The 57671-nt window shown below is 68.4% G+C and carries 50 protein-coding genes and 1 pseudogene (1 of these 51 running past the window's edge); 28 read left to right on the top strand and 23 right to left on the bottom strand.

The window, feature by feature from the left end; genetic code table 11:
- The 6 genes in view from ACWD5D_RS39420 to ACWD5D_RS39395 are tightly spaced (at most 39 nt apart) and all read right to left on the bottom strand, a layout consistent with a single transcriptional unit that may run on beyond the window.
- A protein-coding gene (locus ACWD5D_RS39420) for an ABC transporter substrate-binding protein (protein WP_451377629.1) crosses the window boundary here: on the bottom strand, positions 1-693 show its start. Its footprint begins 954 nt before the window's first position; the window shows 693 of its 1647 coding nt (coding positions 1-693); its start codon is at positions 691-693; the stop codon falls past the left edge of the window.
- A gap of 39 nt (positions 694-732) precedes the next feature.
- A complete protein-coding gene (locus ACWD5D_RS39415; protein WP_451377636.1) occupies positions 733-1536 on the bottom strand; it encodes an ABC transporter ATP-binding protein in 804 nt (267 codons plus the stop codon).
- A 17-nt stretch (positions 1537-1553) separates the two neighbouring features.
- On the bottom strand, positions 1554-2588 hold the full coding sequence (locus tag ACWD5D_RS39410; protein ID WP_451377628.1) for an ABC transporter ATP-binding protein: 1035 nt from the start codon (positions 2586-2588) through the stop codon (positions 1554-1556).
- Positions 2585-3451 (bottom strand): ABC transporter permease, encoded by an 867-nt coding sequence (locus tag ACWD5D_RS39405; RefSeq protein WP_451377627.1) that lies wholly within the window; start codon positions 3449-3451, stop codon positions 2585-2587. Before ACWD5D_RS39405 ends, ACWD5D_RS39410 begins: the two co-directional genes overlap by 4 nt.
- 8 nt (positions 3452-3459) lie before the next feature.
- Entirely contained in the window at positions 3460-4413 is a 954-nt protein-coding gene (locus ACWD5D_RS39400) for an ABC transporter permease (RefSeq protein WP_451377626.1), read from the bottom strand.
- Positions 4410-6065, bottom strand: a complete 1656-nt coding sequence (locus ACWD5D_RS39395) for an ABC transporter substrate-binding protein (protein ID WP_451377625.1) — start codon at positions 6063-6065, stop codon at positions 4410-4412. The genes ACWD5D_RS39400 and ACWD5D_RS39395 overlap by 4 nt, the downstream gene beginning before the upstream one ends.
- Before the next feature lie 285 nt (positions 6066-6350).
- On the opposite strand from ACWD5D_RS39395, the gene ACWD5D_RS39390 reads away from it, so the two are divergent.
- The 7 genes from ACWD5D_RS39390 (at position 6351) to ACWD5D_RS39360 (ending at position 13944) form a co-directional block, all read left to right on the top strand.
- On the top strand, positions 6351-7031 hold the full coding sequence (locus ACWD5D_RS39390) for a pyroglutamyl-peptidase I family protein (RefSeq protein WP_451377624.1): 681 nt from the start codon (positions 6351-6353) through the stop codon (positions 7029-7031).
- Between the two features lie 5 nt (positions 7032-7036).
- Entirely contained in the window at positions 7037-8266 is a 1230-nt protein-coding gene (locus ACWD5D_RS39385; protein WP_451377623.1) for an amidohydrolase family protein, read from the top strand.
- Positions 8263-9645, top strand: coding sequence for an allantoinase AllB (allB, locus tag ACWD5D_RS39380; RefSeq protein ID WP_451377622.1), 1383 nt, complete (start codon positions 8263-8265; stop codon positions 9643-9645). The genes ACWD5D_RS39385 and allB overlap by 4 nt, the downstream gene beginning before the upstream one ends.
- Entirely contained in the window at positions 9633-10670 is a 1038-nt protein-coding gene (locus tag ACWD5D_RS39375; protein ID WP_451377621.1) for an aminopeptidase, read from the top strand. Before allB ends, ACWD5D_RS39375 begins: the two co-directional genes overlap by 13 nt.
- 46 nt (positions 10671-10716) lie before the next feature.
- Entirely contained in the window at positions 10717-11478 is a 762-nt protein-coding gene (gene allE / locus ACWD5D_RS39370) for a (S)-ureidoglycine aminohydrolase (protein WP_451377620.1), read from the top strand.
- Positions 11465-12748 carry an amidohydrolase family protein gene (locus ACWD5D_RS39365; RefSeq protein WP_451377619.1) on the top strand — a complete coding sequence of 428 codons (1284 nt, stop codon included), beginning with the start codon at positions 11465-11467 and terminating at the stop codon, positions 12746-12748. Before allE ends, ACWD5D_RS39365 begins: the two co-directional genes overlap by 14 nt.
- A gap of 158 nt (positions 12749-12906) precedes the next feature.
- Positions 12907-13944, top strand: a complete 1038-nt coding sequence (locus ACWD5D_RS39360; protein ID WP_451377618.1) for a LacI family DNA-binding transcriptional regulator — start codon at positions 12907-12909, stop codon at positions 13942-13944.
- 3 nt (positions 13945-13947) lie between these two features.
- On the opposite strand, the gene ACWD5D_RS39355 is transcribed toward ACWD5D_RS39360, so the two are convergent.
- The 4 genes from ACWD5D_RS39355 to ACWD5D_RS39340 all read right to left on the bottom strand — a co-directional run bounded on the left by ACWD5D_RS39355 (position 13948) and on the right by ACWD5D_RS39340 (position 17495).
- A complete protein-coding gene (locus ACWD5D_RS39355) occupies positions 13948-14082 on the bottom strand; it encodes a hypothetical protein (RefSeq protein WP_451377617.1) in 135 nt (44 codons plus the stop codon).
- On the bottom strand, positions 14079-14336 hold the full coding sequence (locus ACWD5D_RS39350; RefSeq protein WP_451377616.1) for a hypothetical protein: 258 nt from the start codon (positions 14334-14336) through the stop codon (positions 14079-14081). Before ACWD5D_RS39350 ends, ACWD5D_RS39355 begins: the two co-directional genes overlap by 4 nt.
- A gap of 215 nt (positions 14337-14551) precedes the next feature.
- Positions 14552-14902, bottom strand: a complete 351-nt coding sequence (locus tag ACWD5D_RS39345; RefSeq protein WP_451377615.1) for a hypothetical protein — start codon at positions 14900-14902, stop codon at positions 14552-14554.
- A 400-nt stretch (positions 14903-15302) separates the two neighbouring features.
- Positions 15303-17495, bottom strand: coding sequence for a phosphocholine-specific phospholipase C (locus ACWD5D_RS39340; protein ID WP_451377614.1), 2193 nt, complete (start codon positions 17493-17495; stop codon positions 15303-15305).
- Between the two features lie 547 nt (positions 17496-18042).
- On the opposite strand from ACWD5D_RS39340, the gene ACWD5D_RS39335 reads away from it, so the two are divergent.
- The 6 genes from ACWD5D_RS39335 (at position 18043) to ACWD5D_RS39310 (ending at position 24768) form a co-directional block, all read left to right on the top strand.
- Complete coding sequence (locus tag ACWD5D_RS39335; protein WP_451377613.1) at positions 18043-19023, top strand: hypothetical protein; 981 nt, start codon at positions 18043-18045, stop codon at positions 19021-19023.
- 609 nt (positions 19024-19632) lie between these two features.
- Positions 19633-20823 (top strand): ABC transporter substrate-binding protein, encoded by a 1191-nt coding sequence (locus ACWD5D_RS39330; RefSeq protein WP_451377612.1) that lies wholly within the window; start codon positions 19633-19635, stop codon positions 20821-20823.
- A 171-nt stretch (positions 20824-20994) separates the two neighbouring features.
- Positions 20995-21948: a carbohydrate ABC transporter permease gene (locus ACWD5D_RS39325; protein ID WP_451377611.1), complete on the top strand. Its 954-nt coding sequence runs from the start codon at positions 20995-20997 to the stop codon at positions 21946-21948.
- The gene (locus tag ACWD5D_RS39320) at positions 21945-22817 is read left to right on the top strand and encodes a carbohydrate ABC transporter permease (protein ID WP_451377610.1); all 873 of its coding nucleotides are present in this window, start codon (positions 21945-21947) and stop codon (positions 22815-22817) included. The genes ACWD5D_RS39325 and ACWD5D_RS39320 overlap by 4 nt, the downstream gene beginning before the upstream one ends.
- On the top strand, positions 22814-24577 hold the full coding sequence (locus ACWD5D_RS39315; protein WP_451377609.1) for a glycoside hydrolase family 35 protein: 1764 nt from the start codon (positions 22814-22816) through the stop codon (positions 24575-24577). Before ACWD5D_RS39320 ends, ACWD5D_RS39315 begins: the two co-directional genes overlap by 4 nt.
- Positions 24574-24768, top strand: a complete 195-nt coding sequence (locus tag ACWD5D_RS39310; RefSeq protein WP_451377608.1) for a hypothetical protein — start codon at positions 24574-24576, stop codon at positions 24766-24768. The genes ACWD5D_RS39315 and ACWD5D_RS39310 overlap by 4 nt, the downstream gene beginning before the upstream one ends.
- A gap of 198 nt (positions 24769-24966) precedes the next feature.
- On the opposite strand, the gene ACWD5D_RS39305 is transcribed toward ACWD5D_RS39310, so the two are convergent.
- The gene (locus ACWD5D_RS39305; RefSeq protein ID WP_451377607.1) at positions 24967-25281 is read right to left on the bottom strand and encodes a hypothetical protein; all 315 of its coding nucleotides are present in this window, start codon (positions 25279-25281) and stop codon (positions 24967-24969) included.
- Between the two features lie 476 nt (positions 25282-25757).
- Between ACWD5D_RS39305 and ACWD5D_RS39300 the strand changes: the two genes are divergently transcribed.
- Positions 25758-30596 carry a DUF7402 domain-containing protein gene (locus tag ACWD5D_RS39300; RefSeq protein ID WP_451377606.1) on the top strand — a complete coding sequence of 1613 codons (4839 nt, stop codon included), beginning with the start codon at positions 25758-25760 and terminating at the stop codon, positions 30594-30596.
- A 558-nt stretch (positions 30597-31154) separates the two neighbouring features.
- Here the strand turns inward: ACWD5D_RS39300 and ACWD5D_RS39295 are convergent.
- Positions 31155-31928, bottom strand: a complete 774-nt coding sequence (locus ACWD5D_RS39295; protein ID WP_451377605.1) for a FadR/GntR family transcriptional regulator — start codon at positions 31926-31928, stop codon at positions 31155-31157.
- A gap of 855 nt (positions 31929-32783) precedes the next feature.
- Positions 32784-33137 (bottom strand): hypothetical protein, encoded by a 354-nt coding sequence (locus ACWD5D_RS39290; protein WP_451377604.1) that lies wholly within the window; start codon positions 33135-33137, stop codon positions 32784-32786.
- 25 nt (positions 33138-33162) lie between these two features.
- Here ACWD5D_RS39290 and ACWD5D_RS39285 point away from each other — a divergent pair, with 25 nt between their 5' ends.
- A complete protein-coding gene (locus ACWD5D_RS39285) occupies positions 33163-33282 on the top strand; it encodes a hypothetical protein (protein WP_451377603.1) in 120 nt (39 codons plus the stop codon).
- A gap of 117 nt (positions 33283-33399) precedes the next feature.
- On the opposite strand, the gene ACWD5D_RS39280 is transcribed toward ACWD5D_RS39285, so the two are convergent.
- From ACWD5D_RS39280 to ACWD5D_RS39265, 4 genes are read right to left on the bottom strand one after another with little or no spacing between them, the layout of a single operon-like run.
- Positions 33400-34569: a Gfo/Idh/MocA family protein gene (locus ACWD5D_RS39280; RefSeq protein ID WP_451377602.1), complete on the bottom strand. Its 1170-nt coding sequence runs from the start codon at positions 34567-34569 to the stop codon at positions 33400-33402.
- A gap of 30 nt (positions 34570-34599) precedes the next feature.
- Positions 34600-35451, bottom strand: a complete 852-nt coding sequence (locus tag ACWD5D_RS39275; RefSeq protein WP_451377601.1) for a carbohydrate ABC transporter permease — start codon at positions 35449-35451, stop codon at positions 34600-34602.
- Entirely contained in the window at positions 35444-36412 is a 969-nt protein-coding gene (locus tag ACWD5D_RS39270; RefSeq protein ID WP_451377600.1) for a carbohydrate ABC transporter permease, read from the bottom strand. Before ACWD5D_RS39270 ends, ACWD5D_RS39275 begins: the two co-directional genes overlap by 8 nt.
- A gap of 4 nt (positions 36413-36416) precedes the next feature.
- Complete coding sequence (locus tag ACWD5D_RS39265) at positions 36417-37715, bottom strand: ABC transporter substrate-binding protein (RefSeq protein WP_451377599.1); 1299 nt, start codon at positions 37713-37715, stop codon at positions 36417-36419.
- Positions 37716-38036: 321 nt separating this feature from the next.
- Between ACWD5D_RS39265 and ACWD5D_RS39260 the strand changes: the two genes are divergently transcribed.
- The 3 genes from ACWD5D_RS39260 to ACWD5D_RS39250 all read left to right on the top strand — a co-directional run bounded on the left by ACWD5D_RS39260 (position 38037) and on the right by ACWD5D_RS39250 (position 40283).
- Positions 38037-38804 carry a FadR/GntR family transcriptional regulator gene (locus ACWD5D_RS39260; protein WP_451377598.1) on the top strand — a complete coding sequence of 256 codons (768 nt, stop codon included), beginning with the start codon at positions 38037-38039 and terminating at the stop codon, positions 38802-38804.
- Between the two features lie 31 nt (positions 38805-38835).
- Positions 38836-39879: an enolase C-terminal domain-like protein gene (locus ACWD5D_RS39255; protein WP_451377597.1), complete on the top strand. Its 1044-nt coding sequence runs from the start codon at positions 38836-38838 to the stop codon at positions 39877-39879.
- 74 nt (positions 39880-39953) lie between these two features.
- Complete coding sequence (locus ACWD5D_RS39250) at positions 39954-40283, top strand: L-rhamnose mutarotase (protein ID WP_451377596.1); 330 nt, start codon at positions 39954-39956, stop codon at positions 40281-40283.
- 65 nt (positions 40284-40348) lie between these two features.
- Here ACWD5D_RS39250 and ACWD5D_RS39245 read toward each other — a convergent pair whose 3' ends face one another.
- The 4 genes from ACWD5D_RS39245 to ACWD5D_RS39230 all read right to left on the bottom strand — a co-directional run bounded on the left by ACWD5D_RS39245 (position 40349) and on the right by ACWD5D_RS39230 (position 43962).
- The gene (locus tag ACWD5D_RS39245) at positions 40349-41191 is read right to left on the bottom strand and encodes an amidohydrolase family protein (RefSeq protein ID WP_451377595.1); all 843 of its coding nucleotides are present in this window, start codon (positions 41189-41191) and stop codon (positions 40349-40351) included.
- A 61-nt stretch (positions 41192-41252) separates the two neighbouring features.
- Positions 41253-42260 carry an aldo/keto reductase gene (locus ACWD5D_RS39240; protein WP_451377594.1) on the bottom strand — a complete coding sequence of 336 codons (1008 nt, stop codon included), beginning with the start codon at positions 42258-42260 and terminating at the stop codon, positions 41253-41255.
- A gap of 84 nt (positions 42261-42344) precedes the next feature.
- Complete coding sequence (locus ACWD5D_RS39235; protein ID WP_451377593.1) at positions 42345-43100, bottom strand: SDR family NAD(P)-dependent oxidoreductase; 756 nt, start codon at positions 43098-43100, stop codon at positions 42345-42347.
- A 10-nt stretch (positions 43101-43110) separates the two neighbouring features.
- On the bottom strand, positions 43111-43962 hold the full coding sequence (locus tag ACWD5D_RS39230) for a fumarylacetoacetate hydrolase family protein (protein WP_451377592.1): 852 nt from the start codon (positions 43960-43962) through the stop codon (positions 43111-43113).
- 484 nt (positions 43963-44446) lie between these two features.
- Here ACWD5D_RS39230 and ACWD5D_RS39225 point away from each other — a divergent pair, with 484 nt between their 5' ends.
- From ACWD5D_RS39225 to ACWD5D_RS39185, 9 genes are all read left to right on the top strand, one after another.
- The gene (locus tag ACWD5D_RS39225) at positions 44447-45211 is read left to right on the top strand and encodes a (Fe-S)-binding protein (RefSeq protein ID WP_451377591.1); all 765 of its coding nucleotides are present in this window, start codon (positions 44447-44449) and stop codon (positions 45209-45211) included.
- Positions 45208-46650 (top strand): lactate utilization protein B, encoded by a 1443-nt coding sequence (locus ACWD5D_RS39220; RefSeq protein WP_451377590.1) that lies wholly within the window; start codon positions 45208-45210, stop codon positions 46648-46650. Before ACWD5D_RS39225 ends, ACWD5D_RS39220 begins: the two co-directional genes overlap by 4 nt.
- On the top strand, positions 46647-47297 hold the full coding sequence (locus tag ACWD5D_RS39215) for a LutC/YkgG family protein (RefSeq protein WP_451377589.1): 651 nt from the start codon (positions 46647-46649) through the stop codon (positions 47295-47297). Before ACWD5D_RS39220 ends, ACWD5D_RS39215 begins: the two co-directional genes overlap by 4 nt.
- 211 nt (positions 47298-47508) lie before the next feature.
- Entirely contained in the window at positions 47509-48384 is an 876-nt protein-coding gene (locus ACWD5D_RS39210) for an SIS domain-containing protein (protein WP_451377588.1), read from the top strand.
- Entirely contained in the window at positions 48381-49352 is a 972-nt protein-coding gene (locus ACWD5D_RS39205) for an ROK family protein (RefSeq protein WP_451377587.1), read from the top strand. Before ACWD5D_RS39210 ends, ACWD5D_RS39205 begins: the two co-directional genes overlap by 4 nt.
- On the top strand, positions 49349-50269 hold the full coding sequence (locus ACWD5D_RS39200; RefSeq protein WP_451377586.1) for a 1-phosphofructokinase family hexose kinase: 921 nt from the start codon (positions 49349-49351) through the stop codon (positions 50267-50269). The genes ACWD5D_RS39205 and ACWD5D_RS39200 overlap by 4 nt, the downstream gene beginning before the upstream one ends.
- 10 nt (positions 50270-50279) lie before the next feature.
- Positions 50280-51125, top strand: a complete 846-nt coding sequence (locus tag ACWD5D_RS39195) for a class II fructose-bisphosphate aldolase (protein ID WP_451377585.1) — start codon at positions 50280-50282, stop codon at positions 51123-51125.
- Positions 51126-51403: 278 nt separating this feature from the next.
- The gene (locus tag ACWD5D_RS39190; RefSeq protein ID WP_451377584.1) at positions 51404-53107 is read left to right on the top strand and encodes a class I mannose-6-phosphate isomerase; all 1704 of its coding nucleotides are present in this window, start codon (positions 51404-51406) and stop codon (positions 53105-53107) included.
- Positions 53104-54024, top strand: coding sequence for an ROK family protein (locus ACWD5D_RS39185; RefSeq protein WP_451377583.1), 921 nt, complete (start codon positions 53104-53106; stop codon positions 54022-54024). The genes ACWD5D_RS39190 and ACWD5D_RS39185 overlap by 4 nt, the downstream gene beginning before the upstream one ends.
- Before the next feature lie 96 nt (positions 54025-54120).
- Here ACWD5D_RS39185 and ACWD5D_RS39180 read toward each other — a convergent pair.
- Both ACWD5D_RS39180 and ACWD5D_RS39175 read right to left on the bottom strand, forming a co-directional pair.
- Positions 54121-54368 (bottom strand): annotated as a pseudogene (locus ACWD5D_RS39180) (amidohydrolase family protein); the annotation flags it as partial.
- A 114-nt stretch (positions 54369-54482) separates the two neighbouring features.
- Positions 54483-54698, bottom strand: a complete 216-nt coding sequence (locus tag ACWD5D_RS39175; RefSeq protein ID WP_451377635.1) for a GntR family transcriptional regulator — start codon at positions 54696-54698, stop codon at positions 54483-54485.
- Positions 54699-55255: 557 nt separating this feature from the next.
- Here ACWD5D_RS39175 and ACWD5D_RS39170 point away from each other — a divergent pair.
- Positions 55256-57637 (top strand): Ig domain-containing protein, encoded by a 2382-nt coding sequence (locus tag ACWD5D_RS39170; protein WP_451377582.1) that lies wholly within the window; start codon positions 55256-55258, stop codon positions 57635-57637.
- Positions 57638-57671 lie beyond the last annotated feature (34 nt).

The raw sequence follows: 57671 nt of genomic DNA, 5'->3' as shown, positions 1-57671 counted from the left end.
GCGCTCGATGGTGATGGACTCTCCGGTCGACCAGTGGGCGAACTTGAAGGGACCGGTACAGTCGACCCCCCTGTCCGGCCGGCCCAGCTTCTTGCCGGCCTTCTCGGACGCGGCCTTGCCCAGGATGCGCCCCGCCGACGTCGCCATCGACTGGTTGAACAGGGCGTCCGGCTTCTTCAGCCGGACGGTGACCTCCAGCTCACCCGTGGCTTTGATCGACTCGACGTTCCGGTAGACGGCGTCGTTGTATGAGCCGAGTGACTTGTCGAGGTTGCGTCCCAAGCTGTAGGCGACGTCCTCGGCGGTCAGTTCGGCGCCGCTGTGCAGCCTCACCCCGTCGCGGATTCGGTACACCCAGGTCCGAGGGTCGGGGTTCTTCCAGGAGGTGGCCAGAGAAGGTTGGAACGAGAAGTCGGGGTTGATCTTCAGCAGGCTCTCGCAGACGTTGGCCAGCACTTCCATCGGCGGGAAGTCGTTGCTGTAGATGGGGTCCAGCGACGACGGTTCCGCGTAGAGCGCCCACGTGAGGGTGTCGATGTCGCCGGTCGCACGTGGCAGGGACTTGGTGAGCTCGGGGGCGCTCGTCGGCGCGTTACCGGTGTTCGGTCCTTTGCCGCAGCCGGAGAGCGCCAAGGCCGTGCAGGCGATCAGGGCGACGAGGGGTTTGTGGTGGGGAGTCGGTCGAACGGACATGGTTTTCCTCCAGCAGCGCCTCGGACACGAGGCGGTGAGTCACGGGGTGGCGAGGAAGTCGCGTCGCGTCCGCGACACGTGCGCGGGGTCCCAGCCAAGACGCGGGACGCTGGACAGCAGGAGCTTCGTGTAGGGGTGTTCCGGGTGCCTCAACACCTCTGCGGTGCGGCCGCGTTCGACCACCGTGCCGCGAAACATGACGACGACCTCGTCGGCGACCCATCTCACGACGTCCAGGTCATGGCTGACGAAGACCAGCGCGACCCCGGTGGTACGACGGATCTCCGCCAGCAGGTTGAGGATCTGGGCCTGGATGGAGACGTCCAGGGCGGCGACCGCCTCGTCGAGCACGAGCAGCCGAGGCGCGGTGGCGAGCGCCCGGGCGATTGCGACGCGTTGGCGTTGTCCGCCCGAGAGCTCACGTGGCAGGGCAGTCGCCTCGCGCGCCCCGAGGCCGACCTGGTCCAGCAGTTCGGCCCGACGCCGATCGCGGGTGGCCGAGGCCAGGCCGGAGTGGAGCCGCAGGACCTCGTCGATCGCGTCGGCCGCGGTCTGGCGCGGGTCGAGGCTCTGGTACGGGTCCTGGAAGACGAGCTGCACGATACGTGCACGTCGCCGGCGCGGCCGGAGGCCGACGCCTGGCCCGAACTCCTCGCCGTCGAAGAACACCCGGCCCGCGTCCGGCTGTTCCATACCGACGATCAGTCTCGCCGTGGTGGTCTTGCCGGAGCCCGATTCCCCCACGATGCCGAGGGATCCGCCGACGGGAACCTGGAAAGAGACGTCATCGACGGCCACCACTTTGCCGTGGCCGTACGTCTTGCGCAGCGCCTCGACTCTCATCACAGGTGGTGTGCCGGTCACGGCAGCTCTCCTCTCCCCGGAGTCTCCGGCCGCGGCCCCGCCGCGGGGGCGTCAAGGCTGGGGTTCGTTGCGGCCGGGCCGGCCGCTCGGTGGCATGCCACCTGGTGCTCCGCGACCAGCCGGATCCCGGGTGCCGTGTCGTGGCAGGCGTCCAGCACCTGGGGGCACCGAGGTGCGAAGGCGCAGCCGCCCCGCACCTCGAACAGCCCCAGCGGTCGGCCCGCCACCGCGCGCAGCGGGGTGCGGTCCGCTGCGGGCCGGGCGGCGAAGAGCGCGGCGGTGTAGGGGTGGTGTGGTTGTCGGGCGAGTTCCGCGGCCGCGGCCACCTCGACGATCGAGCCGGCGTACATCACATGGATGCGGTCGCAGGTGGACACCGCGAGGTCGAGATCGTGCGTCACCAGGACGATCGACAGCCCGCGTTCGTGGCGGAGGCGCAGGAGAATCGACATGATCTCTGCCTGGGTGGTCACGTCGAGCGCCGTCGTCGGCTCGTCGGCCAGCAACAGGTCCGGTTCGCCCGCCAACGCGGCGGCGATCATCACACGCTGGAGCATTCCGCCGGACAGTTCGTGGGGGAACCGGCGCATCTGCCGTGCCGGATCGGGCAGACCCACCTCGTCCAGCAGTCCGACAGCCGTGCGCAAGGCCTGCTCACGTGTCGTGCCCCGATGGATCCGCAGCCCCTCGGTCATGAAGGCGCCGATGCGCTGGAAGGGGTTGATGTGGGCCCGGGGGTCCTGGAAGATCATGGCGACGGTCCGCCCCCGGAGGTCGGCCAGTTCCTTGGCCGGTACGCCCAGTACATCTTTCCCGGACACCTGGACCCGCCCGCTGACCCGGGCCTTCGCCGGCGTGAGGCCGACCGCTGTGCGCAGCGTCATGGACTTGCCGGAACCCGACTCGCCCACGAGGCCGACGATCTCGCCGGCGGCGCAGCTCAGGGACACCGACGCGAGGATGGGTCTGCTGTCCGCGCCGTGGGGCACCGCGATCGACAGCTCTGCCACGTCGAGCATCGCGGAACTCATCGGTCCGCCCTCCTGATGCGGTCGGCGACCGACTCGCCGATGAGGCTGAATCCGACGACGGCGATGACGATGAGCGCGCCGGGTGCGAGCGCGGACAGGGGAGCACCCTGCAGCAGGGCCACTTCGCCCTCGGAGATCATGGCGCCCCAGTCGGCCTGCGGCGGCTGGACCCCGAAGCCCAGGAAGGACAGGCCGGCGAGGTCGATCATCGCGTAGCCGAAACACAGGGATGCCTGGGCCAGCACCAGCGGTGCGATGTTGGGCAGCAGATGCCGCAGGACGATGCTCACTGCGGAGAACCCCTGGAGTTCCAGGGCCCGGACGTACGGGCGGTGCCGTTCGCTGAGGGCGGCGCCGCGGGTCAGCCGGGCCAGGTACGGGGTGTAGGCGATGGCGAGGGCCAACACGGTCGAGTCGAGGCCGGCGCTGAGCACCGCGACCATCAGGATGGCCAGCAGCACGCCGGGAAAGGCGAAGATCAGCTCCATGACGCGGGACAGCAGCGCGTCGGCCCAGCCGCCGCGCCACGCGGATGCCACACCGATCGCCACTCCGAGAACGGTGGCGCCCACGACGACGCCGAGCGGCCCCAGCAGTGAGGTGCGGGCGCCCCAGATGAGGCGGGACAGGGTGTCGCGTCCTGACTGGTCGGTTCCCAGCAGGTGATCCGTGGACGGCCCGCGCAGGCTCTCCGAGAGCGACACGGCGTTGGGGTCGTGTCCGGCCAGCCAGGGCGCGAAGACCGCGACCAGGACGAACAGGGCCAGCGTTCCGATCGAAAGGGTCATCGCCGTGCTGCCGCCGAGTCGGCGGGGCAGTCCCCGTCGGCGGACCAGCGAGGTGTCGGCCGGGGTTTGGGCCATGGCCGCCATCAGGCACCCGCTTTCCCGCGCACCCGCGGATCGATCAGTGGGTACACCAGATCCACCAGCAGGTTGCACACCGCGAACACGCCGACGATGATCAACACGATGGCCTGGGTGACCGGGAAATCCTTGGAGTTGACCGACTGCACCAGCAGCGACCCCATCCCGTTGAGTCCGAAGGCGGTCTCGACCAGCGTCGTCGTCACCAGCAGGCCCGAGATCACGAGTCCGGCCAGGGTGACGACCGGCGCCATGGCGTTGCGAAAGGCATGTCGCCACACGATCCGGCGTCCGGGTACGCCGCGCACTCTGGCGGTCTCGATGTACTCCTTGCCCAGCTCGGAGAGCATCGCCGATCGCGTCGCCCGGGCCACCAGCGCCGCGGACGAGAGCGCCAGTGTGACGGCGGGCAGGGTGAGGTGCCAGATCCGGTCGAAGAAGCCGTCCCCCGCTCCGAACGCCGGGAACCAGCCCAGGGTGACGGCGAACAGCGAGGTCAGGCCGATCGCTGCCACGAAGGAGGGCGTTCCCATGGCCACTGTGGTTGCGATGATCGCCGCGCTGTCCACCGTGCCGCGTTTCACCGCGGCGATCACGCCGATCAGGATGCCGGAGACGAGGATGAGCACCGAGGCGTAGGCGACCAGGGCGACGGTCGTGGTGATCCGTGAGGCGATCAGGCCGCCGACCGGCTGGCGGAACTGCAGCGACTGGCCGAAGTCCCCGTGCAGGAAGGAGCCCAGCCAGGTGACGTACCGCTGCAGGAAGGGGTCGCCGAGGTGGTACTGGTCCCGGATGGCCTGGAGGGTGTCCGCGGTGACCGAGTTGCCCCGGGCGAGGAACGACTCAGGGGAGCCCGGCGCCAGGTACATCGCGGAGAAGACGATGAACGAGGTCGCGAGCATCAGCAGCACCAGGGCGGACAGCCGTCTGGTCAGGAGGGACAGCATGCCGGTCATGACGCCGCCCCGAGGTCGGCGGCCCACGGGTAGTGCAGCTGTACGTACGAGGCGGGGGAGCCGGTCAGCCGTTTGTTGAGGAAGAGCGAGTTGTAGGGCGCGTAGAGCGGGATCCACACCAGCTTGTCGACCACGATCTTCTGTGCGGCGGTGACGAGTTCGGCGCGGCGCTGGGGGTCCCCGGTCTTCTCCGCCTCGGCGATGAGGTGGTCGAACTCGTGGTCGGAGAAGCCGGAGAAGTTGTAGAAGTCGCCGGTCTTGAAGTACTGGTACATCTGCAAGGGGTCGGCGAAGTCCGTTCCCCAGCCGGTCAGGTAGAGGTCGATGCCCTCACGGGCCGTCTTGTCCGTGTAGACGCTGTTGTAGCGCTCGGCGGGAAGGTTCTTGATCTGGACCTTGAGGCCGATCTTCTTCGCCGCGGACTGGATCTCCGACCCGATCACGGGCACTTCCGCCTCGGCGCCGGTCGTCGCGAGAACGATCGGCTCGGTCGGGGCGCCGGCCTGCGCCACGAGCTTCTTCGCGGCAGCGAGGTCGCGTTCGGTGACCGTCAGGGCGTCCCAGCCCTTCTGGTACGTCTTGGTCGCGTAGCCCCAGGACCCTGGCACGGCAGGCGCTTTCTGGGGCTCGCCCGCACCGCTGACGACCGCGTCGATGATGCCCTTGCGGTCGATCGCCATCGACAGCGCCCGGCGGATGCGCACATCGCGGAGCGGTCCGTCGTCGTTCATGACGATCGCGTCGAAACCCTGGGTGCTCCTGCCGTAGTAGACGGTGCCTTTGCCGCTGGACGACAGGCGCCCCAGGGAGGACGGTGGAAGGGACCAGCTGCCGTCGATCGAGCCGGACAGCATGCCGGTGACCGCGGCGGCCGGGTCGTGGACGAACCGGAACACCACTTCCTTGGCTCTGGCCCTGTGTGCGGGGTCGAAGTAGTGGTGGTCGCGCGACAGGGTGATCGATTGTCCCTTCTCCCATGACGTGAGGGAGAAGGGACCCACGCAGTCGACGCCGCCGTCGGGGGTTCCGTACCGCTTCCCCTTGGCCTGCACCGCCGCCTTGCTGTCGACGATGCCGGCGGGGCTGCTCATGTAGGAGTTGAAGAGTGTGTCCGGCCGCTTGAGGGTGACCGTGACCTCCAGCGGTCCGGTGGCCTTCACGGAAGCGACGTTCTTGTAGGCGCCGGACCAGAAGGATCCCAGCCCGGGCTGGAGGTTGCGGTTCAGGCTGAACACCACGTCCTGCGCGGTCAGCCGGGCGCCGTCGTGGAAGGTCACCCCCTTGTGCAGGCGGTAGACCCAGGTCGTGGGCGTCGGGTTGGTGTAGGACTCGGCCAGCGCGGGCTGGAGCGACATGTCGGGGCCCAGCCGCAGCAGCCCCTCGCACACGTTCGCCATGATCTGGCCCGTCTCGAGGCTCGCGTTGTAGATCCAGTCGAACGACGCGGGTTCGGCGGACACGGCCCAGGTGATCCGGTCGACGGGCCCGGCTGCCTTGGGCGTCAACTCGGTGATGGTGGGGCCATGTCGGCCAGTGGCTTTGGTGTCCGGCGGTGAGCCGGCGCAGCCGGTGAGGACCAGCGTTCCGGCGGCCAGCGCGACGGCGAAGCGGTTGGCGTGGCTGGTGCGGGAGCGCGCGGTGACGGCATTCAAGCGAAGTACCTCCGCGGGGGAGAGGGGTGACCCGAAGGAGAGAAGACGGGCAGCGGAGGAGGCAGCCCGTCGGGGGTGTCGCCACCCTCTCGGCTGCGCCACGGAGCCGTCGTTGGGCGGCAGTTAACACCGGCCGATTTTGGGGGTCAATAGGTCGAGCGAAACGTTTCTTTCTCGGAAAGAAACGTTTCTTTTTCCGCCGGCGCGCGCCATGATGCTGGATCACAGCGAGGGCCACACCCCCCATCTGACGATCTGTCATTTACATTCTGCGGAAGTTGAGTGATGACCCAGCCCTGGATTTTGGTGACCGGAAACGGCGGCTTCGGCACCTCGGCGAGCAGAACCGAACTGCGCTACGCCGACAACCCGAGCTCAGCCGTGGCGTTCGCGCTCGACGGCGAGGTGATCGCCGGTCACCGCGTCCTCGGACGCGGCCTGGACTGGCGGGAACGCCCCGAAGAGGCCCTGATCCCGCTGCTCTGCGACGGTGAACCGCCCGCCGCGGTCGTCTCCTGCGGTGTCTTCTCGGGGCGCAGTACCGTCACGGTCGAGCGGACCGCGGTCAACGTCCAGGACTTCCAGTTCGCCGAGGACGGGCGCCGCCCGTGCGGCGACCCCCTCTACCCGGAGGGACCCGCCGCCTATCTCTCGACCCTGCCGATCAAAGCCATGACCACGGCGATGCGCGCGGCAGGCGTTCCGGCGCTGATCTCCAACTCGGCCTCCACCCACGGCTGCAACGCCGTCATGTACACCGCGCTGCACCTGGCCGCCCTGCGCGACCTGCCGAGCCGGTGCGGATTCGTCCACCTGCCCGACACCCCGGAGCACGTGGCCCGCACCGGGCACAACGGGCCGAGCATGGGCCTCTCGCTGCAGATAACCGCCCTACGGGCCGGCTTGTCGGCGGTGGTCTCCCATCCGACCGACATCCGCGTCCCGGCGAACGAATGGGAGTGGTGATCCCCATGCCACACGCCCCCGACCTGCTGATCCGCGCAGGCCGTGTCCACGGCCGCGACGGCCTGGTCGACATCCATGTCCACGACGGGAAGGTGACCGCCATCGAGCCGACCAGCGCCCGACCCGCCGAAACGCTCGACACCCTGGACGCGGGAGGCGGCCTCGTCTCCCGTGCCTTCGTCGAGCCGCACTACCACCCGGACAAGGCGTACAGCCGCGCCCTGGCGCCGCGCACTGTCCACGACCCCTTCGCACGGGCCAGGACCATCAAGGCCGGCTTCACCGTCGCCGACGTCACCGAACGCGCGACACGTGCCCTGCGACTGGCCTCCGCCAACGGCGTCACCGTCCTGCGTGCCAACGTCGACATCGACTCCGTCTCCGGACTCAGGGGACTGCACGGCGTCCTCGCCGCCCGCGAGCGGGTGGCGGACCTGATGGAGATACAGGTGGTGGCCTTCCCCCAGGAAGGCCTCGCCTGCGACCCGCAGGCCCGGCCGCTGCTGGCCGAAGCCCTGAAGTCCGGCGCCGACCTGATCGGCGGATGGCCCAACGTCGAGGACGGGACCCAGGCCCGGCAGGCCCACGTCCGCGAGGTGTTCGACCTCGCGGAACGGTTCGACGTCGACGTCGACATCCACCTCGACTGCATGATCGACGCGAGCGAGACGATGCTGGAGTTCGTCGCGGCCGAGACCGTGCGGCGCGGCTACCAGGGCCGCGTCCTGGCCAGCCACTGCTGCGGCCTGGAGATGTACGACGACGTCGACGCCGCGCGGGTGGTCGCCGCGGTGGCCGAGGCCGGCATCAGCGTCGTGGTCGTTCCCCTCAACCTGCTCGACGGCGGACCCCGCGGACTCTCCCGCCCCCAGGAGCTGATGGCAGCCGGCGTCGTCGTCGCCGCGGGCAGCGACAACATGAACGACGGCTGGTACCCGCTCGGCACCCTCGACCCGCTCGACCGCGCACAGACGGCATTCCTCGGCGCCGGCTTCCACGACGAGGGTTCCCTCGACACCGCCTGGGAGTTCGTCACCGGTCAGGCGTCGGCCGCGCTCGGCGGGCGCCCCGGCGACATCGCCGTCGGCGAGGACGCCGACCTCGTCCTGTTCGACGCCCCCGACCGGGCCACGGCCCTGGCGAACCTGCCCGGCACCCGCACCACGCTGAGGCGCGGACATGTGGTGAGCCGACGGGACACCAGCAGCCGCTTCACGCAGCCGGTGGCCCCATGACCGGGCACGCCGAACTCGCGGTCAGCGGCGGCAGACTCCTGCTCCCGGACGGACCGCGCGAAGGCACCCTCCTCGTCGCCGACGGCCGGGTGCGCGCGATCATTCCGCCCCACGCGTCATTCAACGCCGACCACGCCATCGACGCGACCGGCCTGCACGTCATCCCAGGAGTGATCGACCTGCATGTGCACTTCGACGTCCCGGGCATCTCGCTCGAGGAGGACTTCCACACCGGCACCCGGTGCGCCGCGGCCGGCGGAGTCACCTTCGTCGTCGAACATCCCTTCTCCGACCCGCCGACCACGACCGCCGCTCGCTACGCCGCCAAACGCCGGCAGGCCGAGAACGGGGCCGTGGTCGACTTCGGCCTGTGGGGCGCCCTGACGAGACCGTCGCTCGGGGAGATGGCACGCCAACACGCCCTGGGCGCATCCGGCTTCAAGGCGTTCCTGCCCGAGAACTCCATGGACTTCCCGCCCGCCACCGAGGCGGACCTCCTCACCGGGATGGCGACCGCGGCGCGGCTCGGCGCCCGGGTGCTCGTGCACGCCGAGGACCGTGACGCGCTCGTCGCCGGCGAGGCCCGGATGCGGGCCCGCGGACGCACCGACCTCGCGGCCCTGCTGGAAGCACGTCCGCCCACCACCGAGATCGACGCCGTACGCGACGTGCTGCGGCTGGCCCACCGGACCGGCTGCGCCGTCCACCTCGTTCATCTCTCGACGCCCGAGGCGGTCGACCTGGTCGCGCAGGCCCGTGGCCGAGGCCTCGACGCCACCTGCGAGGTCACCGCGCACCACCTCCTGCTCGATGCCGACGACCTGCCGCGGGTGGGCGGCTTCGGGGTGTGCGCCCCGCCGCTGCGGGAGGCGCGCCACGTCGAGGGGTTGTGGGAGCGGGTCCAGGCCGGTCAGGTACAGGCGATCGTCTCCGATCACTGCCCGTACGACCGTGCAGACAAGCTCACCGCCGAGGACGACGTCTTCGGCTGCCCGTTCGGCATCCAGAGCATCCAGGAGTACGTCCCGCTGGTCCTCGGCGAGGCGATGCGCCGCGGCATCGGGCCCGAGCAGATCATCCCCCTGATGACGAGCGGACCGGCACGCGTCTGCGGCGCGGCAGGCTCGAAGGGCTCCCTCCAGCCCGGCATGGACGCGGACTTCGCCCTGCTGGACCTGAACTCCCCCTGGGTGGTCAGCGCCGAGGGGCAGCAGCACGCCGCCGAACGGTGGTCGCCGTACGACGGTCGTGCCTGCCAGGTGAGGGTGGTCCGGACCGTGGTGCGCGGCCGGACCGTGGCCATCGACGGCGACATCGTGGCCCCGAAGGGAGCCGGCCGCTTCACGGCCCTGGCCGAGGAGGGGACATGCCGGATCTGAACGCCTCCTGCGGCGAGGACCGCGACGCGCGGCGGCCGGACCTCGTGCGCGGCGCCCGGGAACTGATCCGCACCTGCCTGGCCGTCACCAGCGGTGACCGGGTGCTCATGCTGACCGACCGTCGAACCCGGCGACTGGCCGAGGTCATCGCGGACCAGGCACGGGCCGTCGGCGCCACCGCCGTTGTCGTCGCAGTCGTCCCCGACATCATCGACGGGTACCAGGCGGCCCGGCAGGAGATCCAGCACGTGCTGGACGCGCACGATCCGACCGTCACGCTGTTCGCGGCAGCCGATCCCGAAGACCTGCTCGCCTGGGACCCGACGTTCTGGGCACAGCTCGAACGACTCGGCGCGCGCCATGCGCACATGCCGGCGCTGGACGACGTCTGCCTCGGGATCGGCATGGCCGTCGACTACACGCGCGTCGCGCGGTTCACGCTGGGTGTGCGGGACCTCCTCAGCGGCTGCCGGTCGGTGCACATCACCAGCCGGACCGGCACCGACCTCACCCTGAGCTGTGATCCGGCCCGGCCGTGGACGCCGTTCACGGGCCTGTACCAGTGCGGCGGCCAGGGCGGCAGGCTGCCGCAGGGCGAGGTGTTCTGCACGCCGCTGTCCGCCGACGGGACGCTGGCGGTCTCAGTGATCGGCTACCCGTTCAACGCCGAGTCCGGTCTGCTCGACGAGCCGCTGATGATCGAGGTCGCCGCGGGCCGCGCGGTCGGCCTGCGGCATCCCGACGGCGACCTTGCAGCAAGGCTGCGCGACTGGCTCACCCGGGCCCCGTCAGGGCTGCGCCTGGGGGAACTCGCGCTGGGAACCAACCGGGACCTGCCCGACATCACCGGGAACCTGCTGTTCGACGAGAACGTGCCCGGCGTGCACATCGCATTCGGCCACCCGTTCCCCGAGTACACCGGCGCCGACTGGGAGTCGCCGGTCCACGTCGACATGGTGGTGCAGCGGCCGGGCGTCGAGGTCGACGGAGCCGCCGTGCTGGCCGACGGCCAGTACCGCGGCTGAGGCCTCCGAATCCCCCGAACACCCTGCCTCAGTAATGGAGTTGATTATGGAAGGCCAGCCGGTTCGCGCCGACTACGTGAGTGCCAACCGCGGACGCGTCCGCAGCGCGTACACCCTGATGTGCCCGGACAACCTCGTCGAGAACGCGCTTCCCCATCTGCACGGGGTGATCGCCAAGCCGCTCGCCACCCCGCGGTCGCTCCCGGCCCGCTTCGGCGAGTACCTCCTGGAGTTCGAACCGGGCGGCAGAAGTGTGCGCCCGCTCGGCGCCGGTTTCGAGAACTTCCTCTACGTCCTCGACGGCCAGGTCCGGGTACGGACCGGCGACGGTTCCCACAAGTTGGAGCCCGGCGGCTTCCTCTTTCTCCCCGACGGCGTCGAGTTCGACATGGACGCGGTGGGCGCGGCACGAGTCCTGTGGGTCAAGCGTCGCTACGAACGCGTGCCCGCAGTCCCCGACCCCGATGTCGTCCTCGGCCACGTCGAAGAGGTCACCCACATCCCCGACGAGACCATCGGCGGCACCTACGCGCCCCTGCTTCCCCTCGACGAGCGCTTCGACATGGCGATGAACGTCATGCGATTCGACGTCGGGGCGCGGTTCACCATGGTGGAGGTCCACCACCAGGAGCACGGGCTCTACATGCTCGAGGGCCAGGGCCTCTACTACCTCGGGGACGACCATGTGGAGGTCGCGGCCGACGACTTCGTCTACATGGCGCCGTACTGCCCGCAGTACTTCTACGCGACCGGATCGACCCGAGCCTCCTACCTTCTCTACAAGGACATCAACCGTGACGGCTTCTGACCTCCCCGCCGACCTCATCGTGGACAACGCGACACACCGCGCGGAAGGCGGCCCGCGCACCGTCGACGTTGTGGTGCGCGACGGACGCATCGTCGCGCTCGGCCCAGGGGCGGGTGCCGGCCTCGACGCCCGCGAGCGGGTGGCGGCGAACGGCGGGCTGATCGCCCCGCCGTTCGTCGAACCCCACAGCCACCCCGACAAGGCACTCAGTCGCCGCTTGATCAGCCGGCTCGGGCTGCCGGACCGGCTCACCGACCGCCCGCAGATGATGCAGCGGCAACGCGATCTCAAGGCCGCCTTCACACAGGCTGACGTGACCGACCGCGCGGGGGAGTTCCTGAGACTGGCCGCGGCGCAGGGCGTCGGAACGGTCGCGGGACAGGCCGACATCGACACCGTGACCGGGCTGACCTCGTTCGAGGGCGTCATGCGGGCACGCGAGAAGTACACCGACCTGGTCGATCTGCGGGTGACGGCGTTCCCGCAGGAGGGCCTCGTCCAGGACCCAGGCGCCTACGACCTGGTCGCCGCCGCCCTCGCCGCCGGCGCCCACCGGGTCGGCGGCTGGCCCAACAACGAACGGTCCTGGGAGGACCAACTCACCCACCTCGACCAGGTCTTCGCACTCGCCGAGCGATTCGGCGTCGGCATCGACATCAACATCGACTACTTCACCGACCCCAGCGAACGGCTGCTGGAGCCACTGGCGGAGCGCACCATCGCCCACGGGATGCAGGGCATGGTCAACGCCAACCACGTGGGAGCGCTGGAGACTTACCCCGACGACGACGCGCGACGCGTCGTCGCCAAGGTGGCCGAGGCACAGATCACGGTGACCGTCTGCCCCTCCAACCTCGGCGGCTCCTACCCCTACCGGGGCGTCTCGCGGGCGAACGAGCTGCTCGCCGCCGGGGTGACAGTCGCGGCGGGCACCGGAAACCTCCAGGACAACTGGGAGCCGTTCGGCAACCTCGACCCGCTCGACACGGCGCGCCTGGCCTGGCACGCCCTTCCGCTCAGCGACGAGGACGACAAGGGCGTCGAGACGGCGTGGCGGCTCGTCGCGGACCACGCCGCCAAGGCCGTCGGAGTACCGTACGGCGAGTTGCGCGTCGGAGGGCGGGCCGACTTCGTGGTCCTCGCCGCGACCACGTTCACAGACGCCCTGCGCAACGAGCCCGGACCCCGCCGGCTCGTGCGCGACGGGCGCATCGTGGCGGGGCGGGTCGGCGAGGTGTGGACGCGGCCCGAACCGGCAAGGACTAGCTGATCCCTCGGGACGGTCCGTACCGGCGGCCGGCCGGTCCGTCGTCACGCAACCGCACCGCGGAGCACTGCGGGCATCGGGGAGACCGCGCTGCTTCATGGTTGACTTCATACTGGCTCAGGACAGGTTCAGGCAGGGATACGATTGACTCTGGTGGATTCGTGGCAAAGGTGACCAAGACCATGGGCGGCCGGGTGACGATCCGCGACGTCGCCGCCGCCGCTGGGGTCTCGGTGACAACGGTTTCCGACGCCCTCAACGGCAAGGGCAAGCTCCGCCAGGAGACCCGCGACCGCATTCGCCGGACCGCGGAGTCTCTCGGCTACCGCCCGAGTCGGACGGCCCAGGCGTTCCGGCAGGGCCGAACGGGCACGATCGCCCTGGTCCTGCCCCACCGGGACGTCAGCGGCAACGAGCACGACATGATCGGCCTGGACTACTACATGTCGATCGCCTCCGGTTCCGCGCGGGCCGCTTTCAGCGAGGGATACGGGCTGTTGCTGACGCCGCGGATCAGCACCGAGCACGAGTGGCGGCTCATCGGCCCGGACGGCGTCGTGCTCTGCGACCCGGGCTCCGACGACCCGCGCATCGACATGCTGGAAGGCATGGGGATACCTGTCGTGTCCATCGAGCGCGATCCGGCCCGCCCCGACCGCCCGTTCTACGTCTCGGGTGACAACGAGCGGAACATGCGCGAACTGCTCGACCATCTCCACGAACAGGGAGCGCGGCGTATCGCGTTGCTCTCCGCACGCTCCTCCTGGGCGTGGGCGATGGAGGGGGAGCAGGCGTACGAGTCCTGGTGCGCCGAGCACGGCATGCGCCCGTTCGTCGCCCACGTCGCACTCGATCGGCTGGAGGCCGATTCGTACCGCGCCACCTGCGCCCTGCTGGACACCGGGGAGCGGCCGGACGCACTGATCGCCTCCGCGGAGCAGTACAGCGAAGGCGCCACCCGTGCCTGCTGGGAACGGGGGGTGCGCATCCCGCGGGACCTGATGCTGGCGATCGGCATCGACAGCCGTTTCGCGCAACAGTATGACCCGCCCATCACGGCCATCGACCTGCGACCGGTCGACCAGGCAGAGGCGGCGGTCGACATGCTGCTCAGGCGGCTCGGTGGCGAGACCGTGGAGAAGCCGACGGTGGTCCCCAGCCAACTGCGGGTGCGAGCCAGCACCCGGCGCCCGGCCTGACCCTCACTCGCGGTCGCGGTCGCGGTCGCGGTCGGCGGGCCGCAGCCGCTGCCTGAGGGCGTGGAGGCCGACACCGAGGTGCTGTGCGGCGTTGTCCCGCGAAGACTTGCGGTGTTCCTCTTCATCGGGATCCTTCAAGGGGTCAGGGATTCGACGCGGCATATCACCTCGCGGCAGAAGGCGTCGATACCGTCGGGGTCGTCGGCGAACTGCGAGGGTTTGACGCAGAAGGTGGTGAATTTCGCCGCCATCAGTTGCGGTAAGGCATCCAGGGCCTGGGCGAGGTCGGCGCAATAGGTGTCGTCGGGGAAGAGGGCACGGGTGCCGCCGATCATCTCCAGCTCGGCGAGGTCGCGCCCGGCGGCGGCCGTCGCGTCCTTGAGTATCCGCATCTCCGAGGCCGTGGGCCGGCCGGGCCGAAGCCCCTGCCGCTGCGCGGCTGACGGCGCCCTTGTCGCGCATCCACGCGACCACGACCGAGGTGTCGAGGCCGCCCGAGAAGGCGATTCCGACGCGCTCGCCGACGGGGAGAGAGGTGAGAAGTCAACCAGCCGTCCGACGCCACCGGCGAACGTCCCGTGCCCCGGCCGTAGGGAACGACGTGCAGTTACACTGCGGCGTTCTCCTGGGCCATCCGTACGATCCGGTCATTGACGCGGATGCCCCCGGCCGGGCCGGTGATCCAGCCCAGACGGCGCAGCGCCATCCACGCGTTCGACGGCAGCCCGGCCCGCGCCGTGCCGGAGGCGAGCGTGTTCACGTCGGTGGCGTTCCAGTGCGCGGCCAGCAGATCAGCGGCCATGCCGGACACCAGATCAGCCGCCCAGCCCACCCGCTGGGCCAGCACCGCAGCCGACAGCACCTTGCCCGTCTTCTCCACCATTCCTACACGCAGCAGACCACGGGCACAGGCGGTACGGGCCACCTCGCCCTCGCCCAACCGCAGCCTCCGACTCACCGGCACCCCCTCTCTCTCTGCCCGTGGTGCTGTCATCTGTTCAACGACGCCCCCGCGAAACGGTCACGCATTCGATCTGCGCACCCACACGCGACAGCCGACACCCGGCACGAGGCCGATGGACGCCACGTCACTACGGATTCCAAAGGAAGCACGTGAGCCTCACGGCGCCATGACCTGCAGGGGCCTGGGGTTGAGCATCCGTAGAGGCCGCGAGGGCCGGCATTCGCCGCGCCGATGCCCTGTCGGCAACAGCACGAAGTGTCCTGCGCTGGACCTGACTTGGGCAACGCCCAGACGCGTCGAGGGGTGGCGGATGAGCCGGTCGCTGCGGGGGACGCGTCACCGGCGATGGGGCCCTGGCAGGCTCGCTCGAAGTCGGCGAGCCTGCCAGGGGGCGTCAGCTGATCCGGCCCGCGTAGCGGTAGCGGAAGCCGTCGTTGGCGGTGACGATCACGTCGTAGTAACCGTCGTTGTTCGTCGGCCACTCGATGACCGTGGGTGCGCCCTGGCCGACGTACACCGTCCGGTGACCGCCCTCGTAGTCGTTGGCGGTGAGCGTGAAGCGGACCTGGTCACGGCCGCCGTTGGACAGCGCCAGCCGCAACGTGCGGTGGCCGGGCACGAGTTCGGCCTCGATCCGGGGGACGGCGCCGGTGTTCCGGCCGGCCGGGACGACGCTTCCGGCGAAGGACCGCACGAACCGGTCCGGGCCGTAGACGGAGAAGGAGTACTTACCGTCGGTCGTCGCGGTGTCCCACACGTAGTTCTTGGCGCCGTCCTTGGTGACGGTGAACGGCGTCGCCGCGAATTCGCGGTGGGCGTCCGGGAACACCTGCATGCTCACGCCCCGCGAGCCCTCGTTGGTGAGGGCCGCGGCGACCTTGCCGCCGGCGCGGTCGACGGTCACGGTGGCGTGCTGCTGATAGGGGACGGGCCGCACCTTGAGGCGCCCGGACGGAGGCTCCGGCATCGACTGCTTCCCGGCGGCCGGGATCGCGTTGGCGATCGACGGCAGGGTCCGGTCGTGCTCCGCGGCCGCGACGAGTATGTCGGGCGACGGCAGTTCGGGAGCGGAGGTGTCGGCCGTGGAGAAGTCGATCGCCGAGGTCAGGTCGCCGCAGACCGTCCTGCGCCACTCGCTGATGTTCGGGCAGATCGCAGGCTTGCCGAGGGTCGTGGTCCAGTGTTCCAGGAACCGGATGATGGACGTGTGGTCGAAGACCTCGGAGGACACCCAGCCACCGCGCGTCCACGGCGAGATCAAGATCATCGGAACTCGGGCGCCCGGACCGACAGGCTGGCCACCCACGAACTCGCCCTCGGTGCCGGGCTCCGCGAGCGGCGCCTGCACGTGGTCGAAGTAGCCGTCGTTCTCGTCGAAGGTGAGGATCAGGAGGGTGGACTTCCAGAGCTCCTCGTTCTCACGCAGCGCCCGGATGACCCGGTCCGTGTAGACCGCGCCGTAGTCGGGCGCGCCGGCCGGGTGCTCCGACCACAGGTACGGAGCGACGATCCAGGAGACCTCGGGCAGCGGACGCTCGGCGCCGGGCTTGCAGGCGGCGATGAAGTCCTTGAGGACGTAGTCGAGGTTCTGGTTGGAGTTGGGCCCGGTGGGCTGGGTGTGGGTCTGGAGCACGTTACCGCGCGCGAGCAGTCCGTCGGGCGACTTGTCGGCGCCGGGCTGGTTGGGGTTGAACGCCGCGAAGGAACGGACAGTGTTGTCGGTGTAGTCACCGAGCCAGTTGCTGTCGGTGTCGTTGTTGACGTAGGTCTGCCAGGACACCCCGGCCTCCTGGAGGACCTCGGGGTAGGTCTTCCAGGTGTAGCGGTAGCCGTAGTCACCGCCGTTGTTGATGGCCGGTCCGCGGTTCGCACCGGTCGGGTCGACGCTGCCGGACCACATGTAGATCCGGTTGGGGCTGGTGCTGGTGGCGGTCGAGCAGTGGTTGTGGTCGCAGACGGTGTACTGCGAGGCCAGGGCGTACTGCCAGGGGATGTCCTCGCCCGTGAAGTAGCCCATGGTCTGCTCGCCCTTGGCGGCGACCCAGCCGTTGTTCTTGCCCATCGCCCAGGCGTTGTGGCCGTCGGTCCAGCCGTGCGGCAGGCCGCCCGCGTTCTGGGCGTTGTACTTGCCGGTCTCCAGGCGGAACGGCAGCAGGTAGCCGCCGTCGGTGCGCTTGGCGTCGGGCTGCTGGAAGACGGTGGTGCCGTTCGGGTACTGCAGGGCCTGCTTGTCGCCGAATCCGCGGACGCCCGGGAGCATGCCGAAGTAGTGGTCGAAGGAGCGGTTCTCCTGCATGAGGATCACCACGTGCTTGAGGTCGGCGATCGTGCCGGTGAAGCCGGTGTCGACCGTCGTGGCCTGCGCCGGTGCGGCGGAGGCCTTGCCGGCGCCGGCCGCTGCGGTGACCCCGGTGGTCGCCGCGACCGTCGCCGATGCCGCGACCGCCTGGAGCAGCCGACGACGGCTCAGACCGGACCGGAAGAGAGAAGCGGCGGCGCCCGCGGGGACGCGGCCGCTGGTCCCGGCCAGCGAGCCGTCGGGGTTCGTCTCGGGAAGGTGGTCGGAGGGGCCCTCGACGTGGGTCATCCGAATGATCCTTTCGATGTGCGGTGCCCGGACCGGGGCGTGGCAGCACGGACCGACGGCCCTCGGGGTCGGCGTGACCGGTCGAGGCAACCGCCTGGCGTGCAGGGGGGAAGGTCCGAGATCGCGGTGGGAACGAGCGGGTGAAGTCCGCCGGAAGTGGGGGATCTCGACGGAAGACGGCAAGAATGTAACGTACAGCTATCCCTTGGGTGGTCACCGTCGGGTGAACACCTGGGGAAATCGGATGCTGGAGTTCAGGTGCGGGAGTTCAGATGCCGGAGTTCAGATGCTGGAGTCGCGCGGCATCGGGAACTCGACCGTGTGGCGGTTCACCGGGTTCCTCCGATTCCTCCCCGGCCTTCAGCCGGGGAGGAATCGGACTCCTGCGGAGCAGGACAGGAGATAGAGGTTTCGCCTTCAGGGCGAAAGACCGTGCACCCCGCGATGAGGTGAGCGAGTCCGTGGCGATCAAGAGGCCTCAACTGTCAGTCCCGCCGGGTAGGTTGGGATGTTATGGCAACAGACGCGACCACGGAGGGGGCCGGGCATGCCCGGTACCATCCTGCACGGACGCGTCCTGCGCTCGCACGACCCGGTCGGCGTCGAGCAGGAGATGTGGGCGCTGCTCACCCTCTACCAGCTCCTGCGCCGCACCATGGTCCAGGCAGCGGAGTCCCAGCCGGGCACCGATCCCGACCGCTGCGGATTCACCATTGCCCTCCAAGCTGCCCGTGAACTGCTGGTATGCGCGGAAAGAGTGTTCGAGCATGGCATCGGAGAGATCGGCCGGCGCGTCCTGTCGGCGCTATCGCCCGCACGGCGGGCCCGCGTCAGCACCCGCAAGGTGAAGTTCCCCACATCCCGTTGCGCGGAACGGAAAATGGACGGCCGCCCCGACAGCAGCAAGGCCGTGAACTCGACGACGATCACTCTCCTGCCGCTGCCGCTGCCGCTGCCGCTGCCGCTGCCGCTGCCGCTGCCGCTGCCGGTGCAGGAGCCCGCACTGCCCACGACCACGGTCCCCCAGTACGTCGGCCCCGGCCAGACCAGCAACCGCATGACACGCGTCCTGGCCATCCTGCAGGCAGAACGCGAACGGCTCTGGCGCTCACGGGACATCGCCGAGCTCCTCGGCGACGTCACCCTCGTCGCCACCTACCGACAACTCGCGCGCTGGACCGAGAAAGGAATGATCAAGAGAGTCCGCACCGGACGCTACGCGGCAGTCACACAGGAAACGGCCCCCCCTTGCGTGACCTGCGAAAACGCTAACTACCCGGCCTTGGGGGAACTTCAGACGAGGACCACTCCGTCCAGAACGGCACCATCGCCTGGCAAGCCCTGGGTCGACAGCAGACGGCGGCCTCGAGACCGGTCTCGGTTCGAACCGCCCCCACCATCCGGGGAGCTGTGCACGCTGGACGCCTCTGGGGCGCCGCACGCCTCGACGGCGACTGAAGAATCAGATTCATCTTCGGAAGTCGCGCGTGGGAGATCGTACGCCGACCGGGTGAGATGGACGTTGTGATCGGCTCCTATCCAGCGCTTACGCCGCTCCAGTGGTCGCCGCACACCCCCACGCACTTCTCATATCTCAGATGTACTAGGGCCAAGGAGCAACCCGATTCTGGGATTCATCTGATCTAAATCTTGACGTGCCGAGAGTATGACTCTCATACTCGACCATGCCTGGCACCGACGAGCCGAGATTGCCTCCAGGGGAAGGGCGTAGACCACGTGGGGCGGCGCCAGTTCGTCCCCAACAACACAACCTTCAGTCCGGCCGACATCACTATCACCCCGAACCGGCGGGTCCTGGACCGTGTGCGACGCGTTTGGCATACGCCGCCTCTCCTTGCACCGAACACCACACGCATCGAGATCCCGCCGCACGTGGCTGCCGGCAAGCATCAGCGCCTCAGTCGGCAGCCGCGTCCGGCCGGACTCATGGCGAACACTCAGGCCCGTACTTCTGGCCAGCCCGCAGGGCCGGATGAAACATAGGAGAATCCAAATGGCTCCACGAGGGATTGCGCGCGTTGGCGCGATGGTCCTCGCGGTCGCGTCTCTGGTGACGATGAACGCGTGCAGTTCAGGCAAGGAGAGCAGCGGCAGTCCGAGTAAGGACTCGAGTTCGGTGAGCCTCGATTTCTGGGGTTGGGCGCCGGGCTATGACAAGTCGGTGGCGCTGTGGAACAGGACCCACCCGAACATCAGAGTCAACTTCAGCAAGGTGCCGTCCGGTTCTGGCGGTGGCTATACGAAGATGCAGAATGCGGTGAAGGCGGGTAACGCTCCGTGTCTTGCGCAGGTGGGCAACGAGTCCTTGCCGACCTTCGCGGTCACTGGCGCGCTGGAGGATGTCTCCGCGTACGCCAATGCGAGCAAGGATCAGTTCGTCGAGTGGACGTGGAAGCAGTCCAGCTTCGGGGACAAGGTCTTCGGCATCCCTGTGGACACTGGCCCGACGGCATTGATCTACCGCACCGACCTGTTCGCCAAGTACAAACTGCCTCTGCCGAAAACGTGGAAGGACTTCGCTGCAGACGCGAAGAAGTTCCATGCCGCAAACCCAGCGAACTTCCTGATCAACGCTCCAGTGGATTCCTATGACATGGCCGGTTACACCTGGCAGGCAGGCGGACACTGGTTCGGCACGGCGAATGATCAGTGGCACGTGACGGTAGACGGTCCTCAGACGCAGAAGGTCGCCCAGTACTGGCAGGGACTTCTGGATAAGAAGCTCCTCAAGACCGGTGCCGCGCCGCTTGACACGACATGGTTCAAGGAAGCGCAGGACGGACACATAGCTTCGGTGATCACCGCGGTGTGGGCGGCGCCGCTGATCGAGCAGAACCTGCCGAAGCTGTCCGGCAAATGGGCGGTCGCGCCCATGCCGCAGTGGAACGCGGGCGAGCAGGCTGCGGGAAACAACGGCGGGTCCACCACGGCGGTACTCAAGGGATGCAAGCATCCGAAGGAGGCCACCGAATTCGCGACCTGGTTCAGCACGAACGCGGACAGCCTCACGAATCTGATCAAGAACACAGGTATCTACCCGGCGGCCAAGAGCGGTCTGGACCTGCCGGCCGTCAACAAGCCGTCTGCCTACTTCGGCGGGCAGAACATCTATCAGGTGTTCAAGGCCGCGGCAGAGAACACCAACCCGAACTGGGTTTGGGGTCCGACGATGCCCCAGGTCGAGTCGGACTTCGTCGACGGGCTGAAGAGCGCGGCACAGGGCCAGGGATCGATCTCCGATGTAGCCAAGACCCTGCAGACCAAGACGGTCGCGGCGATGAAGAGTCAGGGATTGTCTGTCGGCTAGGCCGAGTCACGGCGATGCCGCCTCCATCGCACGCCGCAGCGGATCAGGATCGCGAACGATCGGGTCACGCTGCGGCGGGCGACCGGGGATTCAGCCAGGAAAGGTTTGCGTGAGCGACGTCGGCCGTGAGGAGCAGCGCTCCATCGCGTTCGGCGCGGACGAGGAACCAAAATGACGATCAACATGGTTGAGCAAGATCTCCCGGTCACGAAGCGCAGGGCCAAGGCCCAGCGGTCTTCGGCGGGACGACGGCGCACCCTTTCGGCGATTTTTTTCCTGTCGCCGTTCGGGCTGTTGTTCATGGCGGTGATGCTTGCGCCGATCGGCTACGCCCTGTACGAGAGCTTCTTCAAGTTGCACCGTTCTGGATTGGGTCTGTCACAACCCACAGAGGTATTTGCCGGCTTGTCGAACTACATTACGGCACTGCACGACGATAACTTTCTGAGGTCGATCCTGCGTGTGCTCCTGCTCGGGGTCGTCCAGGTGCCGGTCATGCTCGGGCTGGCGCTGCTGCTGGCGTTGCTGCTCGATTCGCGGTCTGCCCGGTTCAAGCGCATCTTTCGGGTGATCTTCTTTCTGCCTTTCGCGATGCCCGGAGCGATCGCAGCGATCATGTGGTCGTTTCTCTATGTGCCCAGCGTCAGCCCTTTCACTGCCGCACTCAAGCACATCGGTATGAACGTGGACTTCCTGTCCGGCGGACTGGCGCTGGTCTCGATCGGCAACATGCTGACCTGGGCGTGGACGGGCTACAACATGCTCATCCTCTACTCCGCGTTGCAGGCGATTCCGGGTGAGTTGACGGAGGCGGCGGTGATGGACGGGTGCTCCGGGTGGCGGCTGGCCTGGCACGTGAAGATCCCGCTGTTGCGACCGGCACTGATCCTGACAACGGTCTTCTCGATCATCGGCACCGCGCAGTTGTACACCGAGCCGGCGATCCTGCAGCGAGAGGCGCCCTCGGTCACCATCACCTACACGCCTATCATGGCCGCCCAGTACGCCTCCAACACCAACAACTACAGCTTGGCGGCAGCCGAATCCGTCATCTTGGCGGTGTTCACTTTCGTTGCCTCTTTCGGATTCATGAAATTTACTCAACGCAGGGGACTCGGCGCATGACCACCAGGGTTGCAACTCGATCCGGCACCACACCTAAAGTGCCACTGGCCAGCCGCTCCGGCGTCTTCCTGGTGCTGCTGCTGTTTGCGATCTACACGCTGATTCCGTCTTGGTGGCTGCTGGTGAGTGCCACCAAGAATAGAGGCTACCTATTCACCACCAATGGTCTGTGGTTCTCTCATTTCGATCTGTGGGCGAACATCCGGGACGTCTTCCATGAGGAGGACGGTGTCTTCAGCCGGTGGATTCTCAACAGCGTTTTGTACAGCGTCGGTGGCGCTGCCGTGGCCACCCTCGTATCCGCGATGGCCGGCTATGCGTTGGCGAAGTATTCCTTCCGTGGACGCAATCTGGCCTTCAACATCGTGCTCGGCGCAGTACTGATTCCGGCATCGATGTTCGCGCTTCCGCTGTATCTCATGTTCAGCTCGCTCGACCTGGTGAACACCTATTGGGCCGTCTTCCTGCCCAGCATCGTCAGCCCGTTCGGTGTCTACCTCGCCCGGATCTACGCCGCAGAGGCGGTGCCCTACGAGTTGATCGAGGCCGGACGGATCGACGGCGCCAGCGAAGCGCGCATCTTCTGGCGGATCGCGATGCCGGTCATGTCACCGGCACTGGTCACCATCTTTCTGTTCCAGTTCGTCGGCATCTGGAACAACTATCTTCTCCCGGTGTTGATGCTCAGCGACAACAAGCTGCAACCCGTCACTGTCGGGCTGGCAAACTGGCGCGCGGAATTCGACAACGGCGTGCCCTATAACGTCACCATTACTGGCGCATTCTTGTCGGTGATTCCACTGGTGATAGCTTTCCTTGCGCTTCAGCGTTTCTGGCGCTCCGGCCTGACTGCGGGGAGTGTTAAGTGACACTGACAATCAAGGCGGACGGATTCCGCCGCGATGGCAGACCGCATCGGATCGTGTCCGGGGCGATGCATTACTTCCGGGTGCACCCGGAACAGTGGCGCGATCGGCTGCTCCGGCTTCGCGCCATGGGCCTCAACACCCTTGAGACCTACGTGGCGTGGAACTTTCACGAGCGCACGCCGGGCGAGTTCGATTTCGAGGGATGGCGGGATATCGCCGGGTTCGTGCGACTGGCCGGCGAAACCGGCCTGGACGTGATCGTACGCCCCGGCCCGTACATCTGCGCGGAATGGGAGTTCGGCGGGCTGCCGGCCCGGTTGCTCGCCGACCCGTCGGTACGCCTGCGTTGCGGCAGTCCCGCCTACCTGGCCGCCGTGGATCAGTGGTTCGGCGCGCTGCTGCCACAACTCGTGCCGCTGCAGGCCACGTCCGGGGGTCCGATCGTGGCCTGGCAGGTAGAGAACGAGTACGGGAGCTTCGGCGACGACGCCGCGTACCTTCGCCATCTTTTCGAGGGGTTGCGGGCCCGCGGGGCAGTCGGTCCGTTCGTGACATCGGACGGGCCCGCCGATTCGACGCTCAGCGCGGGAATGGTCGACGGGGTCCATGCCACGGTGAACTTCGGATCCCGCACTGATGAGGCGTTCGCCGCGCTGCGACGCTTCCAGCCGGGCGGTCCGGCGATGTGCATGGAGTTCTGGAACGGTTGGTTCGACCACTGGGGCGAGCCGCATCATGTCCGTTCGGCGGAGAGCGCAGCCGCCGAACTGGACGCGATTCTCCGCACGGGGGCGTCGGTGAACTTCTATATGGCGCATGGAGGGACGAACTTCGGGTTGTGGAACGGCGCGAACTGCCAGGACAGCGAGTACCAGCCGACCGTCACCAGTTACGACTACGACGCGCCGATCGGCGAATCCGGGGAGTTGACCGAGAAGTTCCACCGGTACCGCGAGGTGATCGCCCGATATCTGCCCGTCCCGGACACGCCGCTGCCGATGGCGCCCGCGCGACTCGCCCCGCAGTCGGTTCCTACGCGAGCGGTCGGCGCGCTGCTGGACGGTCCGGCTCCGCTGCGAGACCCGATCGAGTCGCCGACGCCGCTGAGTATGGAAGAACTGGGCCAGTCCACCGGGCTCGTCCACTACCGGGCCCGGGTGTCCGTACCGCCGGGGGACACCACGCTGGAGATACGCGAGTTGCATGACCGGGCCCAGGTGTTCATCGACGGCGCGCCGGCGGGTGTGCTCGAACGCAACGCGCCGCAGAAGAGCCTGGCGATCCGCGGCAATGGAGCCGAAGTAACCCTGGACGTGCTGGTGGAGAACCAGGGACGGGTCAACTTCGGCCCAGACCTGGCCGACCGTAAGGGGATCCTGGGTGGCGTGCTGATCGGGCAGCGGTACGTGTTCGGCTGGCAGCACCGGCCGATCCCGCTGGACACCCCACCGGCGTCGACCGGCCAGAACAGCCTGGGGCCGTCCCTGCATCGGGCAACGATCACCATCGACGAGCCCGCCGACGGCTTCCTCGCCCTCGAGGGCTGGACGAAGGGATTCTGCTGGATCAACGGATTCCTGCTCGGCCGCTACTGGCGCGTCGGCCCACAGCGCACCCTCTACGCCCCGGCCCCGCTGTGGCAGGTGGGCCCCAACGAGATCACCATTCTCGAACTGGACAAGCCAGGGCAGGTGGTCGAGCTGCGCGCCTCCTCGGATCTCGGCTCACCGGCACATCAGCCTGGATCCACCGTTCAGTGAGCGACATTCCGGCCGGCCTGCCGTACATCAACTCTGGTAGCGGGAAGCTGAACCATGAGGTCAGCGTCTACGCAGCCACCGTGCCGCTGCATGCGGGCGAAACCGTTTTCTACGTGACCCTTTGCAACGTCGACCAAAGCGCCGCGGCCAGCCAGACCTCCAAGCACATCTTCGATACCGCGATCGGCTGACAAGCAATTCGGTGTCCGACGCCGCACCCAATGGCGTCGGACACCGAGGTCTCCTCAGCGGTTAACCGCTCGTAGTTCGATGTGTTTGGGATGGCCATGTACAGATGGGCTATCCGCAGGGCGCCGGTGATGCTGCCCTTGTACTGGGCGAAGGTCCGTACATGGTCGACCGCACCAGCCGGGATGAAGTCCCCGTTTTCAGAGGGCCGTCGGAGGTCCGAGGCCACGCTGAAGTCCCGCATCGGTCCCTGGTGCCAGGTGTCGTCGGCCTCCGCCAACTCCTGACCCAGGTTGGACGGGGAGTTCCGCGGCCTTGCAGGCGAGGTCCCACAGCCCGACGTCGACCAGTCCGAGCGCATAGATCGGAAACTTCTCGATACGGCCGAGTTCCCAGAGCCGGTGCCAGAGGAGTTCCAGCAGCAGCGGGTCGCTGCCGACCAGGTCCTGCCGGATTCGGCGCTCCACCAGGTCGGCGACGATCAGTCCGCGTCGGGTGTGTGCCTCCCCGGTCAACCCTTCGGCGGGTCTGGTCCGCAGGATGTTGCCGACCGCCGACCGCCGACCCCACTGAACGGAAGCTGCAGTTGTCCGGGATGCCTTTGGTGACCTGGACCGCCTGCGTTGGTGCCCAGTCCGCAGGAAGGCCACCGGAGTCCGGCAGCACCGCCTCGGCGGTGGCGGAGTCTTTGAGAGCAGCGACCTTCCTGATGTGGCTCGAGCCCTGCCCGTCGTCGGCTGCGCCGTCTTCCGTGATCCTCTGCAGGACCCGTCACGAGTCGACGAGAGCGTGACGCTGTCGCGAACCCTTGTCGAGCAAGAATAGATCTGATCTACTACTCGCGACCATGGGGAGGATGTGAAACATCCTCGTATCCCTGGATGGAGGAGGCTTCGGTCCCGCGACGCGAGGACGGCCGTGGGAGTGAACGAGCTGCTGAAGATCCACATCGGCGGTGTATCGGCTATCTCGACAAGTGCAAGGAGGTCAAATGAAAAGTTTGCGCAAGATCCAATGCGGCGTCGTCGCGATCGCGCTCGCACTCGCTGGTGCGGTGGGCGGTGTACTCACGGGGTCGCAAGCCCACGCGGCTCAAACTGGAGGCACGGCGCCATACCTGAACCAATGGGTGGTCTCCGGTCCCTACGCCCATCCGGTGGTCGAGCAGTCTCCCGAACCCGTTGTTCCCGCCATCGGCACCTCGCTCGCGGACCCGAGCAGCAACGAGACGTCAACCTGGCAGTACTTCGACGATCGCATCTTCAATCGGAACTACGACGACTACAACGACCTGATGGGCTACTTCGACGTCAAGCAGGGCCAGGCCACAACCGACAAGTGGGTTGTGGCCGCCAGCTATGTCTACAGCCCGACCGCGCAGGACGTTCAGTGGCAGGTTGGCGGCTCGGGCGTGTACCGGCTGTTCGCAAACGACGCTCAGGTCGGTCAGCAAGGCAGCGTCGTGAACAGGGTCAGCAAGAACGGCACGAAGTATCCCGTTCAGCTGAAGCAGGGCTGGAACAAGCTGCTGATCGAGATTCAGCACAAGAACCCCGGCAAGAACAAGAACTTCCTCGGCTTCTACGCGAGACTGTGCGACGGCAACGGAGACCTCATCCCCGACCTGACGTACTCCGTGGCGGGACCGAACTCGTCCAACAATCAGCTGTCCGTTGTCACGACCGGCCTCAGTGTTGATCAGGATGCGTTCAAGAAGCGCAACGCGAATACGCCGGCGAACGACTATCCGTCCAACAGCTTGCCTTACGCCTACGACGAGAACCCGTACGTCGGGATGGTCGCAACGATCGATGGCAAAAGGAACACATCGAGTATCGCCCCGCAGGCTGCTCCGTTCACATTCCAGGCTGCCGGTGGAGCTCCCGGGTACTCGTGGACCGTCGCCCATGGCCAACTGCCGCCTGGGCTCACACTGGCGGCCGACGGTCACATCGACGGCACGGTCTCGGACGGTGCGCAAGGTAAGACGCAGAAGGATTACGCCTTCACCGTGAAGGTGACTGACGCTCAGGGAGCCTCAGCGACGAAGCAGTACACCATCACGGTGAAGAGGAACCCGGTCGATTGGTTCATCAACGGGAAGATGTCAGCCCTGTCACACACCACAGGGACCATACCGAACCTGTACGACCCGAACTTCAACTACGACGAATGGGCCCAGACGGCCAAAGAGATGGGTATGACTCTGCTTTCGACAGAAAGCATCCAGAACACCATCTACTACTGGCCGTCGCCGAATGCGAACCTGACCCCCAGCGACAGCAACAAGCTGTACAAGTACAACGCGCTGTACAAGGCCGATGACGGCACCTGGCACGTGAAGGACCGCGTACAGCAGGCGAAGGAGGCTGCCGAGCGTTACGGTTTGAAGTTCGGTGTCTACCTCTCATCGCTGTACGGGGGCTCCGAGATTCTCGAAAGCGACATCCAGGGCCTGGTCGCGCGATACAACCCGTGGTACCTGTTCGCCGATGGTGGCCCCGAATCTTATTCCAACGTCGACGTCGCCTGGAGCTCGGCCCGCAACTACAACGACCGCGTACTCATCGACGCGAACCCGAATGCGGAAACCGGCGATCAGGACATCACCCTGCACGAGCGGCCGTTCTGGAACAGCGAACCGTATACGGACGGAGGCTGGCACAATGGAATCCTGCCGCAGGGCAGGAAGGTCGCCCATGAGGAATGGAATGACCCGTACACCACGGCCCTGGACGTCTGGACCCAATACGCCAAGGGCAATGAGCGGGACGACTGGGCCGAGGCAACGAAGGAACTGATCAACCAGTACGGCCACGGCTACGTCATGAACTACGACTCCTCGATCTCCGTGACCCGCGGCATGGACAACCTGAGCAGCAACCTGGACAACACCAACATCTTCTCGATGGTGCCGGTCTCCTCACAGCAACTGTCGGACATGCGCGCGTCGATCGTGAAGTGGATGGACAACGGCTCCGGGCCTGATCTGCGCGAGTCCATGTACGGCACCATGCCGTACACCATGGACTACACGCTCAAGCCAGCCTGGTACACCGATTCGAAGAAGGCCATCGCTCACGGTCAGGGTCCCGAGTGGGGCTACGCCATGGCTCGTGACCAGTACGTCTACATGCACATGATCAAGAACCAGATCTCCGGCGTGGCGAAGTCGGGCTTCAGCGGCCAGGATCGGATGAGCCGGATCGGGCCGTTCGACTACAAGGTCGACGCCGTGGAGTGGCTGAACAAGGGGACCGAGCTTCCGTTCACCATGGAGCGGGACGGCAACAAGTACTACATCAACATCGACACGTCCAAGGTGACCACGGATCCCGTTGACACGATCATCAAGATCAGGACGAAGAGCCCGGTCAGGGACTACAAGATGACGAGCGTCAAGCTGTTCAGCAGCCAGACCTCGACCAAGGCCCTGCAGCTCAGGGCCGAGAGCTACATGAACGACTACACCAACGTCTTGGCGCCGGCGAAGCTCAGGTTCACCAGCGACAACGAGGAGGTCGCAAAGGTAGGCGGCTCCGGCCGGGTCAGGGCTGTCGGCGACGGGACCGCGACCATCAAGGTGACCGCAACCTACGACGACGGTGTGAATGATCCCCAGGTCAAGACCGACACGTATCCGGTCAAGGTGAGCGACGGCGCGATCTCGGCGGCACTCCCGCTTGTCGGCGTGAACATGTACACGAAGGGGGCGCAGTTCTGGGGACAGTTCTCCACGAACAAGGACGTCCCGGTGACCTTCAAGGCCTTCACCCGAAAGGGCGGCACGGTCGACATCCTCAATCCTTCCGAGATCAAGTATCACTACGCGACCGTCGACGGCAAGCGCGACAACGCCGCCGGCAAGATCACGGTCACCGAGGTACCGGCCGACGAATCGCCGTTCGTCGTCGAAGGCAACACCATGAAGTTCACCGACAAGGTCACCAAGCCGACGATGTACAGCTACTGGGCCGACATCACAGTGGACGGGAAGACCTACACCTCGACCCGCAACTACCTCACACTCCTCCCCGATTTCAATGCCGCGCAGGGGATCACGCCGCAGGTGTCCACCGACAGCGAGCACGCGAGCACGCTGTCCGACGGCACCATCAATGACGCGACGGGAGGCAATTCCGAAAAGTGGGTCGCGCCGGCCGGCGATGAATCTCCGAGCATCACCTACGACCTGCGGAAGATGCAAGAACTCACCCGCGTCAACGTCTTCTTCAACCATCACATGCCGAACCCCGACAATGTGACCTACTACGACGTGCCGAAGAAGGTGAAGATCGAGTACAGCGAAGACGGCGTCAAGTGGACCACGGGCAACGAAACGTCGGTCCTGTCCGGGGCGGGTTTGCCGACGTCGAGGGAAACGCAGGCCGTTCCGAAGAGCGACACGACACTGTATGGCTGGGAACAGGAAGGCCTCTACTACAACTATCCGGTCGATCCTGACCACTCCAGCGTGCAGGCGCGCTATGTGAGGGTCTCTTTCCCCGGCGGTGGCCAGAACGGCAGCCCGATCGACGTGCTCGAAGTCCAGGCCTTCTCGTCGAGAGATCTCACCGCGCTCGGCAGCATCAAGCTGGATCCGAAAGTCGATGCGGATGGCCGCACCGCCGCGATCCATGTGGCAGGACTCTCCTTCCTCGGTCAGCCGATCGACCTGGGAGCCGCAAAGCTCGCTTTCACCAGCGACGATCCGTCCGTGGCCGAAGTGGGAACCGACGGCGTGGTATCGGCCTCCGGGAAGGGGCGCACCAGAATCAACGTGACCGCGGAGTTGGACGGGTACCGCGCAAGCGATCACTTCTACGTCGACGTGGACGCATCCGGCAAGCTGTCCATTCCGGCATTCCTCAAAGAAGTGAAGCTGTCGCTCAACAAGAGCGATATCAAGACGGGAGAGCCGATTGTCGGAACGGTTGAGGGAACCCTCAGCACCGGCGAGAAGGTGAACCTGTCGAAGGCGACGGTCGCCTACGAGTTCAGTGATGACCGTCTGGAGAACGTGCCGGGAAGTAACACCATCGTGCTGAAGGAGCCGATCACCGGCACATTCAAGGCGACTGCGGAAGCGGTCGTGACGTTGGATGGGGTGAAGGTTCGGTCGAACCAGGAAGCGATCGATGCGCACAGCACCAACATTGCCGATCAGGCAAAGGTGACGGTCTCTTCGGTCCGAGATCGAAACGGCGTCCCGGACGGTGACAATCAAGACGACCGCTATCTCGGAACGAAGGCGATCGACGGTTCCAAAGCCACCTCCTGGGCGGCGAAGAAGGCTGACCGGACTCCGTGGATCAAGCTCGACTTCCCCACTGCGGTGGAGATCGACCGCGTCAATCTGGTCGATCGCGGAGGTTCTGGTGACCGGATCTCGGAAGGAGTCCTGGAATGGGAAGGTGGCAGCAAGCGGGTCACCGATATCCAGTGGGACGGTCAACCGGACAATATCGTGACGCTTGATGCGCCCGTCAAGACCAGCTGGGTGAAGTTCACCATCGATCCCGATGGCAAGTACGACAACCCAATCGGCGCGGAGTCCGGTTTGGCCGAGTTCCAGGTGTACGAGCCGCAGAAGGCGACGTCCATCGTCGACTTCAAGACCGTTGCCGTAGATACGAAGGCCAGCGCCATGCCTACGCTGCCCGCACAGACCGAGGCCGTCTACAGCGACGGCACGACCAAGTCGGTCGATGTGACCTGGGATCCCGTCTCGGAGGACAAGGTGGCCAAGGAGGGGTGGTTCTCCGTGGCCGGAACGGTCGCTGGCACGTCGGTCAAGGCGCGAGCGGTCGTCACCGTGACCGACAAGTAGCCGGCCCGACGACCCGCCGCCGGGGGTGAAGATGATCACCCCGGCGGCGGGTAGTCGTTGAACCTGACGCGCGGGCGGTGTTCCGGTGCGGCACTGCGCGCCGCGCCGGATACCGGGTCTTCGGACTTGAGCGGTGCATGCCCGTCGAGTCTGGGCGCTGACTGCCCGTCACTGAGTGTGAGTGGGGCAGCTGTTATCGGCCCTGGACGCAGCTGGCCGACCCTGATGGATGCCTTTCGGACGGTTGCCCATGAGGCCCTCGAGGCGCCGCTGCCAGGTGCTGAGGTGCTGAGGTGCTCGGCATCGACAAGGCCCGACGCGGCAAGCCCAGCTGTGAGCGGCACGCCCAGTCAGGTAAGTGGCAGCTGATGCGGGACCGTTGGCACACCGGGTTCGTCGACGCACTGAACCGTTCCGGGTTCGGTAGGGACTCCGGACGGCCCGAGTTGGGTGGAGTCGAGGAGCTTGGTTTCCGGCTGCTGGTGGGGTGCGGAGTTCGTACTCCATAGGGCTCAGCATGCCCAGCGCGTACGTCGAGGTCGACTACACGTGAGGATCTCACGGAGAGGTATTGCGCCGGGAGAGGAGTCGATTGCTGATCTCGCGCTGGAACTGACTCATCGTCATGTCAACGTGCCCGGCCATGAGCGTCTCGGCCTGCTCCTCGTCCCCCGACTCGATGGCCTCGGCGATGGCCTGATGCTGCTCAGCGGCCACCACAAGTGACCCGCCTGCCACACCGGCCAGCCCTATCGCACTGACCTGCCGCTGGAGGCGCTGCACAGAGTCGACCGTCGCGCTCAAGAACATGTTCGACGCTGCCGTACCGATTGCGCCGTGGAACGCCTCATCGGCCCGGGTGAACGCCTCTATGTCGCCGTCCCGCGCCGCGTCCATCGACTGTCCGGCCGTCTCGCGGATCGCTTTGACCTGCGCGGGTGCGGCTCGCTGCGCGGCCAGTCGCGCCGTCACGGTCTCCACGTGACGACGGAACTCGAACATCTCGTCCACCTGCCGCAGATCGGCCGGAAGAAATTGCGACAGCGACTCCTGCCAGCGTGCGCCCTCCGGATCGGCGACATAGATGCCACGGCCCTTCTGCACGGACACACGCCCCACCGCGGAGAGGATCTTCACCGCCTCTCTGACCACCGTCCTGCTCATGTCGACGGCCTCCGCCAGATCCTTCTCGGTGGGCAGGCGACTCCCCGGTTCGAGCCGCTCCGTGACGATGTACTCAAGGATGCGCTCGGCCGCGATCTCGTAACCGGGTCGGTACCCGGCTGGGGTACCCTCGGGCTGCGGACTGGATTGCGAGTCAGGGCGAGTCACGTCGTTCCCATTCGAGCTCTGTGGTCTGTTCGCGGGCTCGGCGCGCTCGCCCGCCGTCTCCTGCTGGTTGCAAATGTTTCAATTCTATACACGAGCGTGTGTTCAGTGAATCACATCCAGTGGTCTTGGCGCGAGAGTCGGGCCCTTCCAGGCTCATCTCACTCAAGGTGATCGACACCAGGGCCGCCACCAGAGATGATCCCCGCAGGGCCGGGCACCCGGCGGCCGCAGACCCATCGGACACCCAAAACCGTGGCGTTCAGCGGCGGTGACGCGATGCAAGTCCGTGGTCGACGGTCTGGACCTGACGTCGAGTGTGTAGGCCTGTGCCGGCTGGGGGTGCTTCCCCGTGTTCGGCCCGTACTTGGTCGGTTTCTTGCTTGGGGCTGCGGGCCTTGACGCGCTGACGGTGTTCGGCAGGCAGTAGATCGTTCAGGACGGCCCGGCCGATCGCTCCCACGAGCGCCACCGGCTCCGGCGCGAGCACGCTGGTGGCGGTGGTGCCCTGGTCGCAGGCGGCGTGCAGCAGGACGGTGAAGCTGAAACCCCGCGCTCCATGGCCAGGCCGGGCCGGGTGGCCATTGTGCCGGCGGCGGTGCGGATGAGTGCCGGGACGCGGCTTCCTTGAATACCTCGTGTCGGTGGCCGGACCTGCCCGGCGTAACTCCGAACCGGCGTACGGCAGCCGGGAGGTCGCCGGGCAGGTCCGGCCACCGGTCCCCGATGCGAGTGGGATGGCGGGCGGGGTTACCCCATCGCCTCCTTACCCGCGGCAACGGGGTGTCGAGGAGGTTTTCATGACGTGACCGCGTCAGTGGGTGAACTCCGGACCGGGTCGTCGTCCAACTCCCAAGGTCATTGGGTCACCCTGCTGCCGATCAACCGGAACATCGGGCCCGCGTCGGCGGTGCGCCGGGCGCGGGCGTAGGCGAGGGGGTTCAGATCGGACAGGGCGGCGGGGTGAGCGAGAGCACCGGACGCAGCAGGTGCGTTGGGTGGCACACGCCGCGCGCAGGTGGTGAGGGCGTGGTCCAGGGCGTCCCTGGCGGGCGTCCGGGGGAGGAGCCGATCGGCCAGCAGTCCGTTGATCCCGGACTGGGCGGCGGCCCTGCGGTACCCGCCGACGACGGCGCAGGGCAGGGCCACGGGCTGCGGCGCCGCGTCGGGTTCGACGACCTTCCAGAGGGGCTGGCTCAGTCCGGTGCTCACCAGGATTCGTCAACCGGAGTGCGAAATGATCGAGTTGGCCGCCGGCACGCTTCTGCGTCTGATGGCCGGCGAAGCGGTCCGGGCTTCCCGTGTCGAGCTCGAGACACGGTTGATCGAGCGCGGGAGTACGTTGTCGCCACCGTGATCGCGCCCGTCGCCGGTGGTCACGGGTGCTGCCCGGCGACCACCGGCGAGACCGGCGTCGGAGCTCTGCGCGGAGTCCGTGAGGGTGCGTCGAACCCCTGTCAGTCCTGTGGCCGGCTCACTTCTGGCCGTTCGCGAAGTACGCGGCCACCTCTGGGTCCAGGGGAGCGATGTTGATGACCCGGCCCCCGTCCCGCAGCGAGGTGGTGGCCGCGTGGCCGGCGGCCACCGCTTCGCGGGCCGCGACCGGCGACGTGACGGTTGCCCCGCCCTCCTGCACGAACCGCAGGAATTCCGCGACCAGCACCGGGTCCGCGCCGCCGTGGGTGCCGGCCGGGGTGTGGACGCGCACCACCAGATCCGCCTCGGCGCGGTAGTCGGAGCGGTGGTTCCACACCCGGACCTCCGACCCCTCGGAGTCGCCGAAGTTCTCGAGGCGCCCCTCGGTGCCGATCACCGTGTAGTTGCGCCAGTAGTCCGGTGTGTAGTGGCACTGCTGGTAGCTGGCGAAGACGCCGTTGTCCAGCTGCATCAGCATCATGCTCAGGTCCTCGACGTCCACCACCGGGTTGAGGCCGGTCAGGCTGAGCGGCGGCCAGTTCTCCGTCGACAGCCACTCGGTCATCCGCTCCCCGCTGCGGTCACGGCGCGAGTCGATGCCGCCGTAGACCGTCAGCCCGCCCATGGCGTTCACCCGCCGGGTGTAGCCGCCGGCCAGCCAGTGGATGACGTCGATGTCGTGGGCCCCCTTCTGCAGCAGCAGACCGGTGGTGTTGCGCCGGTCGGCGTGCCAGTCCTTGAAGTAGAAGTCCCCGCCGTGGCCGACGAAGTGGCGGCACCAGATCGCCTTGACCTCGCCGATCGCTCCGTCGGCGATCAGCTTGCGCATGGCCACCACGACCGGCATGTGTCGCATGTTGTGGCCGACGTACAGGGGGGTTTGGTGCTTGCTCGCTGCCGCGAGCAGCCGGTCGCAGCCCTCGGTGGTGATCGCCATCGGCTTGTCCAGGAAGACCGGAACCCCGGCCGCGAGGAAGTCCAGACCGATCTGCTCGTGCGTGTGGTCCGGGGTCAGCACGAACACACCGTCAAGTCCGGCGTCGAGCAGCTCGTGATGGTCCGGCGTGGTCCTCACATGGGTACCGAAGCGCTCCTCGGCGCTCGCCAGTGAACGCGGGTCGCGGTCGCAGACTGCCGCCACCACCGAGCCGGAGCCGGGCCGGTGGGCCAGCTCGACCAGGTCGCTGCGGTTGCCCAGGCCGATGACGCCGAGCCTGATGTCGTCCAACGTTGTGTCCTTCCATGGGGTTGAGACGAGCTAGCCCTTGCTGCCGGTGAAGGCGATGCCCTGAATGAAGTGCCGCTGCAGCAGGACGAAGGCGACGACCATCGGCGCGGTGGCCATCAGCGACCCGGCCATCAGCACGGAGTAGTCGGTGAAGTGCTCGCCCTGAAGGGTGGCGAGGCCTGCGGACAGGGTCATCTGCTGCGGGTCGGTGCTGATCACCAGCGGGTACATCAGATCGTTCCACGACCACAGCGCGGTAAGGATGGTGAGCGCCAGCAGACCGGGTCTGGCCAGCGGGAGCGCGATGCGCCAGAAGATCTGCCAGGGGTTGGCCCCGTCCAGCCGTGCGGCCTCCTCGACGTCGTGCGGCAGTGCCATGAAGAACTGGCGCAGCAGGAAGGTGCCGAAAGCGCTGAACATCCCGGGGACGGTCAGGCCCTGCAGGGAGTTCAGCCAGCCGAGGTCCTGGATGATCATGTACTGCGGGATCAGGAAGACCAGGCCCGGGACCATCAGCACCGAAAGGAACAGTCCGAACAGGAGCCCGCTGCCGCGGAAGCGCATCCGCGCGAAGGCGTAGCCGGCCATCGCGGAGAACACCACCTGGGCCGCGGTCCGTCCGGCCGTCATCAGCACGGTGTTGAGGAACATGCGCCCGAACGGCAGAGACTGGAACACCTCGGTGAAGTTCGACCACTGCCAGTGGTGCGGCAGGAGGGTCGGCGGCAGCCGGGTGGTCTCGGCGAACGGCTTGAGCGCCGTGATGACCTCCCACAGGAACGGGCCGAGCATCAGCGCCGCTCCCGCGATAAGTACGGCGTGGGTGGCCACCGACTTGGCGCGGAACCGCGGGGCACGGGCACGGGACGATGCCTCAGGCATAGTGCACCCACCTCTTCTGAAGGCGGAACTGGATGAAGGTCATCAGCACGATGAAGCCCACCAGGACGAAGGCCACCGCGGCCCCGAAACCGATGTCGTGCTCGACAAAGGCCTTCTGGAAGAAGAGGTACGAGATCGACCGGACACTGGGCAGCGCAGGGTTGGCGGTGCCGGCCGCGGACCCCGGGGTGCTCATCATCATGTAGGCGAGGTCGAACATCTGCAGGGAGTTGATCACCGTCAGCACGGTGACGAAGAAGATGTTCGGACTCAGCAGGGGCACGGTGATGCGCAGGAACATCCGGACCGGACCGGCACCGTCCATCCGCGCGGCCTCGTAGTACTCGGCGGGTATCCCCTGCAGGCCGGCCAGGAAGATGACCATGTTGTAGCCCAGCGACATCCAGACGCCGATCGCGGCCACCGAGTACAGCGCGATGTCCGGGTCGGAGGCCCAGTGCGGTCCGTGGATCCCGACCGTGGACAGCAGGTAGTTCACCAGGCCGTAGTTCCCGTCGTACATCCAGCGCCACAGCATCGCCACGGCCACCGGCATGGTCACCACCGGCAGGAAGTAGATCACCCGGTAGACCGAGCGGCCGCGCAGGTCCTTCTGGTTCAGGAGCGCTGCCACCAGCACCGCGAGCGGGATGCCGGCCAGCTGGATCACGGTGTACAGCAGGGTGTTGACCACCGACTGCCCCACCGTCGGCTCGTGGGCCAGGGCGGTGTAGTTGGCGGTACCGGCCCAAGTGTGCCCGCCGAACGGGCCGGAGGAGGTGAAACTGTAGTAGAGGGTCTGCGCGATGGGCCACAGGTAGAAGACCGACAGACCGATGGTCGGCGGCGCGATCATGAGGTAGGCCCAGGCCCGATCGCGGCGGCGCCCGGGGCGCCGCCCGCGCCGGGTGGCGGCGCGGGAGTGCCGGGCCAGGGGCCGGAGAGTCGCGGATTGCGTCATGGACTCACTTTTCCTTGCTCAACGCCGTGTTCATGACGCCGGCCATCTTCTGTGCGGCTGCCGCCACGTCGGCCGACCCGTCCCAGGCGGGGCCGAAAACGCTGGCCTCCTGGCTCTGCCAGGCGGAGGTGTTCTCGGAGGTGGGGAACGGGACCGCGTAGGACAGCTCGTCCAGGAAGGACTTCAGGTTGAACTGCGGAGTGGCGTTCACCCACGCCTGCTGGGTGGAGTTGTAGGCCGGGATGACCCCGCCCTGCCGCGCCTCGATGTTCGCCGCCTGCTTGGAACCGAGGAAGGCGAGGAAGGCTGCCGCCTCCTTGGGGTGCTTGGTCTTGGCGTAGGCGACGTTGGCCAGGCCGTGGATCACCACTGCCCGCTTGGTTCCCCGAGGCAGGACGGTGACGTCGACATCGCCCTTCAGGTTGGCGTTCTTGGCGAACTCCAGGGTGTCCCAGCTACCGCCGTAGTACATGGCGATCTTGCCCGACTCGAAGAGCTGGGCCGGGAAGGTGTCGGTCATGGACTTCAGTGATGGCGAGGACCCGGCCTTGACCAGGTCGGTCCAGAACTTCAGACCTGCGACCGCGGCCGGCTGGTCGTAGCCCGAGGACTTCCCGTCGGCCGAGATGACCTTGCCGCCGGCCTGGAAGATGGTGTTGTAGTAGTTCTCCTGGCCGAACGGCGGCGCGAGGATGCCGTACTGCTTCTTGGAGGCATCGGTCAGCTTCTTGGCGGCGTCCTGGAGGTTCTGCCAGGTCCAGGTGTCGTCGGGGTACTTCACCCCGGCCGCGTCGAAAAGCTTCTTGTTGTACCAGAGCCCGACGGTGTCGAAGTCCTTGGGGATGCCGTACTGGGTGCCCTTGTAGTTGTAAAGGCTGACCAGGCTGGGCGGGTAGTTGGAGAGGCTCACCTTGTTGGCGGCGAGCTTGTCCGACAGTGGCAGCAGGATGCCGTTCGACTCGTAGAGCTTGGCGTTGGGGCCGTTCATCCAGAACACGTCGGGCGCGCTGCCGCTGGTGGCGTCGGCCTGGAGCTTGGTCCAGTACTCCTGGTTCGCGGTGAGCTGGATGGTCACCTTGACCGACGGGTTGGCTGCCTCGAAGGCGTCGACGATGCGCTGCACGGCCGGCTTCTGATTGGCGTCCCAGATCCGGTAGGTGAGCTGGACCGGGCCGCCGTTCGCGCCGCTGTCGGAGCCGCCCGAGCAGCCGGCCGCGCCCAGGGCCAGAGCGGCGACTGCCGCGAGCGCCGCCCGGCGTCTGCCGGTGCGGCCGGTGCGTTCAGTGTTACGCCGAATGTGCATAAGAACATTCCCATCTGCGATTGCAATGTGTCGAGGAATAGATCTGATACATACTGGAGGATTGAAGGGGTGAAATGGGCCGACTTTTCCCGAAGTTGCCACCAGCGGCAAGGTTCGAGCGTCGGGTTCGGGCTCCGTCGCAAGACGGGGCTGAGCCGCCCAGCTGCGATGGGACGAGTCTGGGGTCGTCAAACCCTGGCGTCAAGGGTTTCGGTATGCTTCACTGGGTTGAAGCATCAGATGTATCGGAAACATGTAGGGCTGGCGGGCGTCGATGCTAGTGCGCTTCAGGCGGCCTCAAGAGTGAAGTGGGGGAAGTCGTTGGCCGGCTCAGAGAACACCTCGGCACCTGCAGGCGCGACGGGTGGTTACCGCCCCGGGTACGAGGTCGCTGCCGAACGGATCCTCGAGTACGTCGTCCGAGCGGGACTTCAGCCCGGTGCCCGACTGCCCACCGAGAAGGAGTTGGCGGACGAGGTGCAGATGAGCCGGACCGTGGTCCGGGAGGCGGTGAAGATCCTCTCCGCCCTGGGGCGGCTGTCCGTGCAGAAGGGCCGAGGCATCTACGTGGCCGAGCCCGCGCAGTCCTCCTGGCAGCAGTCGCTGGCCAACTTCCTGCCCGCGGACCTGCGTCAGGTGGACGAACTGTTCGAGTTCCGCCGCCACCTGGAGACCACCACCGCCAATCTGGCCGCGCAACGGGCCACCCCGGCGCACGTCAAGGCGGTGCGCGATGCCGCGCGGCAGTCCGCCGAGGCGGCGGAGCAGGGCGACATCAACGCCTTCTCCGCCGCCGACGAGGCCTTCCACATCGGAATCGCCGCCGCCGCCGCCAACATGTTCTTCGCCTCCACCGTCGACGCCGTGCGCCATCTGCAGCGCCAGGTCACCGCCATCGGGCTGGCCGGGGTCGCGGGCGGATCGCTGGGCGTGGCCGCCGGGCAGCACGAGGCGATCGCCGAGGCGGTCGCCGCGGGCGAGGCGAGCCGTGCCGAGACCTTGATGGCCGAGCACATCGACCTGACCGCCAAGCAGTTCCAGCGGGAGATCTGGCGCCGCGTCGTGCCCGGCGACGACGCCGACTCCTGAAACTCCAGACTTTCAGCCGTGAAGGACACCCATGCGAATCACCGATGTGACCGTGGAACTGGTCGATCTGCCCGCTCAGCCGCCCTTCCGGTGGCGCGCCGGGCTGCCGGGCTCCGAGCCGGCGGTGGTGGGAGGAGTTCTGCGCGTACACACAGATGAGGGTCTGCAGGGCGAGGTTCACACGAGGCGCGGGATGATCGTCGCCGACCTGGTCGACCGTCGCATCCGCGCGGACCTCGTCGGTCGCGATCCGCTGATGCGCGAGCTGCTCTGGCAGCGGCTGTGGGAGCTGGACCGGATCGAGGAGTTGCCGATCTATGCCCTCGGGCTGGTCGACGTGGCGCTGTGGGACCTGGCCGGAAAGGCGGCCGGGCAGCCCGTCCACCGCCTGCTGGGCAGCTACCGCGAGGCCATCCCCGCCTACGCCAGCACGGTCACCTTCGGCAGCGTCGAGGAGTACCTCGATGTCGCCGACCAGTGCCTGGAGCTGGGCTATGTCGGCATCAAGCTGCACGCCTGGGGTGACCCGAAGGCGGACGCGGAGCTGTGCCAGAAGCTCAGGGCACACGTCGGTGACGACGTCCCGCTGATGTATGACGGCTCGGCCGGCTTCGACCTCGCCGACTCGGTCTACGTCGGCCGCGCGATGTCCGAGGCCGGCTACCTGTGGTACGAGGAGCCGATGCGCGAGTTCAGCGTGACGTCCTACCGCTGGCTGGCGGAGCAGGTTTCGGTCCCGCTGCTGGTCGCGGAGACCTCTGACGGCGCGCACCTGAACGTCGGCGACTTCATTGCGGCCGGCGCGGCCGGCCGGGTGAGGACGAGTGCGCAGTACAAGGGCGGGATCACCGGGGCCATGCGCATCGCGCACCTCGCCGACAGCTACCAACTGCGGGCCGAGGTGCACGGCAGCGGAGTGGTCAACGCCCACCTGTGCATGGCGATACCCAACACCACCTATTACGAGTCCTTGGTCTACACCAATCCCGTGCAGCGTGAGTCAGCGGTCGGCGCCGACGGGCTGGTACAGGCTCCGACGGCGCCCGGCATCGGGTTCGACCAGCCGGGCTGGTGACGATTTCCCCCGCCGGCCCTTCGGAGCGGGGCCGGCGGGATCCCCGAACACCCTTCACCCAAGGAGGCGGCACCGTGGTCGTCCAACGCTTCGCGGCGGTCATCCGCCTGCGTCCGGAACTGGAAGCCGAGTACCGCGCCCTGCACGCGGCGGCCTGGCCCGAGGTGCTGGCGACCCTCAAACGTGCCAACATCGGCAACTACTCGATCTTCCTGCGCGACGGCCTGCTCTTCAGCTACCTGGAGTACACCGGCGAGGACTATGCGGCCGACACCGCGCTGATCGCAGAGTGCCCGGTCACCCGCGAGTGGTGGGCCCGCACCGACCCTTGCCAGCAGCCCCTGGACAGCGCTGGTGAGGGCGAGCGGTGGGCGCCGGCCGAAGAGGTCTTCCACCTGGAGTGACATGAGGCCGACACCCGTGAGGGGGCGGACGCAGCCGCGTCCGCCCCCTCACGGGTTCCTGCGCCTCACAGGCCGTAGACCCGGGCGGCGGTGCCGCCGAGGACGTCATTCCGCTCGTGCGCCGACAGGTCGGCCAGGAGCTCGCGGGTGGTGGCGACCACCTGCCCGTAGTCGGCCGCCAGCGTGCACACCGGCCAGTCCGAGCCGAACATGAGCCGCCGCGGGCCGAAGGCCTCCAGGGCTACTGACACGAACGGCCGCAGGTCCGCGAGGCTCCAGCTGTGCCAGTGGGCCTCGGTGAACAGTCCGGAGAGCTTCGCCACGGTGTTGGGAAGCCGGGCCAGGGCGCGCAGGTCGGCGGCCCAGGTGTCCGGTCGGCGGGGGCGGACGGGGGGCTTGCCCAGGTGATCCAGGACGAAAGTGAGCTCGGGCCGGGCGCGGGCCGCCTCGACCGCGGCCGGCAACTGCTCGGGGCGTAGCACCAGGTCGTAGGCCAGGCCGGCGGATGCGACGGCGGCCAGGCCGCGGTCCACCTCGGGGCGCAGCAACCAGTCCGGGTCGGCCTCCTCCTGCACCTGGTGGCGGATGCCGACCAGGTGACCGCCCCCGGGCAGCGCGCGCAGTCCGGCCAGGGCGTCGGCGACCGCGGGAGAGGTCAGGTCGGTCCAGCCGACGACCCCGGCCACCAGCGGGTCACCGGCGGCAAGGGCCAGGTACTCGGGTGTCTCCTCGGGCACACAGATCGTCTGCACCAGCACGGTGGCGTGGACGCCGGCGGCCGCGGTCTGCGGACGCAGCTCGTCGAGGGTGAAGTCGCGCCGCAGTGGCGCGAGTCCGGGGCCGGTGAGCCACTCCTGGTCGCGGACCGACAGGTCCCAGACATGCTGGTGGGCGTCGATGACGGTCACGGCCGAGTCTCCTGTCGGGTGAACGTGTCCTTGCCGGGGGTGAGGAACGGCGCCGGCTGCATCAGGCGCGTCCTTCGTCGTGGTGATGGACCGGCAGCGGCGCGTCCTGGGGCAGGAGGCCCTGGGATCGCAGCGCGAGCCACATGCCCGGGGGGATGAGATGGCGGATCATTGCGGCGGCGTCCATCACCTCGACGGTGCTGCGCGCCCCGAGCAGGACTCCGGCGACCGCGGGGTGGCCGAGTGGGAACTGCAGTGCGGCTGCCCGTAGCGGGACCTCGAACGCCTCGCACACGGCCTTCAGGGCCAGGGCCCGGTCCAGCAACTGCACTGAGGCCGGGGCGTAGTCGAACGTCGCGCCCGGCCTGGGATCGGCCAGCAGGCCCGAGTTGAACACCCCACCGACCAGCACGGACACCCCGCGCCGTGCCGCCTCGGGCAGCAACGAGGCCAGCCCGCTCTGGTCGAGCAGCGAGTACCGCCCGGCCAGCAGGACGACATCGACGTCGGTGTCGCGGACGAACCGTGTCAGCATCGCGGTCTGGTTCATGCCGGCGCCGATCGCACCGACCATCCCCTCCGCACGCATCCGCTCCAGTTCGGGGTAGGCGTGGACGAAGGCGTCCCGCTCGTGGTCGTCCGGGTCGTGCAGGTAGACGATGTCCACCCGGTCCAGTCCCAGCCGGGTGAGACTCTCCTCGATGCCGGTGCGCACACCGCGGGCGCTGAAGTCCCACACCCGCTCGTGGGTGGCCGGGACGGCGAAGCCGTTCGCCAGGTCGTCGCCGTGCGGTCCGGTGCGCGGGCGCAGCAGGCGGCCGGCCTTGGTGGAGAGCGTGTACTGGTCACGCGGCCGGCTGCGCAGTGCGGCTCCCAGCCGGCGCTCGGACAGACCCAGGCCGTAGTGCGGGGCGGTGTCGAAGCTGCGGATCCCGCAGGCCCAGGCGGCCTCGACGGTGGCGGCCGCGTCCCCGTCGCTGATCGCGTGGAACAGATTGCCGAGCGGAGCGGCGCCCAGGGACAGTTCGCTGACCGCGGTGCCGGTGCGCCCTAGTGTTGTGCTGCGCATGGGTTCAGGTGTTGCCTCTCACTCAGGGTCCGGCCGGACCGGTGGGGGCCGCCGTTCGCCGCCGGCCCGGCCGGGTGCTGGGGGTCAGCCCGCGGGGGGCCGCACTCGCAGGCCGGCCATGCCGCCGTCGACGGGGAGCGCGATGCCGGTCGTCGAGCCCGCGAGGGGGCCGGCGAGGTAGGCGATCGCGGCGGCGACCTCCTGCGCGCTGACCAGCCTGCCATGCGGTTGGCGGGCGCTGAGGGCGGCGAGTTCGGCCGCGGCGTCGGGCGAGCGCTCCAGCAGCCGCGTCACCCACGCTGTGTCCACCGTGCCCGGGTTGACACAGGTGACCCGGATGCCTTCACCGATGTGGTCGGCAGCCATCGCCAGGGTCAGAGCGTGGATCGCGCCCTTGCTGGCCGAGTACAGGGCCCGTGCGGGCAGCCCGGCGGTCGCGGCGATCGAGCAGGTGTTCACGATCGCGGGATGTGCCGATCGCCGCAGATGCGGAAGCGCCGCGCGGGTGGTGCGGACCACCCCGAGCACGTTGACGTCGAGCACCTGCCGCCACTGCTCGTCGGGGTTGTCCTCGACGGTGCCCGCGGCGCCGACTCCGGCGTTGTTGACCAGGATGTCCAGGCCGCCCAGCACCGCCACGGCCGCCTCGACGGCGGCACGCACACCGGTGTCGTCGCTCACGTCGGCGGTGAAGCCGACCAGGGGCGCCGGAAGTTCGCCGGGTGCGAGATCGAGCACGGCCACCTTGGCGCCGCGTTCGACCAGCAGTTCGGCGGTGGCCAGGCCGATACCCGAGGCGCCGCCGGTCACGATGGCCCGCAGGCCTGTCAGTTCCGCCATGGTCGTCCCCTCAGGCCGCTGCGAAGGTCTGCCGCTGGTTGCCGAGCCCGTCGATGCCGAGCACGACCGTGTCGCCGGGGCGCAGGTACGGCTTGCCGGGCAGGCCCAGCGCGACACCGGCCGGCGTCCCGGTGTTGGCCACGTCGCCGGGTTCGAGGACCAGGTACTGGCTCAGGTACCACAGCAGGTGGGCCACGTCGAAGATCATGTCGTTGGTGGTGCCGTGCTGTCGGGGGGTGCCGTTGACCCTGGTGGTCAGCCGCAGCTTCTGTGGGTCGCCGACCTCGTCGGGGGTGACCAGCCAGGGGCCCAGCGGGTTGAAGGTCTCGCAGGACTTGCCGAGGTCCCACTGGCCGGAGTACTCGAGCTGGAACTCCCGCTCGGACACGTCGTTGCTGATGGTGTACCCCGCCACGCGGGTCAGCGCCTCCTCGGGGGAGTCCAGGTAGCGGGCGCGGCGGCCGATGACCACCGCGAGCTCCACCTCCCAGTCGGTCTTCACCGATCCGCGGGGGATCAGGACCTGGTCGTACGGGCCGATCACGGTGTTCGGGTCCTTCATGAACACCACTGGCCGGGTCGGGATGGCCGCGTTGGTCTCCCGCGCGTGATCGCGGTAGTTCAGGCCGATGCACACCACCTTGCCCGGGCGAGCCACGGGTGCCCCGATCCGTCGGCCGGTGTCGGCCAGCTCCGGGAGTCGGCCCTGCTCCAGCGCGCTCCGTACCCGGGCCACACCGCCGTCGGCCAGGAAGCGGCCGTCGATCTCGCCCGTGACGGGTGACAGATCCAGAAGCCGTCCGTTCTCCGCCAGCAACGCGGGTATCTCTTGGCCGGCGGGTCCGACGCGCAGCAGTTTCATCGGGGAACTTCCTTTCAGGCCTCTGACCACAGCCGTGCCAGAACTCTAGGATTGATGACCGACTGGTGCAAGGACTACATCAGATTTATTTGCCCCTGCCAGGATGCCCAGGTCGTTGGTATCTGTGCAGGTCATTTACCCTCCGGTTCTCGGCACGATGGACAGATGAATCAGAAACATCTGATGGAAGGCTTGTTCCTACGAGCGTCGCTGGCTAAGGTCTGAGCGTGTTCGGGACCTGATTGGTCAGATCCTTGGCGGAGAGACTGGGAGACCGCGCGATGACGCGGACCGACATTCACGACTGATCTCCACCCGACCTCCACCGCGCGGCGACACGGACCCCTCGCCACGGTGTGGCCTGCCGACTCTGTTCGTGTCCCTGCCGGGCCGACCACGAGGAAGTACGCGATGAGCCTGCACCGGCTGCGGCCGGCGGCAGCCGCTCAGGACCTCGACCACCAACCACTCTTCGGGAGTCGCATTGCGTGTCGCACTCTTCGTCACCTGCGTCAACGACGCGCTGTACCCGGGCACCGGGCGCGCGGTGGTGACGCTGCTGGAGCGGCTTGGTGTGGAGGTGGACTTCCCGACGGGCCAGATCTGTTGTGGGCAGCCGCAGTACAACACCGGCTACCGGGGCGCGGCGGAGCCGCTGGTGCGTCGTACGGCCACCGCCTTCGCCGGGTACGACCACGTGGTGACCCCGTCCGGATCGTGCGCGGCGATGGTGCGGGACAACTACCGGCGCATCGGCGCCCGGGCGAAGGCCCAGGGGCGCGGGGTGGAGCTGGCCGAGGCCGCGGCGTCGCTGGCCGACCGGGTGTACGAGCTGACCGAGTTCCTGGTCGACGTCCTCGGCGTCACCGACGTAGGCGCGTACTACCCGCACACCGTCACGTACCACCCGTCCTGCCACGGGCTGCGGATGCTCGGCCTCGGTGACCGTCCCCGGCAGCTGCTGGAGGCGGTCAAGGGTCTGACGCTCGTCGAGCTGCCGGGCGCCGAGGAGTGCTGCGGGTTCGGCGGCACGTTCTCGGTCAAGAACGCCGCCGTCTCCGCCGCGATGGGCGAGGACAAGGCGCACAACGCGCTCGCGACCGGAGCCGAGGTGCTGTGCGGGGCGGACAACTCCTGCCTGATGCACCTCGCCGGGACACTCCGGCGCCAGGACGCTCCACTGCGGACCGTCCACCTCGCCGAGATCCTGGCATCCACCGAGCCAACCGCGAGCGGAGCGGCGGCATGAGCGGCACCTACCTCGGCATGCCGGCGTTTCCGAAGGCCGCCGCCGCCTTCACCCAGGACAGCCGGCTGCGCGCCAATCTCACCCACGCCACCCGCACTATCCGCGACAAGCGCACGAGGGCGGTCGCGGAAATGGACGACTGGGCGCAGCTGCGCCTTGCGGGCAAGGAGATCAAGGACCGTACGCTGCGACATCTCGACCGCTATCTGCTCAAGGCGGAGGAGGCCGTCACCAGAGCCGGCGGCACGGTGCACTGGGCCGCCGACGCCGCCGAGGCCAACCGGATCGTCGCAGACCTGGTCAAGACCACCGGCGAGCGTGAGGTCGTCAAGGTCAAGTCGATGGTCACCCAGGAGATCGGGCTCAACGAGGCGCTCGCCGCCGAGGGGATCCGCGCGTACGAGACCGACCTGGCCGAGCTGATCGTGCAACTGGGCGACGATCTGCCCTCGCACATCCTCGTCCCGGCGATCCACCGCAACCGGGGCGAGATCCGCGACATCTTCCGCGACGCCATGGGCCGCTGGGGCCGGCCGGCCCCCGAGGGGCTGACGGACCGTCCGGCCGACCTCGCCGAGGCGGCCCGGCGGCACCTGCGGGAGAAGTTCCTACGGGCCAAAGTCGCCATATCCGGGGCGAATTTCATCGTCGCGGAGAGCGGCAGCCTGGTCGTGGTGGAGTCGGAGGGCAACGGCCGGATGTGCCTGACCCTGCCCGAGACGCTGATCTCGGTGGTCGGGATCGAGAAGGTCGTGCCCACCTGGCGGGACCTGGAGGTGTTCCTCCAACTGCTCCCGCGCTCCTCGACCGCCGAGCGGATGAACCCGTACACCTCCGTATGGACGGGCACCACCGACGGCGACGGCCCCCGCGCCTTCCACCTCGTGCTGCTGGACAACGGCCGCACCGACACCCTGTCCGACGAGGTCGGCCGGCAGGCGCTGCGGTGCATCCGCTGCTCGGCCTGCCTGAACGTCTGCCCGGTCTACGAGCGGGTCGGCGGTCACGCGTATGGATCGCCCTACCCAGGGCCGATCGGCGCGATCCTCGCCCCGCAACTGCGCGGCCTGCACAGCGAGGTGGACGCCTCACTGCCGTACGCCTCGTCGCTGTGCGGGGCCTGCTACGAGGTGTGCCCGGTCGCCATCGACATCCCGGAGGTGCTGGTCCACCTGCGCGAGCAGGTCGCCGAGCAGGGCACGGGGCACCGCGTCGAGCGGGCCGTGGTCCGGGCCGCGACCTGGTTGCTCGACCATCCGGCGGCCTACTCGGCTGCCACCCGGGCGGCCACACGCACCCGCCGGCTGCACCCGCGCCGGCTGCCGCTGCCTGGGCCGCCGAAGGCGTGGAGCGACACCCGTGACCTGCCCGCAATGCCGGAACAGACCTTCCGGGACTGGTGGAAGAAGAACCACGGTGAGAGGACCGACCTGCGATGAGCAGCTCCCGCGAGCGAGTCCTCGCCAGGATCCGCACCACGTCGGCCGACGTGCCGACGGAGTCGGCCGACATCCCGGTGCGACGCGACTACCGTGCGGCGCACATCCCCGAGGATCCGGCCACCATGCTCACAGTGCTGGCCGAGAACCTGGCCGACTACCGTGCGATCGTCCACCACGCCGCCCCGAAGGAACTGCCGGACCTGATCGACCGCCTGCTGGCAGAGCGAGGCGCCCGGTCGCTGGCCGTCCCGGCCGACCTGCCCCCGGAGTGGCTGGCGGCCGTCAGCGGTGTGCGGGTGCTGACCGACGGGCCCGCGCTGACGGCCAGTCGGCTGGACTCGGTCGACAGCACCCTGACGGGCTGCGCGCTGGCCGTCGCGGAGACCGGCACGATCGTGCTGGACGCGGGGGTGACACAGGGCCGACGGGCCCTCACCCTCGTTCCTGACCACCACATCTGCGTGGTCCGAGCGGACCAGATCGTCGCCTCCGTGCCGCGCGCCCTGCGCCGGCTGGACGCCGTGCGGCCGCAGACCTGGATCTCCGGTCCGTCCGCTACCAGCGACATCGAGCTGGACCGGGTCGAGGGCGTGCACGGGCCGCGACGGCTGGAGGTGGTCCTGGTGAGCGACCGCCCCGGCTGAGCCGGACGGGCATCCGGGCCGGCCGGTCCCGGGGCGCGGCGCCGACCAACGGCGTTGCCGGCGGCTTCCGGCTCGGTGCGGCCACCCGGTGCCCGCCTCGACTGCGCAGCTTTGCCCTATTCGCGCAATTTTGCTCAAAGTTACGTTTTATTGCCATGAATAGATCAGATTCAATCATCGTGTTGCAGGTTCTTTGTATTGGGAGGCCGTTGTGAGCCATGTGGAGCGCGAGATCGCCAGCCAGCCGGAGTGCTGGCGCCGGGCGCTGGAACTGGCGCCCGCCGGGTTGCCGGAGCAAGGCGAGCGGGTGGCGGTGATCGGCTGCGGCACCTCGCTGTACATCGCGCAGGCGTACGCGTCGCTACGTGAGGCGGCGGGACTGGGGGAGACTGATGCCTTCGCGGCCTCCGAGTTCCCGGCCAGCCGCGACTACGACCGACTGGTGGCGATCAGCCGCTCCGGCACCACGACCGAGGTGCTCGACGCCCTGGCCCGGGCGGAGCGGCGGATGCCGAGGGTCGCGCTCACCGGCGACCTCACCACCCCGATCAGCGCGGCCGCCGACGCCGTCGTGGACCTGGAGTTCGCGGACGAGAAGTCGGTGGTGCAGACGAGGTTCGCCACCACCGCGCTGGCCCTGCTGCGCGGCCGGCTCGGCCTGGCGCCGGCCGACCTGGCCGAGCAGGCGGAGCGGGCGCTGAGCCTGCCGCTGCCCGAAGGAGCGGTGACCGCGCGCCAGTTCACCTTTGTCGGCGCCGGCTGGACCACCGGCCTGGCCAACGAGGCAGCGCTCAAGCTCCGGGAGGCGTCGGGGAGTTGGACGGAGTCCTACCCGGCGATGGAATACCGGCACGGCCCGGTCAGCATCGCCGCGCCGGACACCGTCGTCTGGTTCTTCGGCGAGCCGCCCGCGGGGCTGCTGGACGAGGTCCGGGCGATCGGCGCCATGACCTCGGTGACCACACTGGACCCGCTGGCGGACCTGGTCCGCGCCCAGCGCCTCGCGGTGGAGATCGCCGAGGCCCGTGGTCTGGACCCGGACGAGCCGCGCAACCTGACCCGCTCGATCGTGCTGAACCAGCCATGACGGCGACGACGATCGCACTGGACATCGGCGGCACCTACATCAAGGGCGGAGCCGCCGGCCCGGACGGCACTCTGCGGGACAGCGAGCGCTGGCTCACCGGCACCGAGCGCGGACCGGACGCGGTGCTGGACACCGTGGTCGCGGCCGCCGCCGAACTCGCCGAGCGGCACCGGCCGGCGGCCGCGGGTATCGCGCTGCCGGGTATCGTCGACGAGGCGTCCGGAGTCTCGGTGCTGGCGGCCAATCTCGGCTGGCGGCGGCTGCCGGTCCGCGACCGGCTTACCGAGGAACTGGGCATCCCGGTCGCCATCGGGCACGACGTACGGGCCGGCGGCCTGGCCGAGGCCCGGCTCGGCGCCGGACGCGGCAGCCGGAACTTCCTGTTCGTCCCGGTCGGCACCGGGATCGCCGCCGCACTGATGGTCGACGGGCGGGCGCTGGCCGGCAGCCACGCGATGCCCGGCGAACTCGGCCATCTGCCGGTGCGATCCGGCGTCGGGGCGTGCCCGTGCGGCGGGCGGGGCTGCCTGGAGACGGTCGCCTCCGCCGCGGCCGTCGCCCGCCGCTACACCGCCGCGACCGGCGAGCCCGGCGTCACGGCGAAGGACGTCGGTGAACGCGCCGCCGCCGGTGACCGGACCGCGGTGGCGGTCTGGCGGGCGGCCATCGAGGCGCTCGCCGGCGGCCTCGCCACCGCCGTCACCCTGCTCGACCCCGAACGCATCGTGATCGGCGGCGGCCTCGCCCGGGCCGGCGAACTGTACTTCGGGCCGCTGCGCGCGGCGGTCGCCGGGCGGCTCGCCTTCCGGACGGCCCCGGAGATCGTCCCGGCCGAACTCGGTCACCAGGCCGGCTGCCAGGGCGCCGCACTGCTCGCCGGTGACCTGCTGACCCGTGCGGAGCGCCCGATGACCCCGAGCACCACCGCGCCCGCCCGGACCGTTCCGGCCCGCCGGAGACCTGAATGATCCTCACCGTCACGCTGAACGCCGCGCTCGACCTCACCTACCGGGTGGACCGGCTGCGCCCGCTGGGCAGCAACCGAGTGCGCACGGTGGTCGAACGGGCCGGAGGGAAGGGCGTCAACGTCTCCCGGGTGCTTCACGCCCTTGGACACCAGACCGTCGTCACCGGCCTCGCCGGGGGCGCGGCCGGCATCGCGCTACGGCGCGAACTCTCAGCCGCCCGGCTGCCCGAGCACCTGCTGGCGATCATCGGCGAGACCCGCCGCACGGTCGCAGTGGTCGACGAGAGCGCCGGCGACACCACGATCCTGCTCGAACCGGGCCCGGTGGTCCGCCCGGAGGAGTGGACCCTCCTGCTCGACCACCTCGACCGGCTGCTGCCGTCCGCCGCCGCCGTCGTGCTCTCGGGCAGCCTGCCGCCCGGTCTGCCCGAGGACGCCTACGCCCAGCTCGTCCACCTTGCGGCCGGTCACCGGGTGCCCGCGGTCCTGGACGCCGACGGTGCTGCCCTGCGCTCGGCGCTGGCGGCCGGGCCGGCTCTGGTCAAGCCGAACGCGGACGAGCTCGTCGCCGCCACCGGCACGACCGACCCCGTCGCTGCCGCGGGTGCCCTGCGGGAGGCCGGAGCCGCGTCCGTCGTCGCCTCCCTTGGCGCCGACGGTCTCATCGCCGTCACCCCGCAGGGCAGTTGGCAGGCCAGGCCGCCGGGGCGACTGGCCGGCAACCCCACCGGCGCGGGCGATGCCGCGGTGGCGGCGCTCACCCTCGGCCTGGTCGCCGGCACCCCATGGCCCGAGCGGCTCGCCGAGGCGGTGGCCCTTTCCGCCGCCGCCGTCGCGGCGCCGCTGGCCGGTGACTTCGACCCCGCCGTCCACGCCGACCTGCGAGAGCGCGTGGACGTCCGAAACCTGAGCCCCTGAGGAGTCTGTGATGCCCCTGACCGGTACCGGCACCATCGTCACCTCCGCGGCCGACGCCGCGCGCGGCGTCGGCGCGTTCAACGTCATCCAGCTCGAACACGTCGAGGCCATCGTCGCCGGCGCCGAGGCCGCGGGTGCCCCGGTGGTGCTGCAGCTGAGCGAGAACGCCGTCCGCTACCACGGTGCCCTGGCACCGACAGCGTCGGCGACGCTCGCCGTCGCCCGCGCCGCAGATGTCCCGGTCGCGGTCCATCTCGACCATGCCACCTCGGTCGGCCTGGTCGCCGAGGCCGTCGAACTCGGCTTCTCCTCCGTTATGTTCGACGCCTCCGCGCTCGACTACGACGACAACGTGCGGGCCACCGCGGAGGTGGTGGAACACTGCCACGCGGCCGGCGTCTGGGTGGAGGCCGAACTCGGCGAGGTCGGCGGAAAGGACGGAGTGCACGCCCCCGGTGCCCGTACCGACCCCGCCGAGGCCGCCGCATTCGTCGCCGCCACCGGAGTGGACGCGCTCGCCGTGGCCGTCGGCACCTCGCACGCCATGCTCACCCGCGACGCCGAGCTCGACTTCGAGCTGATCGCCGCACTACGTGCCGCCGTTCCGGTGCCGCTGGTCCTGCACGGCTCCTCCGGCGTCGCCGACGCGCATCTGACCCGGGCCGTCGAGCACGGTATGACGAAGGTCAACATCGCCACCCACCTCAACCAGGTCTTCACCACCGCCGTCCGTCAAGCCCTGGCGAACCAGCCGCAGTTGGTCGACACCCGCCGCTACTTCGGCCCCGGCCGCAGCGCGATGGCCGCCGAAGTAACCCGTCTGCTCGGCGTGGTGCGGGCCACCGCGCCGAGCTGAGTGGAGTTCAGCCGACGGCAGGGACGAACCACGTCGGCAGCCGGCGCAGGAGATCGTCCTGGCCCTCGCCGACCCACGCCACGTGGCCGTCCGAAGTCCATCTCCGGACTTACCTCGAAACCCCTACTGGCCTCGGCCTCACTGCCTGATCGGCACGATCCGGTCGGAGCACGCAAGCGGCTGTCCGGCCGCGCGCATGGCATACGCCGACCGGACAGCGGAGAGAGCGAGACCCCTTGAACTGCCTTGACAATTCTCGAAGAAGGGCCTTCATCGCCATGTCGTCAGTTCGCAGCTACGAATCCGACCCCTGTCACGTCATCACCGGAACGGTCAGCTCCGGGTACCGGGAGGCGGTCGCCGGCCTCACACCAGGTCAGGTTCTCGCCGTCGATGGACCGGCGGCCGTCGACTGGGAGGCGCTCACCGCCGGGATATGCGATGCGCTTGCCGCCCGCGGACTCACCGCGAAACAGCTCGACATGCGCGATCACTTCGCCCCGTGGCAGGACATCCTCGCCCTGACCGCGTCGGCGGTGCTCGAGCACGACCCGGACTTCGCCCCGCTGTCCCAGGCGAGCCTGGCCGACTTCTTCACCGAGACACCGCAGGCCGAGGCCGTCCCCGACGCCGTGACCATCGTCCTCGGGCCGGGGGCCGCCCTGGTCGCGCACGACAGGCTCTGGTACGCGGACCTGCCCAAGCGGTACGCCGAGGCCGACATCACCGCCGGCACCGGCCGCAATCTCGGCCAGCCGGCCGGCACCGGCGCGGGGACGACGCGCCGCCTGTTCTACATCGACTGGCCCGTGCTCGACCGCCACCGCGACGCCGTCGTCGCTGACGTCGACCTGTGGCTGGACACCCAGAACCCCCAAGCGCCGGCCTGGCTGGACGGGCCGGCACTGCGCGATACGCTCGCCGGCCTGGCCACCCAACCGTTCCGCACCCGGCCCACCTTCAACACCACCTCCTGGGGCGGACACTGGGCACAGCAACAGCTCGGCTTCAACCGTGAAGCCGCCAACACCGCGCTGGGCTACGAGCTCATCGCCCCGGAGAGCGGCATCCTCGTGGGCACCCCGGACGGTCCGCAGGCCGAAGTTCCGCTCCAGACACTGGTCTTCCTGCATCCCGAGGAGATCCTCGGGGAGCCCGTGCACGCCGCGTTCGGCACGTCCTTCCCGATCCGCTTCGACTACCTCGACACCGTCGGCGGCGGGAACCTGTCCGTCCACTGCCACCCGCAGTCCGACTACATGCAGCGGGTCTTCGGCTGGCCCTACACCCAGCACGAGACCTACTACATGATGGTCGGGGGACCCGACCGCCAGGTGTTCCTCGGCCTGCGCGAGGGCGCCGACCTCGACGCGTTCCGGCGCGAGGCGGACCGGGCGGTCCACGACGGCGTGCCGTTCGACATCGAACGCCACGTCCAGACCTTCCCCGCCGAACCGCACCAGCTCTTCCTCATCCCCGGCGGCACCCCGCACGGCAGCGGCGAGGGCAACGTCGTTCTGGAGATCAGCGCGACGCCCTACCTCTACAGCCTCCGGTTCTACGACTGGCTGCGCACGGACAGTGCGGGCAAGCCGCGCCCCGTCCACGTCGGGCACGCCTTCGAGAACCTCGACCCCGCTCGGTCGGGGGAGGCCGTGGCACGCGAACTGGTCCAGGCGCCGCGGATCCTGCGCTCGGGCGCCGGCTGGCGCGAGGACCTCATCGGCCGGCTCCCGGAAATGTTCTTCGAGGTCCGGCGCCTCGAACTCGCGGCGGACGCCACCGTCGACGACGTCACGGACCGCCGCTTCCACGTCCTCAACGTCGTAGAGGGCGACGGCATCGCACTGGAGACGAACACCGGACACCGCTACGAGCTGGCCTACGCCGAGACGCTGACCGTCCCCGCCTCGGTCGGCGCCTACCGCGTACGCGCCCTGGGAACCGGCCCGGTCCGCTATGTGAAGGCCCTGGTGCGATGAACGTTGACAACGAGACCGTCATATCGGTCATGGACATCGGCGGCACCCACGTGACCGCCGCCCGCGTGAACCTCGCGACCCGCAGCCTCCTGTACGGACAATCGATTCGCGAGCCGCTCGACGGCAACAGCACCGCAGAGGAGTTCCTGGCGGCCCTCGTCCGCTGCGCCGAACACCTGCCCGCACACAGCGGAAGCCGGTGGGCCATCGCGCTGCCCGGTCCCTTCGATTACGAACACGGCATCGGACGGTACGAAGGGGTCGGGAAGTTCGACGCGCTACGTGGCTTCGACCTTCGTGCCGCCCTGACCGGGCTGTTGCCCGACGTGCGCAGCCTGAGCTTCCACAACGATGCGGACGCTTTCGTGCTCGGCGAATGGTGGGCCGGGGCCGCGCGTGGGCACCGCTCAGTTGTCGGGATCACCCTGGGAACCGGTGTCGGATCCTGCTTCGTCCGAGACGGCCGCGTCCTGCGCCACGGCCCCGGGATCCCGCCAGAAGGACGAGTGCACACGCTCATGCATGCGGGCAGCCCGCTCGAGGAGACCGTGTCCCGGCGCGCCCTGCGGCGAGCCTACGCGCAAGCCACAGGCGAGGCGCCGGCGCCTGATGTCCAGGAGATCGCAGATCGGGCCCGGCGGGGAGAGCGCGCCGCCGCTGGTGTGTTCACCCAGGCGTTCCGCGCGCTGGGAAGGGTGCTCGGGCCGTTGCTGATGACATTCAAGCCGACGGTTCTCGCCGTCGGCGGATCCATCGGGGGGTCCTGGGATCTCATCGCCGAACCGTTGCGCGCGGGACTTGCCGAAGCCGGGCCGGCCCAAGCCGGGCACATTGTCATTCAGCCGGCGCAGTTCCCGGCGGAGGCCCCACTGCTCGGTGCGGCCTACTTGGCTACGGCTCCGGTCAGCGCCGGCTGAGAGGGGAGCAACTTCAGCTGCCCGGGGGCTGCCCGGAGGGGGCAGCGGGGCGGACGCTGGACCAGCCACCGCAATGTGGTCAACGGGGCGGATCAGAGGCCAGCCCAAGTGGTTCGGTGCGAAGGAGAGTTCGGGCCTCTGCCTCGCCACGGCGGCTGCCGAAGGCAGCTGTTCAGGGCGCAGGACCAGGTCGTAGGCGAGGCCGGCGGATGCGACGGCGGCCAGGCCGCGGCCCACGTCGGGACGGAGCAGCCAGTCGCCTCGTCCTCGCCCTGTACCTGGTGGCGGATGCCGACGAGACGGTCGCCACCAGGCAGCGCGCGCAATGCGGCCAGGGCGTCCGCATGACGCTGACCACCGCGGCGCTCCACCGGCCCCGATCGCTTCCAGGATCGCCAGCCCGCGCGGCCGCGAGCCCACTGGTCTCGGCCGCGGTGAAGCGCCGGAACTCGAACAGTTCACCGACGGCGGCTCGCGTTGGTCGCCAGGAACTGGGAGAACGTGTCGGACCACAGGTCGTTCATGGGATGTGCGACGAAAATGCCGCGTCCCTTCTCCACCGAGAGCCTCCCGAGGGCCGAGAGGATCCTGACGCCCTCCCACACCACCGTCGTGCTCATGCCCACTTCGGTCGCCAGATCCTTCTCCGTCGGCAGCCGGTCACCGGGCCCCATCCCCCGCCGTTCGACGTACTCCAGGATGCGCTCCGGCGCGACCTCGTGGCCGGGACGGTAGGGAGCCGCCTCCGTCTCCGAATCCGATGCCGCGGACGCGGGCCGGGAAGATCCAGTCCATGTTGCTCCGTGTATCCGATGCATGCATGTCACGAAATACCAAGTGCTGGGCCCCAAGATACCTCCCGGGCCGTCCGTTCAGGGGTGCTCGGATCCCCCCCCACGGAGCACCCGCGCCATCGGTAATAGATCTGAACTAAGCCTTGACGGCCTCTCCCGTGCCGTGCACGCTAGACCGCACTTGTGCTGCGGTAGTTACACAGGAGAAGCAAGCTCACTTCCCTGCACGGGCAGGTCTACGGGCCCTCCGGCTCACGGCCGCCCACCGATTCCGCTCCCCGGGACAGCGCGAACCATCTCCGTTGAAGAATACGAACTATCCAGGTGACCTCGTTCGTCGCTCGACGTTTGCCGGCCTTGCGCCCCTCTGCGCTGTTCACGGGCAGTTGATCAGCGATCCCGCGCGTCATCGAGAGTCACTTCACCTAGGAGGACATGTGGACAGGCGTCGCTTTCTGGTTGCCAGCGGCCTGAGTTCGGCCGCGGCGGTGGCCATGGCCGCCGGCCCCGCGCATGCCGCGCGAACGGCCAGGACCAAGACGTCTCCGTCGCTGCGGATCAGGGCGGGCTTCCTGTCGGTGGGTATCAGCGACTCCGGGTACGTGGAGAGCCTGGTGGACGTGCGCGACGGCACCGACCACCTGGCGAAGGACACCCCCGTGCCGCTGGTCAGCGTGGTGGCCGACGACAAGCAGGTGGTTCCCGCGGAGGTGCGGGTCGTGTCGCGCGACCAGTCGCACAAGCGGCAGGTCCTGGAGTTCGTCGGCGAGAGCGTGACGATCCAGGTGGAGGCCGTCAGGTTCCCCACGCATTCCACACTTGAAGTCGTCGGCTTGACGGCCGCCTCGGATGTGGATGTGCAGACATTGCTGTGGGGCCCGCTGCCGACGACGCTCGACGAGACCATCGGCGAGACGGTCGGTGTGGTCGCCAACTCCGATTTCGTCATGGGGGTCCGGCCGCTGAACGACAAGACGGTGGGCGGGTGGCCGAACGAGCATCTGGCGTACGGGTTCGGCCCGGATCTCGTCTGGAATCCGTACGGGCTGCAGACCGGCGTGAAGGACGAGTGGCTCGCGAGCAACGTCGCCGCGAAGACCACGTGGGGCAGTGTCCTGCGCGCCACCACCTACGACTACAGCAAGGTACGGGTCCGGCAGCGCACCAACGGTTACGAGATCCCGGTCGGCCCGCTGCCCGCGCCCGAGGGCCGGATCGTCGGCTCGAAGATCGCCCTGTTCGGCAGCGCGCCGGATCTCGCCCTGACCGTGCTCAGCCAGATCGCCAAGGAGCACGACCAGGCGTACCCCACCCTCGACGGCCAGTGGCAGAAGGTGGCCCAGCGCACCTCGCAGACCCACTTCTGGGTCGGTGACCTCAACACGAGCACCGTCACCGCGGCCGCCAAGCTCGCCGCGCAGGCCGGGGTGCGGAACATCTACGCGATCAGCGGCAACGGGCCGTGGGTGTCGCACGGGCACTACCAGTTCAATGGCTCCTTCGGCGGATCGGACGCGGTGGCCGCCCAGTTGGTGGCCGCGGCGGCGAAGGAGGGCATCGAGGTCGGGGTGCACACCCTGTCCACCTTCATCGACACCAACGACCCGTACGTGAAGGCACCGGCCGATCCACGGCTCGCGGTGGGCGGCTCCGCCAAGCTCACCCGCCCGCTGGCCGGGTCGGACACCACGCTGTACGTGGATGCCAGCGGCCTGCTGGCCTCCGGCGTCGACGGTCAACGGCTGCGGATCGGCGACGAGTTCATCACCTACGGCTCCGTCACCAAGGTCAGCAACACCGAGTGGCAGGTCGGCGGCCTCAAGCGGGCACAGTGGTCCTCGGCCGCCAAGGACTACCCGGCCGGCACCACCGTCGCCCGGCTCATCCAGAACGGCTACGGCGGTGCGCTTGCCAGCCTGCCGATCACCGACGAGATCGCGACCCGGCTTGCCACCGCCTACAACACCAGCGGCGTCCACGCCACGTCGTACGACGGCCTCGAAGGCACCGGCTACAACGGCTGGGGCGGCTACGGCTTCGCGCGCCTCGTCAACGGCGTATACCGGCAGGTCACCACCAAGAACTTCATCACCGAGTGCAGCAACCTCGCGTCGAACACGTGGGACGCGCAGTCCAGGGCGAGCTGGGGTGAGATCGGCCCCACGAGCTACGCCCAGATCATCCGCAGTAACACCTTCTACCGGGCGAACTACCTGCCCGGGATGATGGGCCAGCAGGGGCTCTCGGGCAACGCCGCCCTGCAGACGATCGAGGACACCATGGCGCACGCGGGCTCCCTCGACGCCGGTATCAACTTCGAGACCAGCGTGAGCAGCCTTCAGTCCGGCAAGAACACGGCCATCTTGCTCGCCGCCGTCCGGGTGTGGGAGTCCGCACGCGCGGCCGGTGCGTTCACCTCCGAGCAGAAGAAGCAACTGGGCGTCGCGAGCAGGCACTGGCACCTGAGCGAGGTCACGCCGGGCGAAGAGTGGACGCTGCAGGAGAAGGACACGTCCGGTCAGTCGATCGGCGACCCGCAGCCGGTCAAGGCCCCGAAGCCGGGCTTCGCCACGCCGGAGCCGACGGACGCCAGGGTCGGAGAGCTGTACGCCTTCAAGGTGACCTCGACGACTCCGCGGACCATCCGCTACGAGGTCACAGGCGGCAGCCTCCCGGGCGGCCTGACCCTCAACCAGGACACCGGCGGCATCACCGGAATCCCGACCGCCACCGGCACCAGCAAGTTCACCATCACCGCCAGGAACGGCGGAACCATCGCCGACGCGAAGATCACCTACAAGGTGACGACCAGGCCGTGAACGCGACTGCGCCGCGCCCCGGCCTCGGCCGGGG

Source organism: Streptomyces sp. NPDC002520 (genome assembly GCF_053595235.1).
Note: the sequence above shows the minus strand (reverse complement) of the source record. Positions and strands in the feature narration are given on the sequence as shown.

Coding starts and splice junctions, on each gene's coding strand:
- ACWD5D_RS39415 (WP_451377636.1), bottom strand. CDS start 1,536: ATGAGAGTCGAGGCGCTGCGCAAGACGTACGGCCACGGCAAAGTGGTG.
- ACWD5D_RS39410 (WP_451377628.1), bottom strand. CDS start 2,588: ATGAGTTCCGCGATGCTCGACGTGGCAGAGCTGTCGATCGCGGTGCCC.
- ACWD5D_RS39405 (WP_451377627.1), bottom strand. CDS start 3,451: ATGGCCCAAACCCCGGCCGACACCTCGCTGGTCCGCCGACGGGGACTG.
- ACWD5D_RS39400 (WP_451377626.1), bottom strand. CDS start 4,413: ATGACCGGCATGCTGTCCCTCCTGACCAGACGGCTGTCCGCCCTGGTG.
- ACWD5D_RS39390 (WP_451377624.1), top strand. CDS start 6,351: ATGACCCAGCCCTGGATTTTGGTGACCGGAAACGGCGGCTTCGGCACC.
- ACWD5D_RS39385 (WP_451377623.1), top strand. CDS start 7,037: ATGCCACACGCCCCCGACCTGCTGATCCGCGCAGGCCGTGTCCACGGC.
- allB (WP_451377622.1), top strand. CDS start 8,263: ATGACCGGGCACGCCGAACTCGCGGTCAGCGGCGGCAGACTCCTGCTC.
- ACWD5D_RS39375 (WP_451377621.1), top strand. CDS start 9,633: ATGCCGGATCTGAACGCCTCCTGCGGCGAGGACCGCGACGCGCGGCGG.
- allE (WP_451377620.1), top strand. CDS start 10,717: ATGGAAGGCCAGCCGGTTCGCGCCGACTACGTGAGTGCCAACCGCGGA.
- ACWD5D_RS39350 (WP_451377616.1), bottom strand. CDS start 14,336: ATGCGGATACTCAAGGACGCGACGGCCGCCGCCGGGCGCGACCTCGCC.
- ACWD5D_RS39340 (WP_451377614.1), bottom strand. CDS start 17,495: ATGACCCACGTCGAGGGCCCCTCCGACCACCTTCCCGAGACGAACCCC.
- ACWD5D_RS39335 (WP_451377613.1), top strand. CDS start 18,043: ATGCCCGGTACCATCCTGCACGGACGCGTCCTGCGCTCGCACGACCCG.
- ACWD5D_RS39325 (WP_451377611.1), top strand. CDS start 20,995: ATGACGATCAACATGGTTGAGCAAGATCTCCCGGTCACGAAGCGCAGG.
- ACWD5D_RS39320 (WP_451377610.1), top strand. CDS start 21,945: ATGACCACCAGGGTTGCAACTCGATCCGGCACCACACCTAAAGTGCCA.
- ACWD5D_RS39300 (WP_451377606.1), top strand. CDS start 25,758: ATGAAAAGTTTGCGCAAGATCCAATGCGGCGTCGTCGCGATCGCGCTC.
- ACWD5D_RS39285 (WP_451377603.1), top strand. CDS start 33,163: ATGATCGAGTTGGCCGCCGGCACGCTTCTGCGTCTGATGGCCGGCGAA.
- ACWD5D_RS39275 (WP_451377601.1), bottom strand. CDS start 35,451: ATGCCTGAGGCATCGTCCCGTGCCCGTGCCCCGCGGTTCCGCGCCAAG.
- ACWD5D_RS39270 (WP_451377600.1), bottom strand. CDS start 36,412: ATGACGCAATCCGCGACTCTCCGGCCCCTGGCCCGGCACTCCCGCGCC.
- ACWD5D_RS39265 (WP_451377599.1), bottom strand. CDS start 37,715: ATGCACATTCGGCGTAACACTGAACGCACCGGCCGCACCGGCAGACGC.
- ACWD5D_RS39255 (WP_451377597.1), top strand. CDS start 38,836: ATGCGAATCACCGATGTGACCGTGGAACTGGTCGATCTGCCCGCTCAG.
- ACWD5D_RS39240 (WP_451377594.1), bottom strand. CDS start 42,260: ATGCGCAGCACAACACTAGGGCGCACCGGCACCGCGGTCAGCGAACTG.
- ACWD5D_RS39235 (WP_451377593.1), bottom strand. CDS start 43,100: ATGGCGGAACTGACAGGCCTGCGGGCCATCGTGACCGGCGGCGCCTCG.
- ACWD5D_RS39230 (WP_451377592.1), bottom strand. CDS start 43,962: ATGAAACTGCTGCGCGTCGGACCCGCCGGCCAAGAGATACCCGCGTTG.
- ACWD5D_RS39220 (WP_451377590.1), top strand. CDS start 45,208: ATGAGCGGCACCTACCTCGGCATGCCGGCGTTTCCGAAGGCCGCCGCC.
- ACWD5D_RS39215 (WP_451377589.1), top strand. CDS start 46,647: ATGAGCAGCTCCCGCGAGCGAGTCCTCGCCAGGATCCGCACCACGTCG.
- ACWD5D_RS39205 (WP_451377587.1), top strand. CDS start 48,381: ATGACGGCGACGACGATCGCACTGGACATCGGCGGCACCTACATCAAG.
- ACWD5D_RS39200 (WP_451377586.1), top strand. CDS start 49,349: ATGATCCTCACCGTCACGCTGAACGCCGCGCTCGACCTCACCTACCGG.
- ACWD5D_RS39195 (WP_451377585.1), top strand. CDS start 50,280: ATGCCCCTGACCGGTACCGGCACCATCGTCACCTCCGCGGCCGACGCC.
- ACWD5D_RS39190 (WP_451377584.1), top strand. CDS start 51,404: ATGTCGTCAGTTCGCAGCTACGAATCCGACCCCTGTCACGTCATCACC.
- ACWD5D_RS39185 (WP_451377583.1), top strand. CDS start 53,104: ATGAACGTTGACAACGAGACCGTCATATCGGTCATGGACATCGGCGGC.
- ACWD5D_RS39175 (WP_451377635.1), bottom strand. CDS start 54,698: ATGGGGCCCGGTGACCGGCTGCCGACGGAGAAGGATCTGGCGACCGAA.